At 69.9% G+C, this 42,414-nt stretch carries 44 protein-coding genes and 1 rRNA gene; 19 read left to right on the forward strand and 26 right to left on the reverse strand.

Annotated features, from left to right (window positions below; genetic code table 11):
• A 5S ribosomal RNA gene (gene rrf / locus AB0B89_RS10720) occupies window positions 1-84 on the forward strand; the annotation flags it as partial.
• A gap of 1,379 nt (window positions 85-1,463) precedes the next feature.
• Window positions 1,464-3,101 carry a substrate-binding and VWA domain-containing protein gene (locus AB0B89_RS10725; protein WP_358550884.1) on the forward strand — a complete coding sequence of 546 codons (1,638 nt, stop codon included), beginning with the start codon at window positions 1,464-1,466 and terminating at the stop codon, window positions 3,099-3,101.
• Here AB0B89_RS10725 and AB0B89_RS10730 read toward each other — a convergent pair.
• Window positions 3,098-3,589: an Lrp/AsnC family transcriptional regulator gene (locus tag AB0B89_RS10730; protein ID WP_358550886.1), complete on the reverse strand. Its 492-nt coding sequence runs from the start codon at window positions 3,587-3,589 to the stop codon at window positions 3,098-3,100. The two genes, AB0B89_RS10725 and AB0B89_RS10730, sit on opposite strands and share 4 nt — an antisense overlap.
• Before the next feature lie 257 nt (window positions 3,590-3,846).
• Here AB0B89_RS10730 and AB0B89_RS10735 point away from each other — a divergent pair, with 257 nt between their 5' ends.
• Window positions 3,847-4,752 carry a phenylalanine 4-monooxygenase gene (locus AB0B89_RS10735; protein WP_358550888.1) on the forward strand — a complete coding sequence of 302 codons (906 nt, stop codon included), beginning with the start codon at window positions 3,847-3,849 and terminating at the stop codon, window positions 4,750-4,752.
• Between the two features lie 105 nt (window positions 4,753-4,857).
• Here the strand turns inward: AB0B89_RS10735 and AB0B89_RS10740 are convergent, their stop codons facing one another.
• The 5 genes from AB0B89_RS10740 to pstS all read right to left on the reverse strand — a co-directional run bounded on the left by AB0B89_RS10740 (window position 4,858) and on the right by pstS (window position 9,417).
• On the reverse strand, window positions 4,858-5,574 hold the full coding sequence (locus AB0B89_RS10740; protein ID WP_358550890.1) for a response regulator transcription factor: 717 nt from the start codon (window positions 5,572-5,574) through the stop codon (window positions 4,858-4,860).
• Window positions 5,575-5,646: 72 nt separating this feature from the next.
• Entirely contained in the window at window positions 5,647-6,423 is a 777-nt protein-coding gene (gene pstB, locus AB0B89_RS10745; RefSeq protein ID WP_358550892.1) for a phosphate ABC transporter ATP-binding protein PstB, read from the reverse strand.
• 12 nt (window positions 6,424-6,435) lie between these two features.
• Complete coding sequence (pstA, locus tag AB0B89_RS10750; RefSeq protein WP_358550894.1) at window positions 6,436-7,323, reverse strand: phosphate ABC transporter permease PstA; 888 nt, start codon at window positions 7,321-7,323, stop codon at window positions 6,436-6,438.
• A complete protein-coding gene (gene pstC, locus AB0B89_RS10755; RefSeq protein ID WP_358550896.1) occupies window positions 7,320-8,300 on the reverse strand; it encodes a phosphate ABC transporter permease subunit PstC in 981 nt (326 codons plus the stop codon). The genes pstA and pstC overlap by 4 nt, the downstream gene beginning before the upstream one ends.
• Before the next feature lie 4 nt (window positions 8,301-8,304).
• Window positions 8,305-9,417, reverse strand: coding sequence for a phosphate ABC transporter substrate-binding protein PstS (gene pstS, locus AB0B89_RS10760; RefSeq protein ID WP_358550898.1), 1,113 nt, complete (start codon window positions 9,415-9,417; stop codon window positions 8,305-8,307).
• A gap of 149 nt (window positions 9,418-9,566) precedes the next feature.
• Here pstS and AB0B89_RS10765 point away from each other — a divergent pair, with 149 nt between their 5' ends.
• Entirely contained in the window at window positions 9,567-10,046 is a 480-nt protein-coding gene (locus AB0B89_RS10765; protein ID WP_358550900.1) for a low molecular weight protein-tyrosine-phosphatase, read from the forward strand.
• A gap of 261 nt (window positions 10,047-10,307) precedes the next feature.
• On the opposite strand, the gene hisN is transcribed toward AB0B89_RS10765, so the two are convergent.
• The 3 genes from hisN to aroA all read right to left on the reverse strand — a co-directional run bounded on the left by hisN (window position 10,308) and on the right by aroA (window position 13,503).
• Window positions 10,308-11,093 (reverse strand): histidinol-phosphatase, encoded by a 786-nt coding sequence (hisN, locus tag AB0B89_RS10770; RefSeq protein WP_358550902.1) that lies wholly within the window; start codon window positions 11,091-11,093, stop codon window positions 10,308-10,310.
• Between the two features lie 89 nt (window positions 11,094-11,182).
• Window positions 11,183-12,199, reverse strand: a complete 1,017-nt coding sequence (rsgA, locus tag AB0B89_RS10775; protein WP_358550904.1) for a ribosome small subunit-dependent GTPase A — start codon at window positions 12,197-12,199, stop codon at window positions 11,183-11,185.
• A 26-nt stretch (window positions 12,200-12,225) separates the two neighbouring features.
• Window positions 12,226-13,503 (reverse strand): 3-phosphoshikimate 1-carboxyvinyltransferase, encoded by a 1,278-nt coding sequence (aroA, locus tag AB0B89_RS10780; RefSeq protein WP_358550907.1) that lies wholly within the window; start codon window positions 13,501-13,503, stop codon window positions 12,226-12,228.
• A 169-nt stretch (window positions 13,504-13,672) separates the two neighbouring features.
• Between aroA and AB0B89_RS10785 the strand changes: the two genes are divergently transcribed.
• Both AB0B89_RS10785 and AB0B89_RS10790 read left to right on the forward strand, forming a co-directional pair.
• Entirely contained in the window at window positions 13,673-14,422 is a 750-nt protein-coding gene (locus AB0B89_RS10785) for an SOS response-associated peptidase (RefSeq protein WP_358550909.1), read from the forward strand.
• 187 nt (window positions 14,423-14,609) lie between these two features.
• On the forward strand, window positions 14,610-14,942 hold the full coding sequence (locus AB0B89_RS10790; RefSeq protein WP_358550911.1) for a TraR/DksA family transcriptional regulator: 333 nt from the start codon (window positions 14,610-14,612) through the stop codon (window positions 14,940-14,942).
• A 13-nt stretch (window positions 14,943-14,955) separates the two neighbouring features.
• Here the strand turns inward: AB0B89_RS10790 and AB0B89_RS10795 are convergent, their stop codons facing one another.
• Window positions 14,956-15,702 carry a methyltransferase domain-containing protein gene (locus tag AB0B89_RS10795; RefSeq protein WP_358550913.1) on the reverse strand — a complete coding sequence of 249 codons (747 nt, stop codon included), beginning with the start codon at window positions 15,700-15,702 and terminating at the stop codon, window positions 14,956-14,958.
• 236 nt (window positions 15,703-15,938) lie between these two features.
• Here AB0B89_RS10795 and AB0B89_RS10800 point away from each other — a divergent pair, with 236 nt between their 5' ends.
• The 7 genes from AB0B89_RS10800 (at window position 15,939) to AB0B89_RS10830 (ending at window position 21,177) form a co-directional block, all read left to right on the forward strand.
• The gene (locus AB0B89_RS10800; RefSeq protein WP_358550964.1) at window positions 15,939-16,544 is read left to right on the forward strand and encodes a sigma-70 family RNA polymerase sigma factor; all 606 of its coding nucleotides are present in this window, start codon (window positions 15,939-15,941) and stop codon (window positions 16,542-16,544) included.
• A gap of 76 nt (window positions 16,545-16,620) precedes the next feature.
• Window positions 16,621-16,890 carry a mycothiol system anti-sigma-R factor gene (gene rsrA, locus AB0B89_RS10805; RefSeq protein ID WP_358550915.1) on the forward strand — a complete coding sequence of 90 codons (270 nt, stop codon included), beginning with the start codon at window positions 16,621-16,623 and terminating at the stop codon, window positions 16,888-16,890.
• A gap of 28 nt (window positions 16,891-16,918) precedes the next feature.
• Window positions 16,919-17,851 carry an NAD-dependent epimerase/dehydratase family protein gene (locus AB0B89_RS10810; RefSeq protein ID WP_358550917.1) on the forward strand — a complete coding sequence of 311 codons (933 nt, stop codon included), beginning with the start codon at window positions 16,919-16,921 and terminating at the stop codon, window positions 17,849-17,851.
• Between the two features lie 117 nt (window positions 17,852-17,968).
• Window positions 17,969-18,091: a hypothetical protein gene (locus AB0B89_RS10815; protein ID WP_358550919.1), complete on the forward strand. Its 123-nt coding sequence runs from the start codon at window positions 17,969-17,971 to the stop codon at window positions 18,089-18,091.
• Between the two features lie 32 nt (window positions 18,092-18,123).
• Window positions 18,124-19,476 carry an HD-GYP domain-containing protein gene (locus tag AB0B89_RS10820; RefSeq protein WP_358550921.1) on the forward strand — a complete coding sequence of 451 codons (1,353 nt, stop codon included), beginning with the start codon at window positions 18,124-18,126 and terminating at the stop codon, window positions 19,474-19,476.
• A gap of 65 nt (window positions 19,477-19,541) precedes the next feature.
• The gene (locus AB0B89_RS10825) at window positions 19,542-20,753 is read left to right on the forward strand and encodes an HD domain-containing phosphohydrolase (RefSeq protein WP_358550966.1); all 1,212 of its coding nucleotides are present in this window, start codon (window positions 19,542-19,544) and stop codon (window positions 20,751-20,753) included.
• A 211-nt stretch (window positions 20,754-20,964) separates the two neighbouring features.
• Window positions 20,965-21,177 (forward strand): biotin/lipoyl-binding carrier protein, encoded by a 213-nt coding sequence (locus tag AB0B89_RS10830; protein ID WP_358550923.1) that lies wholly within the window; start codon window positions 20,965-20,967, stop codon window positions 21,175-21,177.
• 30 nt (window positions 21,178-21,207) lie between these two features.
• Here AB0B89_RS10830 and AB0B89_RS10835 read toward each other — a convergent pair whose 3' ends face one another.
• Entirely contained in the window at window positions 21,208-21,588 is a 381-nt protein-coding gene (locus AB0B89_RS10835; RefSeq protein WP_358550925.1) for a hotdog domain-containing protein, read from the reverse strand.
• A gap of 445 nt (window positions 21,589-22,033) precedes the next feature.
• On the opposite strand from AB0B89_RS10835, the gene AB0B89_RS10840 reads away from it, so the two are divergent.
• Window positions 22,034-23,773, forward strand: coding sequence for a protein kinase (locus AB0B89_RS10840; protein ID WP_358550927.1), 1,740 nt, complete (start codon window positions 22,034-22,036; stop codon window positions 23,771-23,773).
• Window positions 23,774-23,829: 56 nt separating this feature from the next.
• Here the strand turns inward: AB0B89_RS10840 and AB0B89_RS10845 are convergent, their stop codons facing one another.
• The 6 genes from AB0B89_RS10845 to AB0B89_RS10870 all read right to left on the reverse strand — a co-directional run bounded on the left by AB0B89_RS10845 (window position 23,830) and on the right by AB0B89_RS10870 (window position 29,400).
• Complete coding sequence (locus tag AB0B89_RS10845; RefSeq protein ID WP_358550929.1) at window positions 23,830-25,476, reverse strand: acetolactate synthase; 1,647 nt, start codon at window positions 25,474-25,476, stop codon at window positions 23,830-23,832.
• Window positions 25,477-25,551: 75 nt separating this feature from the next.
• Entirely contained in the window at window positions 25,552-26,550 is a 999-nt protein-coding gene (bioB, locus tag AB0B89_RS10850; protein ID WP_358550931.1) for a biotin synthase BioB, read from the reverse strand.
• A 28-nt stretch (window positions 26,551-26,578) separates the two neighbouring features.
• The gene (bioD, locus tag AB0B89_RS10855; RefSeq protein WP_358550933.1) at window positions 26,579-27,295 is read right to left on the reverse strand and encodes a dethiobiotin synthase; all 717 of its coding nucleotides are present in this window, start codon (window positions 27,293-27,295) and stop codon (window positions 26,579-26,581) included.
• Between the two features lie 43 nt (window positions 27,296-27,338).
• Window positions 27,339-28,094, reverse strand: coding sequence for a GntR family transcriptional regulator (locus AB0B89_RS10860; protein ID WP_358550935.1), 756 nt, complete (start codon window positions 28,092-28,094; stop codon window positions 27,339-27,341).
• Window positions 28,091-29,272, reverse strand: a complete 1,182-nt coding sequence (locus AB0B89_RS10865) for an 8-amino-7-oxononanoate synthase (RefSeq protein WP_358550937.1) — start codon at window positions 29,270-29,272, stop codon at window positions 28,091-28,093. The genes AB0B89_RS10860 and AB0B89_RS10865 overlap by 4 nt, the downstream gene beginning before the upstream one ends.
• Window positions 29,269-29,400, reverse strand: coding sequence for a hypothetical protein (locus AB0B89_RS10870; RefSeq protein WP_358550939.1), 132 nt, complete (start codon window positions 29,398-29,400; stop codon window positions 29,269-29,271). The genes AB0B89_RS10865 and AB0B89_RS10870 overlap by 4 nt, the downstream gene beginning before the upstream one ends.
• Before the next feature lie 69 nt (window positions 29,401-29,469).
• Between AB0B89_RS10870 and AB0B89_RS10875 the strand changes: the two genes are divergently transcribed.
• Window positions 29,470-30,933, forward strand: coding sequence for a histidine kinase N-terminal domain-containing protein (locus AB0B89_RS10875; protein WP_358550941.1), 1,464 nt, complete (start codon window positions 29,470-29,472; stop codon window positions 30,931-30,933).
• Between the two features lie 158 nt (window positions 30,934-31,091).
• On the opposite strand, the gene AB0B89_RS10880 is transcribed toward AB0B89_RS10875, so the two are convergent.
• Window positions 31,092-31,346, reverse strand: coding sequence for a WhiB family transcriptional regulator (locus AB0B89_RS10880; RefSeq protein WP_358550943.1), 255 nt, complete (start codon window positions 31,344-31,346; stop codon window positions 31,092-31,094).
• A 287-nt stretch (window positions 31,347-31,633) separates the two neighbouring features.
• Complete coding sequence (locus AB0B89_RS10885; protein WP_358550945.1) at window positions 31,634-32,629, reverse strand: diacylglycerol kinase family protein; 996 nt, start codon at window positions 32,627-32,629, stop codon at window positions 31,634-31,636.
• A gap of 60 nt (window positions 32,630-32,689) precedes the next feature.
• Between AB0B89_RS10885 and AB0B89_RS10890 the strand changes: the two genes are divergently transcribed.
• Complete coding sequence (locus tag AB0B89_RS10890) at window positions 32,690-33,067, forward strand: hypothetical protein (RefSeq protein WP_358550947.1); 378 nt, start codon at window positions 32,690-32,692, stop codon at window positions 33,065-33,067.
• 41 nt (window positions 33,068-33,108) lie between these two features.
• On the opposite strand, the gene AB0B89_RS10895 is transcribed toward AB0B89_RS10890, so the two are convergent.
• From AB0B89_RS10895 to sodN, 3 genes are all read right to left on the reverse strand, one after another.
• The gene (locus AB0B89_RS10895) at window positions 33,109-33,909 is read right to left on the reverse strand and encodes an RNA polymerase sigma factor SigF (protein ID WP_344952723.1); all 801 of its coding nucleotides are present in this window, start codon (window positions 33,907-33,909) and stop codon (window positions 33,109-33,111) included.
• A complete protein-coding gene (locus AB0B89_RS10900) occupies window positions 33,906-34,343 on the reverse strand; it encodes an anti-sigma factor (RefSeq protein WP_358550949.1) in 438 nt (145 codons plus the stop codon). Before AB0B89_RS10900 ends, AB0B89_RS10895 begins: the two co-directional genes overlap by 4 nt.
• A 229-nt stretch (window positions 34,344-34,572) precedes the next feature.
• Window positions 34,573-34,974, reverse strand: a complete 402-nt coding sequence (sodN, locus tag AB0B89_RS10905; protein WP_358550951.1) for a superoxide dismutase, Ni — start codon at window positions 34,972-34,974, stop codon at window positions 34,573-34,575.
• Window positions 34,975-35,056: 82 nt separating this feature from the next.
• Here sodN and AB0B89_RS10910 point away from each other — a divergent pair, with 82 nt between their 5' ends.
• Entirely contained in the window at window positions 35,057-35,368 is a 312-nt protein-coding gene (locus AB0B89_RS10910; protein ID WP_358550952.1) for a S24 family peptidase, read from the forward strand.
• On the opposite strand, the gene AB0B89_RS10915 is transcribed toward AB0B89_RS10910, so the two are convergent.
• The gene (locus AB0B89_RS10915) at window positions 35,349-35,891 is read right to left on the reverse strand and encodes a CGNR zinc finger domain-containing protein (RefSeq protein ID WP_358550954.1); all 543 of its coding nucleotides are present in this window, start codon (window positions 35,889-35,891) and stop codon (window positions 35,349-35,351) included. The two genes, AB0B89_RS10910 and AB0B89_RS10915, sit on opposite strands and share 20 nt — an antisense overlap.
• A gap of 596 nt (window positions 35,892-36,487) precedes the next feature.
• Between AB0B89_RS10915 and AB0B89_RS10920 the strand changes: the two genes are divergently transcribed.
• Window positions 36,488-37,618 carry an NADP-dependent malic enzyme gene (locus AB0B89_RS10920; protein WP_358550968.1) on the forward strand — a complete coding sequence of 377 codons (1,131 nt, stop codon included), beginning with the start codon at window positions 36,488-36,490 and terminating at the stop codon, window positions 37,616-37,618.
• Window positions 37,619-37,665: 47 nt separating this feature from the next.
• Here the strand turns inward: AB0B89_RS10920 and AB0B89_RS10925 are convergent, their stop codons facing one another.
• On the reverse strand, window positions 37,666-38,028 hold the full coding sequence (locus AB0B89_RS10925) for a hypothetical protein (RefSeq protein WP_358550956.1): 363 nt from the start codon (window positions 38,026-38,028) through the stop codon (window positions 37,666-37,668).
• Between the two features lie 183 nt (window positions 38,029-38,211).
• Here AB0B89_RS10925 and AB0B89_RS10930 point away from each other — a divergent pair, with 183 nt between their 5' ends.
• Window positions 38,212-39,573: a hypothetical protein gene (locus tag AB0B89_RS10930; RefSeq protein ID WP_358550958.1), complete on the forward strand. Its 1,362-nt coding sequence runs from the start codon at window positions 38,212-38,214 to the stop codon at window positions 39,571-39,573.
• An 86-nt stretch (window positions 39,574-39,659) separates the two neighbouring features.
• Here AB0B89_RS10930 and AB0B89_RS10935 read toward each other — a convergent pair whose 3' ends face one another.
• On the reverse strand, window positions 39,660-40,736 hold the full coding sequence (locus AB0B89_RS10935; RefSeq protein ID WP_358550960.1) for a hypothetical protein: 1,077 nt from the start codon (window positions 40,734-40,736) through the stop codon (window positions 39,660-39,662).
• Window positions 40,737-40,964: 228 nt separating this feature from the next.
• A complete protein-coding gene (locus AB0B89_RS10940) occupies window positions 40,965-42,041 on the reverse strand; it encodes a trypsin-like peptidase domain-containing protein (protein ID WP_358550962.1) in 1,077 nt (358 codons plus the stop codon).
• Window positions 42,042-42,414: the final 373 nt, after the last annotated feature.

Here is a 42,414-nt window from a genome sequence, read left to right on the forward strand (position 1 = left end):
TACATTCCGAACCCGGAAGTTAAGCTTTCCAGCGCCGATGGTACTGCACCGGGGACGGTGTGGGAGAGTAGGACACCGCCGGACAAATATTTGATAGGTAGGGAAGCCATCCACATTGTGGGTGGCTTCCCTGCGTTATAGGGGTTATTCTCCCTCGTCCCCTCTTTATTCAATACCTCGCTTCCTACCTCGGCGTCATCCCTCCCGGGGTCGTCGATGAGCTGGCCGCGGGCCGTCGGGCTTAGATCGAGGTCGATGTCCTCCATCGGGCATGCCTGTCCCATCCGTCGCACTCTCGACGGTCCCTCGCCGTAGGCCGGCGCCGGTATCGCCGCCCCGCGTCCGACCGCGTCGGCGCCTGAGTACAGATCAAGGTTCGGCGGGTGATCCAGGTCAGAGCAGCGGAGGACCAGCGGGGTCCAGATCAGCGCAGGCGGGGGGTGGCACCGGCCGCCACCGGCCGGAGCGCGGTGGAGCGCGGTGCCGTAATACGACTGTCATAACTGCTTGAGCTGCGGCGACATGTCTTTTGACAATTGCAGTCTGTCCGTTATTCAAGCGCTTGGTTGCAATGCATGTTCGTTGTCGGCGTGACGCGCTACGCTTCCCGATACTCAGGAGCAGATCTCCACCACGTGTGGCTGGTTGGCGCTAAGGGGTGTGATGTCGTGGCCGGTAGGCATCGTAATCTTGATCCCCTTGGATATGACGGGTGGAAGGACGACCCCTCCTCCCGGGGTGACCGGCCCAAAGGCCTTCGGAGATTCAGGGGCCGCGCGTCCCAGTCCAGGAGCGCGACGCGGTCCACCAGTGATCAGGGGTCCGGGAGCACTGAGGAAGCCCAGGATGGCCGTAGACCCTGGAGCGATGAAGCACCACTCGGTCAGCTGGGGTTCGCGGCCGATCGTCAGAGGTCGTCCGCTGACGACGCGTCCCTCGGTGCTTCTAATCCCGGCGACGAGCAGACCTTTCCGAATGGACAGACGGCCCCCAACGGATATCCCTCCTGGAACGGGCACTCCTCCCACAGCGACCGTACCCTCGGCGATGACCTCGGATTCGCAGGCGACAATCAGAGATCCATCGGTGGCGAAGCATTCGTTCCCGATGCGAGATTCATCGCCGACCGCAGAGCCTGGAATGACGAAGCACCCCTTGGCGAGCTGGGTTTCTGGGGTGACCATCAGTCGTCGTTCACCCGCGAGGAGCCCCCCGGCGGATTCAGATCCGCCGGTGACCAAAGGGTCTGGAGCGACCCCGCCTCGAACGAGGGATTCGCGACTGAGCACGGATCACCGAGTGAGGTGCCATCGGCCGCGCTGGAACGCGCCACCAGCACCGAACGCGCCACGAATACCGAACGGGGTGCCAGTACCGAACGGGGTGCCAGTACCGAACGGGGTGCCAGTACCGAGCAGAAGGCCAGAAGGCCGAGAGGCGGACGGCGCCGGGTCGTCACCGCCGTGGCCCTGGGGTCCGTTTTGCTGGTCGCGCTCGCCGGTGGGGCGTACGCGCTGATGAACAGGACGGCGTGCGGCGAGCATCCCCCATTACGTGTCATGGCCGCGCCGGAGATCGGCCCGGCACTCGTCCAGATAGCCCAGAAGTACACCAAGGACGGCGGCTGCGCCGCGATATCCGTACGCACGAAGGGATCCGCGGACACGGCCGACCAACTGGCCCTTCGTAAGGACGTCGCGGACGTGTGGGTGCCCGACGCCTCGGTGTGGACGGACCTCGCGCGGGCGCAGGGCGCGGACCGGACGCTGTTCGCGCAGGGCACCTCGATCGCCCACTCGCCCGTCATCATGGCCGTCACCCAGGAGACGGCCACCAAGCTCGCGCTCCACCCCGGAGAGCCGTCCTGGACACTCCTGATCCCCACGTCGACGACCAAGAGGCGACTGCCCAGGGCGTTCACGACGTTGCCGACCCCCAGCAGGTACGCGTCGGGCCTGGCCGCGCTCAACGTGCTGAACGCCGTCGTGGCCGACCGCCCTGACATGCTGCGGATCGTCCAAGGCGTCACCGCGAACCTGAAGCGGGCCATCGTCCCTTCTGAGCAGGCGCTCTTCGATCTCGTGGACCGGCCGAACGGTGGCGCGGATCCCGTGATCGTGGCCAGCGAGCAGGCCGTCTGGCGGCACAACGACGCGCGGCCGGACCACCGGGCGATCGGCCTGTACCCCAAGGAGGGAGCCATCGCCCTCGACTACCCCTACGTGCCGATGACCAGGGACCCCGCCACGCGCCAGGCGGCCGAGGAGTTCCGCCGCGCGGTGACCTCGCCGGCGGGCCGTACGCTCCTGCAGGCCGCCGGATTCCGTGACCCGGCCGGGAAGGCCGGGCCCGCTATGGACGAGCCCCACGGGGTGCGTACGGAGCCGCCACGGGACATTCCAGCGCCCGACACCCGCACCTCGCTGCGCGCGCTGCTCTCGATGAGGCTGCTGCTCGCCGACACCCGCGCCCTCCTCCTGCTGGACATCAGCGGCTCCATGGCCGAGCAGGTTCCCGGGATGGCGGAGACGCGCATGCAGGCGACGGCGAGGTTCGCCGAGGCGGGGATCCGTAACCTGCCCAAGGGAAGCGACGTCGGCCTGTGGGTCTTCTCCACCAACCTCGACGGCGACAAGGACTACAAGGAGGTCGTGCCGGTCGGCCCGCTGGAGGAGCGCGCCCCGCAGGTCGTCCAGGAGCTACGCAAGCTGCCCGGGAGCACCCAGGGTGACACCGGCCTGTACGACTCGGTGCTGGCGGCCTTCCGGTCGGCGTCGAAGCGCCAGGTGAAGGACATGCTCAGCTCGGTCATCGTGTTCACCGACGGCAGGAACGACGACCCCCACGGCATCACCCGCAAGCAACTCGTCACCGCCCTGCGGCGGGAGTTCAAGCCCACCCAGCCCGTCACCATCACGCTGATCGGGTACGGCGACGGCATCGACGCCAGGGAACTGCGGCAGATCGCCCAGGTCACCAACGGGGTCGCCATGGTGGCCAGGACCTTCGACCAGGCGCAGCAGATCTTCCTTCAGGTCATCGCCAACCGGGTCTGCGTGGACCGGGGGAGATGCGCCTCCCAGGAGCCACAGGAACGCTAAGGCTGTTCAGGGCGCGACGCCTCGTTCAGCAACGGCTCGATGCGGTAGGGCACCTGCGTGGACAGCGCGATCGTCGTGTCGGTCCGCTGGACGGCCGGTGACGCCAGAACCCTGGCGATGATCTCCTGAAGGTGCGTGGTGCTCCGGGCGACCACCCGGCAGAGCAGGTCGGCCTGGCCGCTGGTGCCGTACACCTCGATGATCTCGGGGACGGACCTGAGTGCCTGGACGGCCTCGGCGAGCCGGCCCTGGGAGATCTGCAGGGAGACGAACGCGAGGATGGGATAGCCCATCTCGGCCGGTATGATCGTCGGCCCGAAGTCGCCGATGACGCCGCGCGCGACGAGCTTCTCGACACGGGCCTGCACGGTGCCCCGGGCGACGCCGAGCAGCCGTGCCAGCTCGGTCAGTCCGATGCGCGGGTGCGCCCGCATGGTGACCAGGAGCCGGCTGTCCAAGGGGTCGACGGAGCCGTGAGCCGTAGGCATGGGCAGAGACTACGGGTGGACCGGCCCCTGGCGTACGGGACATGTGGGTGTACGGGGGCGCCCGGTAGGGGTGGGGTGGGGTGCCGCGCGCCCGCCGAGACCCGCAGAGACGGCGCACGAAGCCCCCGAGGGCGGCCGACCCTGGGGCTGTGCGGAATGACCAGCGAACGGCCGTATTAGGGGTCGACCCCTAGATAATGTGACCACGAAAGCTGGTCGCTCTTGCCATTAAAAGTGGGAATTGCTGTAGTTCTGTCATGTTCGAGGAAGCCCAGTACTTCGCCCCAGTGGCGACCAGGGACGACGGGTCCGTCGTCGTCGAGCTGGCCGCGAACCACCCTGGAGTCGCGGACCCCGTATATCGCGAGCGCCGGAACGCCATCGCCGCCCTCGCGCTCAACCACACCCCCGGCGAGCCCATTCCCAGGGCCGACTACACCGAGCGCGAACACGAGGTGTGGGAGCTGGTCACCCGGGAGCTCGCGGTGAAGCACCGGGAGTACGCGGCCGGCGAGTACCTGAGGGGCTGCGAGCGCCTCGGCCTCCCCGCCGACCGCATCCCGCAGCTCCAGGAGGTCGGTGACCTCCTCGAACCGCTGACCGGGTTCCGCTACCTTCCGGCGGCCGGGCTCGTGCCGCTCCGTGACTTCTACGGCGTGCTGCAGGACGGCCTGTTCTACTCGACCCAGTACATCCGCCATCACTCGGTGCCGTTCTACACCCCGGAGCCCGACGTGATCCACGAGGTGATCGGGCACGCCAACGCGCTGGCCTCCGACCGGTTCGCCCGGTTGTACCGGCTCGCCGGCGCCGCCGCCCGCCGGGTGGAGACGGCCGAGGCGCTGGAGTTCGTCTCCAAGGTCTTCTGGTTCACGATGGAGTTCGGCGTGCTCGCGGAGAACGGGGCGGACCGCGCGTACGGCGCGGGCATCCTGTCGTCCTACGGCGAGATCGAGGAGTTCCGGGGGATGGACATCCTCCCGCTCGACCTGGCCGTGATGGGCACGACCACCTACGACATCACGCAGTACCAGGACGTGCTGTTCCGGGCGGAGTCGTTCGACCACCTGGAAGACGTGGTCGGCGACTTCTGGGCCACCTGCGACGACGATGTCGTCGCCCGCATCGTCACCGACGGCGCGGCGGTGAAGAGCGCGGTCTGACGGCCTGCGGCGGAAGCGAGACCGATCGCCCGCGGTCTGACGGCCTGCGGCGAAAAAGCGGGACTGATCGCCCGCGGTCCGGCGGACCAGGGCGATCAGAACCGCTCAGGCAGGAGTGACCAGGCGGTAGCCGACCCCGCGCACGGTCTGGATCAGCTGGTCGTCGTCGTCCCCGAGTCGGGCGCGCAGGCGCTTGACGTGTACCGCGATGGTGTTCGTCGACATGCTCTCCGCCGCGTGCCAGACGTGGCGCATGATCTGGTCCCGCGTCACCGTACGGTCGGCGTGGCGCATCAGGTAGTGCAGCAGCTCGAACTCGCGGAGCGGCAGGTGCACCGGCATCCCGGCGACGCGCACCTGGTAGGCGCCGGCATCGAGCTCGACGTCTCCCACGGTGAGCACGCCGCGCCCCATCGAGTCTCCCGGGAACGCCGCCTGTACGAGCGGCAGGAGCTCTGGCACGCGGTACGGCCTGGCCACGCACGCCGTGGCCCCGGCGGCCAGCGCCTGGATGGCCTGCTCGGCGTGCCCCTCGCCGACGCCGAGCAGCACCGGTACGGCCCGCGCCAGCCGTAGCGCCCGGACGAACTCCACCGGCCCTATGACGGGCAGCGAGGCGCTGACGAGCACCACGTCGGGCCGTAATGCCCCGGCCTGGATGAGGGCCTGCGCCCCGTCGGCGACTCCGGCCACGAGGACGCCCTCGCGTTCGAGCGCCGAGGCCAGTTCCCTGACCATGCCGGCATCGGGATCGGCAACCAGCAGCATGGGCGCCGGCCGAGTGTCCCCGTCCACTTCGGGTGCCGTCTGCGGCTGGGTCACACCATCTCCTTAGAACCGGGCGAACCGGAGAACCGGGCGAACCGGCCATCCGAGGCGCTGATCAGAATCCGGTCATCCGAAGCGTCCGGTGATGTAGTCCTCGGTGGCCTTCTGCGTCGGGTTGGTGAAGATCTTCGATGTCTCGTCCATCTCCACGAGCTTGCCCGGCTGGCCCTGGCCGGCCAGGTTGAAGAAGGCCGTCCTGTCGCTGACCCGCGCGGCCTGCTGCATGTTGTGCGTCACGATCACGATCGTGTAGTCGTTCTTCAGCTTGGCGATGAGGTCCTCGATGGCGAGCGTCGAGATCGGGTCCAGTGCCGAGCAGGGCTCGTCCATGAGCAGGACGGCCGGGCTGACGGCGATGGCCCGCGCGATGCACAGGCGCTGCTGCTGTCCGCCGGAGAGGCCGGCGCCCGGCTTGTTCAGGCGGTCCTTGACCTCGTTCCAGAGGTTGGCGTCCTTGAGGGAGTTCTCGACGATGCTCTCGGTCTCGGACTTGGAGACCCGGGCGTTGAGGCGCAGTCCGGCGGCGACGTTGTCGAAGATCGACATCGTCGGGAACGGGTTGGGCCGCTGGAAGACCATGCCGACCGTGCGCCGTACCGAGACCGGGTCGACGTCCGAGCCGTACAGGTCCTGGTCCTCCAGCATGATCTTGCCCTCGACGCGGGCGCCGGGAATGACCTCGTGCATGCGGTTCAGCGTCCGCAGGAACGTCGACTTGCCGCATCCGGACGGCCCGATGAAGGCGGTGACCGAGCGAGGCTCGATCGTCATCGTGATGCCTTCGATCGCCTTGTGCGACCCGTAGTACGCGTCGAGGTCGGAGACCTCGATCTGCTTGGCCATGTCGATAACCCCTTATCGGCCCTTGGCGGGCGAACGCCACCACGTGATGAGGCGTGCCACCAGGTTGAGCAGCATGACGATGACGATCAGGGTGAGCGCTCCGGCCCACGCCCGGTCGACCGCGGTGACGTTCGGCCGCTGTGCCTGGTCGAAGACGTACAGCGGGAGGCCCATCTGCGGTCCCTTGAACGGGTCCGGGTTGATGGAGTCGGTGATGAACACCGTGAGCAACAGCGGGGCCGTCTCGCCCGCGACACGGGCGATGGCCAGCATGACGCCGGTGACGATGCCGGTGAGGGCGGTCGGCAGGACGACCCGCACGATCGTCTTCCACTTGGGGACGCCGAGGGCGTACGACGCCTCGCGCAGCTCGTTCGGGACGAGGCGCAGCATCTCCTCGGCGGAGCGCACCACGGTGGGCATCATCAGGATCGACAGGGCCAGCGCGCCGGCGAAGCCGGAGTAGTTGAAGTCGAGCACGAGCACCCAGAACGCCAAGATGAAAAGACCGGCCACCACAGAGGGGATGCCGGTCATCACGTCCACGAAGAAGCTGATCGAGCGGGACAGTCGCCGGCCCTGGCCGTACTCCACCAGGTAGATCGCGGTGAGCAGGCCGATCGGCACCGAGATCAGCGTGGCCACGCCGACCTGCTCCAGCGTGCCGAGGATGGCGTGGTAGGCGCCGCCTCCGGCGTCGCGCGCGCCGATGTTGCGCATGGAGTGCGTCAGGAACTCGATGTCGAAGCGGGCGGCGCCGTTCTTGACCACCAGCCAGAGCACCGACACCAGCGGGACCACCGCGACGGCGAAGGCCAGCCAGACCAGACCCTGGACGATGCGGTTCTTCAGCCGCCGGTTGAAGGAGACCGGGGTGATGACACTGGGCGACATGGTCATGCGGCGGCCCTCGAGTACTCCTTGCGGCGGGCGATGATCAGCCGGGCGGCGGTGTTCACAAGCAGGGTGATCACGAACAGCACGAGGCCGGAGGCGATCAGGGCGCCCTGCCCGATGGGCGTCGCCTCGCCGAACCCGTTGGCGATGTTCGCCGCGATGCTGTTGCCGTTGGCCGACAGGACCTGGAAGCTGATCGTGAAGGTCGCGGGGAAGATGAGCGCGACCGCGATCGTCTCGCCCATCGCGCGCCCGAGTCCGAGCATGGCGGCGCTGATGACGCCGGGACGGCCGAACGGGAGCACCGACATCCTGATCATCTCCCAGCGCGTGGCGCCGAGGGCCAGCGACGCCTCTTCGAGCATCGTGGGCGCCTGGAGGAACACCTCGCGCGAGATCGCCGCGATGATCGGCAGAATCATGATCGCGAGCACGATGGAGGCGGTCAGGACCGACTTGCCGTAGACCGCGTCTCCCGCGAACAACGGGATCCACCCGAAGTAGGTGTTCAGGAAGGTGGACGGGCCCTTCATGAACGGGATGAGGAAGATCACGCCCCACAGGCCGTAGACGACGCTGGGCACGGCCGCCAGCAGGTCGATGACGTAGCCGAGGATGCCGGCGAGGCGGCGCGGGGCGTAGTGCGAGATGAACAGCGCCACCCCGATCGCCACCGGCAGCGCCATGATCAGGGCCAGGAACGAGCTGATCACGGTGCCGAACGCCAGCGCCGCGATGCCGAAGACCGGCGGCGTGTTGTTCGGGGTCCAGATCTTCTCGGTGAGGAAGTGAGAGGTGTTGGCCTGGAGGGCGGGGACGGCCTTCACGATGAGGAAGACCGCGATCGCCGCCATGATCGCTAGCAGCAGGATTCCGGCGCCGGTCGTCGCGAACCGGAAAGGCCCCTCACCGCGGCTGCGCCGGAAGGCGGACCGGCCAATGGCCGACCCGCCCTCGCGTGTACGAAGTGGCGTGGCCATCGAGTTAGGCGATCGCCTCGACGGCCGTACGCACCTTGGCGACCAGGGTGGCCGGCAGCGGCGCGTAGCCGAGACCGGTCAGCGCGGCCTGGCCCTCGTCGCTCGCCGTGTAGGTGAGGAAGGACTTGACCAGCTTGGAGTCCTCGGCCGAGAGACCCTTCTCACAGGTGATCTCGTAGGTCACCAGGACGATCGGGTACGCGCCCGCGGTCTTGGTGGCGTAGTCGATCGACAGCTTCAGGTCGTTGCCGGTGCCCTTCACCTCGGCGGCCTCAACGGTCTTGGCGGCGCTCTCCGGGGTCAGCTCGACGAACTCGCCCGAGCCGTTGGCGACCTTGGCCTTGGTGAGGCCGGAGTTCTCCGCGAAGGAGAGCTCGACGTAGCTGATCGCCCCTTCGGCGCCCTTGACGGCCTGCGCGATGCCGTCGGAACCCTTGGCACCCTGACCCTTGGCCTCGGCGGGGAACGCCTTGGCGGGCTCGTACGGCCAGCCGGCCGTGGCCTTGAGGAACTTGGTGAAGTTGTCGCTGGTACCCGACTCGTCCGAGCGGTGGAACGCCTGGATGGGGGTCGAGGGCAGCTTGGCGTCGGGGTTGTCCTTCTTGATCGCGGCGTCGTCCCACTTGGTGATCTTGCTGTTGAAGATGTCACCGATGGTCTGCGGCGAGAGCTGCAAACTGTCCACACCCGGGACGTTGTAGACGACCGCGACGGGACCGATCACCATGGGAAGGTTGATCGCCTTGCCGGTCTTGCAGCGTGCGTCGGCCTGGGCGGGCTCGCCCTTGTCGTCCTTGAGCGCCGAGTCGGAACCGGCGAAGGCGACGGTGCCCTGGATGAACGACTGGACACCCGCACCGGAGCCGCTGGGCTGGTAGTTGATGCTGACACCGGGGTTGGCGCCCTGGAACGACTTCTTCCACTCGGCGATCGCGTTGGCCTGGGCAGAGGAGCCGGCCGCGTTGATCGTGCCGCTGAGGCCACTGCTGCCAGCGCTGCCGGCGGGTGCGGGGGCTGACGCGCTGTCGGTGCCGCCACTGTTGTCATCGGTGCCGCACGCGGCGAGCGAAAGCACGCCGGCGATAGCGGCCGCGGCGAGCCGGCCTGCATACTTCACGGTTGTTGTCCTCCCACGTTGTTCTCTCAACGGTTAGGACGCTAGGGAGTCAAGGTGACTTAATCCCCGGTTAAAGGTGAACGAGAAATGAACGGGCCGGGTCGCTCTCGTCGTGAACGTCCCAAGCCGCTTTGCGGAATCATGGAGGCATGACGCGCGTCTGCCTGGTGTGCATGGGCAACATCTGCAGGTCCCCGATGGCCGAAGTGGTCCTGCGACGAGTCCTGGAGGACCACGGGCTGGCCGACCGGGTGGTCGTCGACAGCGCGGGCACCGGCGGGTGGCACGCTGGCCTGCCCATGGACGAGCGCGCCCTCGCGACCTTGTCCCGCCACGGGTACGACGGGTCGCTCCATCGGGCCAGGCAGTTCCAGAGGGCCTGGTTCGGCGACCGCGACCTCGTGCTCGCCATGGACCGCGACAACCTCAGGGAGCTGCGGCGGCTGACTCCCCGGGGGGCCGAGGTGAGGCTCTTCCGCTCCTTCGACCCCGACGCGCCCGAGGGGGCCGAGGTCCCCGACCCCTACTACGGCGGCATCGACGGCTTCCTCGACGTCCTGCGCATGGTGGAGGCCGCCTCCGAGGGGCTGGCGAAGCACCTCGCCGAACAGAGCGGCCATCCTCGGTGAACGCGACTGTTCCCTTACGGACAGTCACGCGAGCGTGGATCTGCCGTAGCGTCGATGGCACTACGGGCGAGGAGGATCGGCGTGCTTCCAGGATGCGGTAACTGCAGTTGCTACCTCGACGACAGGGTGATCTCCCGGCCACCTGACGAGCGCTGACGGCCGGACGGCGCCGGGCCCACGGCGCCGGCGCGCTGAACGGGCACGGAACGGCCCGGTCCCCGGAAGGGGGCCGGGCCTCAACCGTTCACAAAGGCGGCGCGCTCAGTCGCCGAGACGCTTGAGCACCTCGCCGTGCAGGAGGGGATTGGCGCAGACGATGCTGCCGCCGTCGACGTCGGCCGACCCCGAAAGGTCGGTCCAGACGCCGCCCGCCTCCTCCACGATCACGGTGAGGGCGGCCATGTCCCAGGCGGACAGCTCGGGCTCCGCCGAGATGTCGACCGCGCCCTCGGCGACCATCACGTGCGACCAGAAGTCGCCGTACGCACGGGTGCGCCACACGGTCCTGGTGAGGTCGACGAACGCGTCGAGGCGCCCCCGCTCCTCCCAGCCGCCGAGGCTGGAGTAGGAGAACGACGCGTCCTGCAGACGGCTCACCGACGAGACGTTGCAGCGGGAGGCCTTGGTCAGGCTCCGCCCGGTCCACGCGCCGCCGTCGCGGGCGGCCCACCAGCGGCGGGACAGCGCGGGTGCCGACACCACGCCGACCACGACGCGCCCGTGCTCCATGAGCGCGATCAGCGTGGCCCAGACCGGGACGCCCCGCACGTAGTTCTTGGTGCCGTCGATCGGGTCGACGACCCAGCAGCGCGAGCCGTACCCGCTGGTCTTGCCCGTCTCCTCGCCCACGACCGCGTCGCGGGGGCGGGCACGCCGCAGGGTGCCGCGGATGGCGTCCTCGACCGCGCGGTCGGCGTCGCTCACGGGCGTCAGATCAGGTTTGGTGTCGACCCGCAGGTCAACGGCCTTGAACCGGCGCATGGTCAGATCGTCGGCGCTGTCGGCCATCATGTGCGCCAGGCGCAGGTCGTCGCTATAGCCCGTCACAGGGACAAACGCTATCGTGCCGGGGCCGGTTTCAGCAGACCTGGATCGTTCCCAGCGCGGCCCTGCGGCCCTGCCGGAACACCGCCGCCTCAGTCGTCGTCCGGCTCGCCGTCGCGGCTGGCCAGCAGGCGGCGCAGGGACGCGAGGCTCATCGGATCGGCGTGCCCCTGCGCCACCCAGGCGTCGAGCGAGCACTCCTCACCCCGGTGGCTGCACCCCTTCGGGCAGTGGACGGCGCCCTCGGCGAGCGAGGGGAAGGCGGCCAGCACGTTGTCGATGGAGACGTGCCCGAGGCCGAAGCTGCGCACTCCCGGAGTGTCGATGATCCAGCCGCCGCCGGGCAGTTCGAGCGCGACGGCCGAGCTCGACGTGTGACGGCCGCGACCCGTCACGGCGTTCACGTGGGACACCGCCCGCCCGGCATCCGGCACCAGGGCGTTGACCAGCGTGGACTTGCCGACCCCCGAGTGGCCGACGAGCACGCTCAGCCGGTCGCTGAGCTTGGAGCGCACCTCGGCGAGCTCCCCCCCCTTCCGCACCACGATGTACGGCACGCCGAGGGGGTCGTAGCGGGCGACGAGGTCGTCCGGGGTGGCGAGGTCGGCTTTGGTGAGACAGAGCAGCGGCTCGATGTCGGCGTCGAAGGCGGCGACCAGCATGCGGTCGATCATCCTCGGACGCGGCGGCGGGTCGGCCAGCGCGGTGACGATCACGAGCTGGTCGGCGTTGGCCACGATGGGGCGCTCGACCTCGTCGGTGTCGTCGGCGCTGCGCCGCAGCATCGAGGTGCGCGGTTCGAGCCGGACGATGCGCGCCAGCGTGTCGGGCTTCCCGGAGGTGTCGCCGACCAGGCTCACGCGGTCGCCGACCACGATGCCCTTGCGGCCGAGCTCGCGGGCCCTCATCGCCGTCACCGGGCGCGGCTCGTCGCCGCGCTTCCTGCCCTTGCGGCCGTCGGCGCCGCCGGGCGCCTCGGCCACGTCGCCGCCGACGAGACAGGTGTAACGGCCGCGGTCGACCGCCACGACGAACGCCGCGACGGCGTCCTCGTGCGCGGGACGGCGCCTGGTCCTCGGCCGGGACCCCTTGCCCGGCCTGACGCGCACGTCCTCCTCGTCGTACTCCCGCTTTCTCAGCTGCCTTCCTCCAGCATCAGCGCCCACATGCGGGCGAACTCGGGGAGGGTCTTGGCGGTGGTCGCGATGTCCTCCACCTGGATGCCGGGGACCACCAGGCCGATCACCGCTCCGGCCGTCGCCATGCGGTGGTCGGCGTAGCTGTGGAAGACCCCGGCGTGAAGCGGCCGTGGGTTGATCACCAGGCCGTCGGCGGTCTCGGTGACGTCGCCGCCGAGGCGGTTGATCTCGGCGGCCAGCGCGGCGAGCCGGTCGGTCTCGTGCCCCCGCAGGTGCGCGACGCCGCGCAGCGTGCTCGGCGAGACCGCCAGCGCGGCCAGGGCGGCGATCGTCGGCGTCAGCTCGCCGACGTCGTGCAGGTCGGCGTCGACGCCCTGGATCGGCCCGCCGCCGGTGACCTTCAGGCCCTCCGGAGCGCGGCTGACCGTCGCCCCCATCAGGGGCAGGAGGGCGCGCAGCTCGTCGCCGCCCTGCGTGGTCTCCTCCGGCCAGCCGGGGATCGTGACGGTGCCCCCGGTCACGAGGGCCGCGGCCAGGAAAGGGGCGGCGTTGGACAGGTCGGGCTCGACCGTGAGATCGCGGGCGGCGATCGGGCCCGGCTCGACCCGCCAGACGTCGGGCTCGCCGTCGTCCACGCGCACGCCCGCGGCGCGGAGCATCTGCACGGTCATCTCGATGTGGGGCATGGACGGCACGGGCGGCCCGCTGTGGCGCACGGTGACGCCCTTGCCGAAGCGCGCGGCGGTCAGGAGCAGCCCCGACACGAGCTGGGAGGACGCCGAGGCGTCCAGCGTGACCTCGCCCCCCGACAGCGGCCCCCGGATCGTGAACGGCAGCGCGTCGCCCGCGACCTCGGCGCCGAGCCCGCGCAGCGCGGCGAGGATCGGGCCCATCGGCCGCGTACGGGCGTGCGGGTCGCCGTCGAACGCCACCTCGCCGTCGGCCAGCGCCGCCATCGGCGGCACGAACCGCATGACCGTGCCGGCGAGGCCCACGTCGATCGACGCGCCCCCGCGCACCGGGCCGGGCACGACGTGCCAGTCGACGCCGGAGACGCTCTCGTCCGAGGCGGTCAGCTCCGCCCCGAGTGAGCGCAGGGCCGCCACCATCAGGTCGGCGTCGCGGCTGCGCAGCGCCCGCCGCACCGTGCCGGGACCGTCGGCGAGCGCGGCGAGCAAGAGGGCACGGTTGGTCACCGACTTGGACCCGGGCAGCCGGATGGTCGCCTCGACGGGCGCGGTCGCCTCCGGCGCGGGCCACAAGGGAGCTGACATAGCTCCGAGCCTACCGGGAGCCTCTCGTGGAAAGGGGTCACGCTACCCTCCGCGCGGCCGCCGCTCGCGCCCGTCCGGGCATGATCGAGGGGAGGTCCTCCGCCGTGACCGGAGGAACCTCGCGGTCAGGAGGCCGCGCGGTCGGCGATGGTGCGGCAGTCTATGGGGCATGTGCGGGAGATACGCCTCAACCAAGAAGCGCCAGGAGTTGCTGGAGGAGTTCGAGATCGCGGCGGACGGGACGTCCGACGAGCTCCCCGCCGACTACAACGTGGCCCCGACCAAGATGGTCTACGCCGTGCTCACGCGCCCCCAGGCGAAGGACGGGGAGGACGGCGCCGAGCCCGAGCCCACCAGGCAGCTCCGCGTGCTCAAGTGGGGGCTCGTGCCCAGCTGGGCCAAGGACCCCTCCGTCGGCTCCCGGATGATCAACGCCAGGGTCGAGACGCTCGCCGAGAAGCCCTCGTTCCGCAAGGCCTTCGCGCGGCGCCGGTGCCTGCTGCCCGCCGACGGCTACTACGAGTGGTACAGGGCCGACAAGAAGACCAAGCAGCCGTACTTCATCCACCCGTCCGACGGCGAGGTGATGGCCATGGCCGGGCTGTACGAGTTCTGGAAGGACCCCACCCGCGCGGACGACGACCCGCTGAAGTGGCTGACCACCTGCACGGTGATCACCACGACCGCCGAGGACGGTCTGGGGCACATCCACGACCGCATGCCCGTGATCATCGGGCGCGACCGGTGGGCCGACTGGCTCGACCCGGAGCGGACCGACCCCGCCAAGGTGCTCGACCTGCTCGACACGGGCCGGCCGAGCGGGCTCACCGCCTACCCGGTGTCGTCCGAGGTCAACAGCGTCAGGAACAACGGCCCGCACCTCCTGGAACGCGAGGAGCCCGAGACCGCCCTGTTCTGAGGCCCGTTGTAAAAGGCTGAGTCACATCGGTGTAAGAGCCCGGCCGAATGGGCATCCGGTGATAAAAGCGCGATGCCTCATCAGCTGAGAGTCACCGCCCAGAGCCCAGGGCCAGGCGGGAGTTCCGGGGGATCCCGTTCGAGGCCGTACCTATTTCGTACCCATTTCTTCCCGGAGGTGCGGATTCGTGGACGACGCGACCGCTCGGGCCCAACTGGAGAGCATGCTGGCCGAACTCGACCGGTCCATCATGGTGTTGCGGGGAGATCCCGTCGCCGTGGGCGACAGGTCGGCGGCCGACGCCGGATCGGATCTCACCGACGCCGACCGCGCGCGTGCGATGATCGACGTGGCGACGCGGCAGCGCACGGCGGTGCTGGACGCTCTCAAGCGCATCGACGCCGGCGTCTACGGCAGCTGTGTGGACTGCGGGAAGCCCGTTCCCGAGGGCCGTCTCGCGGCTCGCCCGGAGGCCTCCCGCTGCGTCCAGTGCCAATCGGAACGGGAACGCCGCCGCTGACCGCCGCGGGGGCCTACTGGGGCCGGCGTGCGCTGGCCACGAGGTGGATGCCCACCGTGTCGTCGTCGTCGGGATGGGCGTCCAGCTCGGTACGGACGAGCCAGTTGAGCGACCGGGTGTCGGCGGCCAGGACGTGGTCCACGGTCGAGGGCGACAGCACCGTGCGCGGCCGTACCCACTCGACCTCCAGCCCGGCGTCGGCCAGCAGTTCGCGGAGTTGGGCGCTGGTGAAGCAGCGGGTGATGCTGCCGTCGGGCCACGGCACGAGCATCACCTCACCGGTGCCGGTCTGACACAGGTGAGCCCAGTAGTTCTGCTCCGCCATGATCGCCATGCCCAGCACCAGCGAGTCGACGCAGGCGAGCACGCGCCCGCCCGGCTTCAGCACGCGGACGACGTCCTCCATCGTGGACTCGGCCATGAGCTCCAGCGACAGCACGCGCTCCTCGGCGATGACCGCGTCGATCGAGGCGTCGGGCAGGAAGCCGAGATCGTCGGCACGCACCCTGCGGATCCTGTTGGAGGCGTCGCGCAGCCAGGGGTCGGGGGCGCGCCGGAAGTCGACCACCTCGATGACGCGGTGCCCCGCGCTCGCCGCCTGGGCCGGCCAGCGCCCGCGCCCGCCGGACAGGTCGAGCAGCAGGCAGGGCCGCTCGGGGAGCCAACGGCGGAGCTGCTCGGCCACGACGGCGTGGTAAAAGGTCCAGTACGGCCCGAGTGCGCCTGAGCCGTTCAGTTCGTTGGCTGGGATGGGCAGCACGAGTGGCTCCTGGACGGTCGGGGCTCCGGGGAATCGCTACCAGCCGGTACGTATCTTTTTCCCCGTACCGGGTCGTTCGTCACCTTCTACTTACCGGGAACAGATGCTATGCCTCGCGTGTTGCAGACGCGTGTAAACACGCGAGGAGGTTCCGTCCCATGCTGATGGCCGAGGTCGGTGATCGGGCGGCCGTACGCAAGCCGGTATTCTCGGCTGTGTACGGCGCGTATAAGGGGGTGGGTCCGGTCTCCAAGACAGCCGAGGAGACTCTGGAGCAGCGCAGCGAGCGGTTCGAGCGCGACGCGATGCCGTATCTCGAACAGCTCTACTCCGCCGCGCTCCGGATGACCAGGAATCCCGCGGACGCGGAGGACCTGCTCCAGGACACCTTCGCCAAGGCCTTCGGGTCCTTCCACCAGTTCCAGGAAGGCACCAACCTCAAGGCCTGGCTCTACCGCATCCTCACCAACACCTTCATCAACAGCTACCGCAAGAAGCAGCGGGAGCCCAAGCAGTCCGGCACCGAGGAGATCGAAGACTGGCAGCTCGCGCGTGCGGAGTCGCACACGTCGGCCGGCCTGAAGTCCGCCGAGGTGGAGGCGCTTGAGCACCTGCCCGACAGCGACATCAAGGACGCGCTGGCCGCGCTGCCGGAAGACTTCCGCATGGCGGTCTATCTGGCCGATGTCGAAGGGTTCCCTTACAAGGAGATCGCCGACATCATGGGCACCCCCATAGGGACCGTGATGTCACGTCTGCACCGGGGGCGGCGTCAGCTGCGGACGCAACTCGAGGACTACGCACGCGGACGCGGGCTTGTGCGATCGGAGGAGCCGTCGTGACGGAGCGCGGCGAGATTGATCAATCATCACTGGTGACAGGCGGTCGGGCCTGCGGCGCCCTGGCGAGGTGTTGGGCATGAGCTGTGGCGAGCCGCACGACACCGACTGCAAGGAAGTGCTGGACAAGGTCTACACCTTCCTCGACGGCGAGCTCGATGAGCTCCGGCGGTCCGACATACGCCAGCATCTCGACGAGTGCGGGCCCTGCCTGGAGGAATACGGCCTGGAGCAGGTCGTCAAACAGCTCGTCGCCAAGCACTGCGGGTGCGACACCGTGCCGGAGGATCTCCGGTCGAAGGTCCTCAGGCGCATAGAGTCCGTACGGGCTCAGCTCGCCTCGGAGTGACCATCGGTTGATCCCCTAGTATGCCGGGATGCGGATACTCGTAACCGGAGGGGCCGGGTTCATCGGATCGACCCTCGTCGATCGGCTGCTGGCCGACGGGCATGAGGTCGCCGTGGTGGACGACCTGTCGTCGGGCGAGCGCGGCAACCTCGCCTCCGCGGAGGGGAATCCCAGGTTCCAGCTGCATGAGCTGGACATCAGGGAGCCCGCGCTGAACGGTCTGATGACCGAGTGGAGGCCCGAGGTCGTCTGCCACCTCGCCGCGCAGATCAGCGTGCGCGCCAGCGTGGCCGACCCGGTGTTCGACGCCCGGCTCAACGTCGGCGGCACGGTCAACGTGCTGGAGGCCGCCCGCACGGCCGGTGCCAGGAAGGTCGTCTACGCCTCCTCCGTCGCGGTGTACGGCCGTCCCGCCGTGATCCCCGTGCCGGGCGACGCCGCGACGGACGCGCGCTCCCCGTACGCGGCGTCCAAGCTCAGCGGCGAGATCTACCTGTCGATGTACAGGGCGCTGCACGGTCTGGAGTACACGACGCTGGTGCTGTCGAACGTCTACGGCCCGCGCCAGTCGCCCGTGGGCGAGGCGGGCGTCGTCTCGATCTTCACCGACGCGCTGCTGCGCGGCGCGCCGACCGTCGTCTACGGCGACGGCTCCCAGACCCGCGACTACATCTTCGTCGACGACGTGGTCGACGGGTTCGTGCGCGCCTGCGGGGGGAGGGGCGGCGGGGGCAGGTTCAACCTCGGTACGGGCGTGCGGACCACCGACCGCGAGCTGCACACCCTGGTCGCCACCGCCGCGGGGGCGGCCGACGAGCCGCGCTCGGAGCCCACCCGGCTGGGCGACCTTCCGGCCATGGCGGTCGACCCCGCCCCGGCGCTCGAAGGCCTCGGCTGGCGCCCCCGCACCGATCTCCTGACCGGCCTCAAGGCCACCGTCGAATGGGCGAGATCGCGTTAGCTCCGGGTAGTGGTTTGATTACGCTTTGGATGCGATTCTTCGACTTCCCGTACGGGTCAGCTCGCTTTCTGTAGCCTGAAGCCGGACTCGATGGGGAGGCGGCACATGGTGAAGGCAATGGCCACACGCATGGTGGCGGCCATGGCGGTCAGCGGCCTTGGGTGGGCGCTCGGTCTGCTCGCGTCGGTGGTTCTCCTGGGGGGCACGGTCGAAGTGCCCTCGGGCATCTCCTGGACCTGAGCCCGTGCCCGTGACGGCCCGAGGCGGCGGCATTGCGTGATCTACCTTGGCCGGCGAAGGTCTACCTCATCCTGCTCGTCGGGGTGGCCGCGGCACTGATCGGGCGGGGCCTCGTCGTCCCCGGCCGCTTCGGCGAGCGCGAGTGGCCGACCTTGCTCGTCCTCGCCCTGCTGTTCCTGGTCTGCGAGTCGGTCCCGACCCTGCTGAACATCGAGCAGGCGGCGATGTCGGTCAGCTTCTCGGCGGCACTGGCCGCCGTGGTGCTGGTGGGCGACGTGGGCGCGGCCATGGTCGGGGCGACCGCCGTCCTGAGCGTGCGGCCCGGCCTCCCGCTCCACAAGAGGCTTTTCAACGGCGCGCAGTTCGCCATCTGCGGCTACACCGCCGGGTGGGTCTTCGACCGGCTCGGCGGGCACCATGACGTGCCCGGCGCCGACCGGTTCACCGACATGCTCGGTCCCTTCATGGGCGCGGCGGCGGTGTTCGTGCCGCTCAACTTCGTGCTGTTCGCGGTCATGCTGTCGCTGGCCGGGCAGCTGCGCACCGGTGAGGTCCCGCTGCGCGGGCTCGCCCAGTTCTTCGTCTCCTACCTCGGGTACGCCACGTTCGGCCTGCTGATCGCCGGGCTGTGGGCCACCGTCCAGTCGATCTCGGCGGTGCTCGTGCTGCTGCCGCTGTTCATCGCCCGGTGGGCCTTCGGCCAGTACCTCGCCCAGCAGCGGTCGTACGACGCGACCATCGCCGCCCTGTGCCAGGCGGTGGAGACCAAGGACTACTACACCCGTGGGCACTGCACCCGTGTCTCCAGCGCCTCGACCATGATCGCTGAGGAGATCGGCATGGGTCCCGAGCGGATGCGGGCCATCGGCTACGCCGGCATGCTGCACGACGTCGGCAAGCTCGGCGTCCCCACCAAGGTCCTGCAGAAGGAAGGCCGCCTGACCGAGGAGGAGTACGCCGCGATCCAGCTCCACCCGATGCGCGGCCTTGAGATCGTGCGCGGCATCGACTTCCTCGACGAGGCCTTCGCCGGGATCATGCACCACCACGAGCGCCAGGACGGCGGGGGGTATCCCATGGGCCTGGCGGGGGCCGAGATCCCCGAGTTCGCCCGCATCATCGCGGTGGCCGACGCCTTCGACTCCATGACCTCCGACCGCGCCTACCGCAAGGCGAAGTCGCTCGACGAGGCCATGGCCGAGCTGCGCAAGGGGGCGGGCACGCAGTTCGACCCGGTCATGGTCGGCGCCTTCATCAGGGCGCTCGACCGGCGTGGCTGGGATCCCCCCGGCAAGATGCCCGTGCCCGACGACGAGGCCGTCGAGACCGTCGCCAAGGACCACGACGATCCCACCATGCCGATCGAAGTGGCGTCCGAGCGGTGACCGTCGCGACCCGGCCCCTGCAGGGGCTCGACTCCGGTCAACTGCTGCTCATCTGCGCCGCCGGCATGGTCACCGTCGCCGGCGTCGCCCACACGGCGGCGGTGGGCCTCCTCGACGCCGAGATCGCGGTGGCCTTCGGCATGCTGGTCGCCGCCGGCGAGCTCGCCAGGCTCACGATGCCGGGCAACAGGGAGGTCGCGCCCATCGGGGCCGCCGCCGCCCTCGGGTACACCCTCCTGCTCGACGTGGGAGGTGTGCCGACGCGGCATTCGGCGCTCCAGGTGGTGGCCGTCATGTCGGCCGGCATGGCACTCGGCGCCCTGCCCCATCTCGCGGTGGGCAGGCCCCCGCAGCTCGACGCGATCGCGCGACGACTGCTCTCGGGGGCGCTGCTCGCCTTCGCCTACCGGCCACTCGCCTCGACGCTCTACGCCACCACCGACCACGGCACCGGCACCTGGTGGGTGGTCCTCGGCGTGATGGCCGCGCTCATCACGGCGATGCTGACGGCCGACGTGCTCATCGCCGCCGTGCTCAGGGCCGAGCAGGTCCGCACGGCCTTCCGTGTGGCCATCCGCGACGAGCTGCGCATGGCCGCGCCGCTCGGCGCCGCCGTCGCCGCCTCGGGCACCCTGCTGGCCCTCGCCTCGCACAGCATGAACCTCGCCGCCCTCGTCGTGTTCGCGGCCCCGCTGCTCGTCACCCAGGTTGCCTTCCGCAAGTACGCCGGCATCCGTGCCACCTACCTCCAGACCGTACGGGCGCTCGCCCGGGTCACCGAGGTCGGCGGGTACGTCGAGCCGGGGCACTCGCGCCGGGTCAGCCGCCTGTCGCTCGCGATCGGCCGCGAGCTCGGCATGGCCGAGCCCGAGCTGCTGGAGCTGGAGTACGCCGCGCTGATGCACGACATCGGCCAGCTCTCCCTGCGCGACCCCATCCCCGGGGGCGCCACCGTGCTCACCGATCCCGCGCAGGCCCGCAGCATCGCGGAGCTCGGGGCCGAGGTCATCAAGAAGACCGGCGTTCTCGACCGGGTGGCCGAGATCGTGCGCCGCCAGGGCGACTCCTTCACCGGTCCCGACCTCCCGCCGCTCGCCAGCCGCGTCATCAAGGCGGCCAACGCCTATGACGACCTGGTCGGGGGGTCCACCGACCGCGACCGCGCGGCGGCGGCGCTGGAGCGGCTGCGCGTCGACGGCGGCGACGAGTACGACCCCGCTGTGGTGGAGTCGATGGCCAGGGTCGTCGACAGGCACGCCCCCGTCCACCGCCTCTGAGCTGCCCGGTTGCCCTTCCAGGTGCGCGCGCGGTTGTGGGCCTTTTACAGCCGGGACACGGGGGCTCGGTGGGTTCGCGCGAAGGGTTCCAAGGAGACCCGGGCCATAAAGTGGTGAACCGTCGAAGGAAGTGCGACCGGTGTCCGAGACCGTTCTGGTGGCGGCGACAGCCCTCTGGCACAGTTGGATCATTTGAACGAGGGGAGTTCCGGTGGCGGAAGTACGTGCCGAGATGGTGGCGAACGTCTGGAAGGTCGTCGCGGCTGAGGGCGACAGCGTCAGCGAGGGCGACACGCTGGTCATCCTGGAGTCGATGAAGATGGAGATCCCGGTGCTCGCCGAGGACTCGGGCGTCCTGAGCCGGCTCAAGGTGGCCGAAGGCGACGTCATCCAGGAGGGTGACCTGATCGCGGTCATCGAGTGACGCGGGCCACGGGCGGGGCGGGGCTCCGGCTCAGCCGGTGAGCCCCGCCAGGAAGCGCTCACGGTCGACGACGACGCGCTCGATCGTGGCGGTGGCCACCGTGCGCTTGGCGTCCCTGGCGGTGACCTCGAAGACCAGGCGCCTGCCGTCCACCTCGACCAGTTCGGCGCTCACCTCCACGTGGGTGCCGACGGGGCTCGCCGCGCGGTGCTCAAGCGTCACCTTCGTACCGACCGACGTCTGCCCGGGGCCGAGGTGGTCGTGGACGGCCCGCACGGTGGCCGCCTCGGCGATCGCCAGCAGGCGCGGCGTGCCGAGCACGGGGACGTCGCCGCTGCCCATCTTGATCGCGGTGTCCGACCGCTCGACCATGATGAGGATCTCGGCGCGCAGCCCCGGGTCGATCGTCATGCGGGCAAGCCTAGTGCGGCGGGTACGTCTCCCCGTGCGACCGGGTGGCGCCTGTCATCCTGTTCGCACGGTCTCGTACCACCTTCACCGGTTGGCGGCCTGGACGGGTTACCGATGGAATACGCTTTTCGCGTGAGCCCCTACTGCGACCATTGCGGACGTCTCGACGGAGACGAGGACCATTCCGCATGCCGCTCCGCGCGGGACATGGAGCCACCACGCTACTGCCCGGCGTGCCGTCGCCGGCTGGTGGTGCAGGTGACGCCACGGGGCTGGTCCGCCCGCTGCGTCGAACACGGTGTGACGGCGCGCTGACACCCCGGCGTGAACTGTGTGACCACAGGGTTTTGTGACACCAGCGTGACCTGGCTGCGACACAAATCCGCTTTGTTGGAAACTCCGGGGTGACGTCGGTGTTGGACGGATTGGGGTAAGCGGGGGAGAGATGGTGGCCCAAGGGACCACGCTGGCGGGACGTTACCGGTTGGACGTCCGCCTCGGAGCCGGCGGCATGGGTGAGGTGTGGCGCGGTGAGGACACGGTCCTCGCGCGCACCGTCGCCGTGAAAGTGCTCTTACCAGGCCGGATGGACGACCCGGGCTTCGCCGCCCGCTTCCAGGGGGAAGCGCGCGCGATGGCGACGATCAACCATCCGGGTGTGGTCGACGTCTATGACTACGGCGTGAGCGACGTGCCGGGGGACGGCCCCACCGCCTATCTCGTGATGCGGTTCGTCGACGGCGAACCGCTCGATCGTCTGCTCACCCGGCTCACCCGCATCGCGCCCGAGCCCGCCATGGAGCTCATCGCGCAGGCCGCCTCGGCCCTTCAGGCCGTGCACGACCGGGGCATCGTGCACCGCGACGTCAAGCCCGGCAACCTGCTGGTCCGTCCCGACGGCACGCTCGTCCTCACCGACTTCGGCATCGCCCGAGCGGACATGGGCCACCGGCTGACCGACGCCGGCATGGTGCTCGGCACGGCCGCCTACTGTGCGCCCGAGCAGGCCGAGGGCCAGCCCGTCACCCCCGCCGTCGACCTTTATGCCCTTGGCGTGGTCGCCTACGAGTGCCTGGCCGGGTACCGGCCGTTCGACGGCGACACCCCTGTCACCATCGCCCTCAAGCACATCCGCGAGGACCCGCCCCCGCTGCCTCCCGACGTGCCTCCGGCCGTACGGCATCTCGTCGAGCGTGCCCTCGTCAAGGATCCGGCCCGCCGCTGGCGCAGCGCGGCCGAGATGAGCGTGGCCGCGCGCCAGGCCATGCGCGACGACACCGGGGCCTCGGTGGCGGTGTCCGGCATGGCCGGCCTCACCGGCATGGTCTCTTCGGAACGCACCACTTCCGGGCCCGGCCACCCGCACCAGCTCGCTGCGCCCGAGACCGGCGCCCATGCCGGACCCGCCTGGCGCGAGGGCGACGGCGTCCAGCCCACCACGGCCACGCCCCCGCCGTACATCCTGGCGACCTCCGCCTCTCCTGCGGCGGCTCATCTGCCGCCCTCAGTGCCCTCTCAGGGGCCCACTGGCACGTCTTCGGGCCAGCGGGGCACCCGAGGCAGGCGCGCGGCCGCTCCCAAGCGGGGCAAGGCGGGTCTGATCGTCGGCGTCATCGCCGCCGGAGTCCTGCTCGGCGGGGGCGGCGCGGTGGTGTTCAGGCAGTTCGCCGAGACCGGGGCGGTGGCCGGCGTCGTCGGGACCCAGTCGCCCACGCCCAGCGAGCCGGAGCCGACGCTGACGCGGACACGGCCACCTCGCCCGCCGAGGCCGAGTCCGTCGCCGCCGCGTTCCTCGCAGGGCACCGCCCAGGTGACCGAGGAGCCGTCGAGCACGCCGACCCCCACGGACACGGCGAAGCCCTCCCCCACCTCGACGAAGACCCGCACGCCCTCTCCGACCCCCTCGAAGGTGCCGGCGGCGAAGAAGACCGTGCCCGGGGTCATCAACCTGACCCAGCAGCTGGCGACGACGAAGCTCCGGGCCGCCGGCTTCAAGACCAAGGTCGACGTCAGCGGGACCCCCAGCGACGAGGGCTGCACCCGCGTGCTCGACCAGGACCCGGCCGGGGGCACCTCCTGGCCCGTCGACCGCTACGTGACGATCGTCGTGGAACAGGGCATCCCCTGCGGCGACGAGCCCAGCGCCACTCCGACCCCGACGCCGACCCCGACGGCCACCTCCTGACCCCCGGCTCCGGCGGCCGTCCCGTGGACGCCGCCGGGGTGCCGGTGGCCGTGCGGTCAGATGCCCGTGGTGGTGCGCGGGTAGGCGATCTGCGGGTCGGTGGCGATGTTGACCATGTAGGGCACGCCCGAGTCGAACGCGCGGCGCAGCGCGGGCCCGATCTCCTTCGGGGAGGTGACCAGCTCGCCCGCGCCGCCGAGGGCGGTGACGACCTGGTCGTACCGGCACTGCGGCTGCAGCTCGGCCGCCACGTCGTACCCGTACAGCATCTGCATGGGGTGCTTCTCCAGGCCCCAGATGCCGTTGTTGCCGCAGATCATCACGACCGGCAGCTTGTGGCGCACAAGCGTGTCGACGTCCATCAGCGAGAACCCGGCGGCGCCGTCGCCGAGCAGGAGCACGACCTGCGAGGACGGGCGGGCGATGCGGGCGGCGATGGAGTAGCCGAGCCCGGTGCCGAGGCAGCCGTACGGCCCGGGGTCGAGCCAGCAACCAGGCCTGCGGGGCTCGATGTACTTGCCGGCGTACGACACGAAGTCGCCGCCGTCGCCGATGACCACGGCGTCGTCGTCCAGAACGCGGTTGAGCTCGCCGTAGATGCGCATCGGGTGGATCGGGTCGGCGTCGGACTCCATCAGCTCGGCGTCGCCCGCGACGGCCGCCGCGGAGGCCTCGGCCAGCTTGGTGACCCAGGCCGCGTGGGACATGGGCGACACCCCCGCGTCGGAGCAGGCCGCCCGCAGGCCCCAGAAGAGCAGGGACAGGTCTCCGGCGGTCGAGGCCGCGGTGCCCACGTGGGTGGCGAGCTGGGACGGCGCGTCGGCCAGGTGCACGACCTTCGCCAGCGGGACGCCGTCCCTGCCGCCGAAGAAGCCGTAGCCGAGGCGGAAGTCGAGCGGGGTGCCCGCGACGATGACCAGGTCGGCCTGGGAGAACGCCATGCCGCGCGCCCGGGTCACGAGCAGCTCGTGCCCGGCGGGCAGGATGCCGCGCCCCTGGCCGTTGGGGATCACCGGCAGCCGGAAGGCCTCGGCGAAGTCGCGGGCCACCTCCTCCGCGCGGTCCATCCAGACGTCCGACCCCAGCACGAGCACCGGACGCTCGGCCTGGGAGATCAGCCGCGCGATCTCGGCGAGCGTCTCGGCGTCGGGCTCAAGGGGGGACGGCGTCAGTGTCTCGGCCTCATGCGCGGGGGAGGGCGAGAACAGGTGGTCCATGTAGAAGTCGAGGAACACCGGGCCGCGGTGCGGGGCGATCGCCGTGCGGAACGCCATCTCGACGTCCTGGCCGATCGAGTCGGCCCCGCCCGCCGTGAAGGCCAGCTTGGTGATCGTCTCGAACAGCGGGGGGTGGTCCATCTCCTGGAGCGCGCCCGACCCCCATCGGGAGGCCGGCGCGCGGCCGCCCATCACCACGACGGGCGAGCCGTTGAAGTGCGCGGTCGCGACGCCGCTGACACCGTTGGTGATGCCGGGGCCCGCGGTCAGCACCGCGAGACCCGGTTGTCGCGTCAGCCGAGCCGTGGCCTCGGCGGCGAAGACCGCGCTCTGCTCGTGCCGCACGTCGACGATGCGCATGCCTTCGTGAACGGCTCCGTCGTAGAGAGGGAAGACGTGGCCGCCCGACAGGGTGAACATGACTTCGGCACCATAGGCTCGTGAGACGGCGACCGCGATGTCACCGGCATGCTTTGCAGACTCCATGTCGTGAACTTACCTTTTCTGTCCCCGGTCAATCCTTGAGGGCTCATCTGAGCTGCTCAAGGGGCGACTCTAGGGTCAGAGCGTCGGCGAGAGAGCCTTGATGGGCATCTTCAGGTCCGCCAGGAGCTCCAGGTCTTGCTCGGGGGAACGGCCCAGCGTCGTGAGGTAGTTGCCGACGATGATGGCGTTCACCCCGCCGAGCATGCCGTCGCGCGTGCCGAGGTCGCCCAGGGTGAGCTCGCGCCCCCCGGCGTACCGCAGGATCGTGCGGGGCAGCGCCAGGCGGAACGTCGCGATCGTCTTCAGGGCCTCGGGGCCCTCCACCAGCGGCAACGACCCGAACGGCGTGCCGGGGCGCGGGTTGAGGAAGTTCAGCGGCACCTCGTCGGGACGCAGCTCGCCGAGCTGCCCGGCGAACTCGGCCCGCTGCTCCCTGGTCTCGCCCATGCCGATGATGCCGCCGCAGCACAGCTCCATGCCGGCCTCGCGGACCATCTCGCAGGTCTGCCAGCGCTCCTCCCATGTGTGGGTGGTCACCACCTGGCCGAAGTGGGAGCGCGCGGTCTCCAGGTTGTGGTTGTAGCGGTGGACGCCCATCTCGGCCAGCTCGTCGACCTGGTCCTGGGTGAGCATGCCGAGCGAGCAGGCGACGTTGATCTCGACGGCCTCGCGGATGGCCTTGACGCCCTCGCGGACCTGGTCCATGAGCCGCTGGTCGGGCCCGCGCACGGCGGCGACGATGCAGAACTCGGTCGCGCCCGTCTGCGCCGTCTCGACGGCCGCCTGGACGAGCGAGGGGATGTCGAGCCAGACGGACCGTACCGGGGAGGTGAACTGCCCGGACTGGGAGCAGAAATGGCAGTCCTCCGGGCAGCCGCCGGTCTTGAGGGAAACGATGCCCTCCACCTCGACCTCCGGGCCGCACCACGCCATGCGCACCTCGTGGGCGAGCGCGAGCAGCTCGGGAATGCGGTCGTCCGGCAGTTCCAGACATCGCAGGGCCTGAGCGGCGGAGAGCCCACGGCCTTCCTCGAGCACCTGAACCCGGGCGATCTCCAAGATGTCCATACTCATCGGTCCTGCGGCTCCCTTGTCGGTTGCGTCACAGACTAAGGGTTGCCCGGAACCGAGAAGTGTCGAACCCGCCGCCTAGCAGGGGCCCCAGTCCGTCATGGGCCACGCGGGCGAAGGCCGTACGGCCGAGCGCGCCGGCGCCCTCGGGGAGCACTCCCGCCAGGGGCCGGGCCGCGAGGGTCTCCAGGTCGGCCACGTTGCTCCGGTCGGCGACGCCGGGCTCGCGCGGCCAGGACCCGATCACCAGCCCCGCCAGGTCGAGCCCTCGGCCGGCGAGCGCCTCCAGCGTCAGCGCCGTGTGGTTCAGCGTGCCGAGCCCGGCCCTCGCCACCACAAGGACGGGGGCGCGCAGCGCGCGGGCCAGGTCGGCGATGGTGGCGCCCTCCTCGTCGAAGCGCACCAGCAGCCCTCCGGCGCCCTCGACGACCACCAGGCGGTGCGTCTCGGCCAGCTCGGCGGTGCGCTCGGCCACGTCGGCCAGGGACACGGGAGGAAGGCCGGACGCGCGGGCCGCCGCGGCCGGGGACAGCGGGTCGGGGAACCGCCCGAACTCGAACGTCGTGGTCACCCCGGACAGCCGGATGACCTCGTCGAGGTCTCCCGGCTCGCCGGCCGCGACGCCCGTCTGCGCGGGCTTCACCACCGCGACCGGCACCTCCCGCCGCAGGGCCAGCGCGGTGACGGCGGCGGTGACCACGGTCTTGCCCACACCGGTGTCGGTGCCGGTGACCACCAGAATGCTCACCGGCACCACCCTAGAGGCCCCGGGACGGGCCGGCGGGCAGGCCCTACGGCTGTCCCGGCGCGTTCGGCCCGCCGGACTCCGGCGGCCTGCGGAGGCGGGTGACGAACTTGTACCGGTCGCCTCGGTAGAGCGACTGGGCCCACTCCACCGGGTTGCCCTCCGCGTCGAAGGCGTGCCGGGTCAGCAGCAGCATCGGCAGGCCGACGTCCACGCCGAGAACCTGGGCGTCGTACGGGGTCGCCAGCACGGTCTCTATTATTTCCTCGGCGTCCGTCAGCTGGACGTTGTAGGCGTTGTGCAGGGTCTCGTACAGGGAGGCGTGCACCTCCAGCTCCCGCCGCAGCCGCGAGAAGCGCCGGGCGGACAGGTGGGTGGTGTCGATCGACATCGGCTCGCCGTTGGCCAGGCGCAGCCGGTGGATGCGCAGGACGCGGCCGCCCGGGTTGATGCACAGGCGGCGGGCCAGGGTCTCGTCGGCCGTGATGTAGTTGATGTCGAGGATCTTGGTGTCGGGCTCCAGGCCGACCGTGCGCAGATCCCCGGTGTACGACGTGAGCTGCAGCACCTGGGCCACCTTGGGCTGGGCGACGAAGGTGCCCTTGCCCTGGATGCGCAGGAGCCGCCCCTCGATGACCAGCTCGGTGAGCGCCTGCCTGACGGTCGTACGCGAGGTCTCGAAGCGCACGGCGAGGGCACGCTCGGGCGGCAGCGCCGCGCCGGCGGGCAGAGACTTGGTGAGTTCCAGCAAGTTCCGTTTGACGTCGTAGTACTTGGGAATCCGGGGAGAGTCTTCCGTCACACGTTCACCTTCATCTCGGCCACGGCGGTGAGCGCGCGTCCGATCACCGCGAGATCATCCGAACTCAGATTGGCCCGTGCGGTCAATCTCAGACAAGACCGGCCCGATGGCACCGATGGCGGGCGGAAGCACCCGGCGCGCACTCCGTGCTCCGCGAACACCGCGGCGGCGGAGAGCGCGACATGCGGAGGGCCGAGCACGACCGGCACGACGGCCGCCGCCGGGTCCGTGGTGAGAAGGCCACGGTCCCCGGCCGCGCGGGCCAGCGCCGACGCACGGTGCCGAGCCTGTCTTGGCAGGTCAGGATGGTCGCTCACGATATCAAGGGCCGCGAGTGCGGCGGCGGCGGCAGGGGGTGTGAGGCCGGTGTCGAAGATGAACGACCTACCCGTGTCGATCAGGGCGTCCACCACCTCGGACGCGCCTAGCACGGCTCCGCCCTGCGATCCGAGCGACTTGGACAATGTGACGGTTCTCACAACGGCCGGGGCGTCGGCGAGCCCGGCGTCGGCCACGGCGCCTCGCCCGCCCGAGCCGACCACGCCCAGTGAGTGCGCCTCGTCCACGACGAGCAGGGCCCCGTGCCGTACGGCCGCGGCGTAGAGGCCGGCGATGGGCGCGAGGTCGCCGTCGACGGAGAAGACCGCGTCGGTGACGACCAGGGCGTGCTCCTCCGTGCGGTTCGCCAGCGCCTTCTCGACCGCCTCGACGTCCTTGTGGGGCGTGACGACCACCCTGGCGCGTGAGAGGCGGCAGGCGTCGATGATCGAGGCGTGGTTGCCCTCGTCGCTCACCACCAGCCCGCCCGCTCCCAGCGTCGCGACCGCCGCGAGGTTCGCCAGGTATCCGGAGGAGAAGACCAGAGCACGCCTGGCGTGGGCGAAGGAGGCCAGCCGTTCCTCCAGCTCCGCGTGGAGGGTGGTCGTGCCCGTGACGAGCCGTGAGCCGGTCGAGCCGGTGCCCCACCGTCCGGTGGCCTCCACCGCCGCCGCGATCAGCCGCTCGTCGCGGGAGAGCCCGAGGTAGTCGTTGGAGGCCAGGTCGATGAGGCCGTCGTGGTCGGGGGTGCGGGGGCGCAGGGCGCGCTTGAGCCCGGCCGCCTCACGGGTGGCGGCGGCGGTGCGCAGCCGCGCCAGGGGATCTGCGTTCATGGTCTCGCTAAGGTCGGCGTCGTTCACGTGGCCTCTCCCGTGCCGGCCGTGCTCGCGACCCGGCGCGTGCCGGGGCCGTCCACGGTCTCGGTCGTGCCGGCGGCCACGCTCGCCGGACGTTCGACGGGGTAAGCGGGCACTTCTATGTGCTCCATCAGGAGAATCTTCCCAGGGCCGACGCTGTCGATTCGCTTTGGGCCGGGGTTAGCACGCATGATGCTCAGGTGCCGACTCTCAGCGACCTGGTGGCGCGCCACACCACTCTCGACCCGGCCGACCTTGAGTGGATGCATTCGCTGGTCACCGACTGGCAGCTCCTCGCCGACCTGTCCTTCGCCGACCTGATCCTGTGGATCCCCCTGCGGGACGAGTCCGGGTGGGTGGCCGTGGCGCAGATGCGCCCGACGACGGGTCCCACGGTCTACCACGACGACGTCGTCGGCTCGATCGTGGCGGCGGGGGAGCGTCCGCTGATCGACACGGCGTGGAACGAGCACCGCATCTGCCGCGAGGGCGACCCCGACTGGTCCAGTGGCGTGCCCGTGCGGGAGGAGACCATCCCGGTGCGGCGCGACGACCACTTCGTGGCGGTCATCCAGCGTTCGACCAACCTGTCCTCGGCGCGCACGCCGTCCCGGCTGGAGCTCACCTACCTGCAGAGCGCGTCCGACCTGGCGCAGATGGTCGCGGAGGGCCGTTTCCCCTTCCCGGAGGCGGCGCCGATCCTGGTCCGCTCCCCGAGGGTCGGCGACGGGCTGCTGAGGCTCGACCGCGCCGGGCGGGTGACCTACGCCTCGCCCAACGCCCTGTCGGCCTACCGGAGGCTCGGGCTCAACGCCGACCTCGTGGGCTCGGAGCTGGGCAAGACGACCGCCACCCTGTGCTACTCCGACGAGCCCATCAACGAGGACCTCATGCTCGTGGCGAGCGGCCGTTCTCCCCGGGAGACCGAGGTCGAGGCGGGCGCCAACGTGGTGCAGCTCCGCGCGATCCCGCTCATCGTGGGCGGCGGCCGCATCGGCGCGCTGGTGCTCATCAGGGACGTGACCGAGCTGCGCCGCCGCGAGCGCGAGCTGCTGACCAAGGACGCGACCATACGCGAGATCCACCACAGGGTGAAGAACAACCTCCAGACGGTGGCCGCGCTGCTGCGGCTCCAGGCGCGGCGGCTGCGCGTGCCCGAGGGGCGCGAGGCCCTGGAGGAGGCGGTGCGCCGGGTGGGCTCGATCGCGATCGTGCACGAGACGCTGTCCCACACACCCGAGGAGATCGTCGACTTCGACGACATCGCCGACCGCGTGATCTCGATGACCGGTGAGGTGTCGGCGGCCAACGTGATGCCGCGCCGGGTGGGGAGCTTCGGCATGCTCCCCGCGATGATCGCCACTCCGGTGGCCATGGTGCTGACCGAGTTGCTCCAGAACGCCGTCCAGCACGGGTTCGCGTACGGCAGCGGCACGATCAAGGTGATCGTCTCGCGCACCGAGGAGAGGCTCGACCTCATCGTGGCCGACGACGGCGAGGGCCTTCCCGAGGGCTTCGACCTGGAGGCGTCGACCAGCCTGGGCCTGCAGATCGTCCGCACGCTCGTCGTCGGGGAGCTGTCCGGCCGCCTCGCCGTCAAGCCGCGTCAGGGCGGGGGGACCGAGGTCTCCATGACCATCCCGGTGCAGCCGGTCGAGCGGTGACGGTGCGCTGCCGGTGCGCCTGGACACTGCGACGCCCGGCCATCGCGTGAGGCGATGCCGGGCGTGTCGGTTCCGTACGCCGCGACGCTGGGGCGGTGCGGAAGTCATGTGCGGTCCGGAGACGCTCCGGACTCAGGGGTTCGGTGCGACGTGCGGGCTCAGACGCCCGCGCGGGCTCGGGCGCGGGCGGTGCGGCGCTTGAGTGCGCGACGCTCGTCCTCGCTCAGACCGCCCCACACGCCGGCGTCCTGGCCGGACTCGATGGCCCACTTCAGGCATGGCTCACTGACCGGGCAGGCGCGGCAGACCTGCTTGGCCTCTTCGATCTGCATGAGAGCCGGTCCGGTGTTGCCGATCGGGAAGAACAGCTCGGGGTCCACGTCACGGCAGGCAGCGCGGTGGCGCCAGTCCATGCGTTCCACTCCTTCGTAGGTGGAGCCTGCGGCTCCGTCCGGTGACGGATGTTTGTGAACACTTTCACTAACCATGGCGAGATTTTGCCTGGGCCATATGTTGGGGGTCCAGGAAAACTCGCGTGAGCGCCGCAGACCTTCGAGGAACAGGGTGGGATCCTCAAACGTCCTACGTTCCGACGTCGTGTTGAGCTTTTCAGGCATGCCCAGGTCACGCAAGAGGTTTGGGAGAACGTTTTGCCGGATATGGATGTCGGATGCATCACACTATGACGGCATGTGATGCCTTAGACCAGAATTTGTAACGCGCCTGGAACGGACCGGAAAGTCACGCGCTCGCGCTCGCCGAGATAATCGCCGTCAAGTTGGAAGGCCATGGGCCGCCGGGCCGACAGGGTGAACTCCTCCTCGTCGTGCACATGGACTAGATGCCCACCCCTCGGCAGGCCAACCCGGTCGCCGATGATCTGGCGGATCAGGCGCGCCATGGCGGCCATGCCCATGCGCCGCAGGCCGAGCATGTCGAGCCCGGTGTCGAAACCCGCCCACGGCGTGGGGTTGACCGGCTGGTCGCCGATGTAGGTCCACGGCGCGGTGTTGCAGATGATCGTCATGAAGATGCCGTCGACAGGCCCGCGGTGAGGCCGTTCAAGCCGGATGGCCGGGTGGTGCCGGTCTGTCATGAAATAGTGCCGCAACGCGGTGTTGACGTACCGGCTCGGCGAGGCCTTGTACCCGGCGCTTCGCAGGCCTTCCATGGCGCGTATCACCTCGGCGTCGTACCCCAGCCCCGCACAGAAGGTGAAATATCGGCTGTTGGAGGGTTCTGGGGTGTCGTGAGCCGGCTTGGTGGCCTCGCCCGGCGAGGCGGCTCCGAGCGCGCCGTCCTCCCAGATCGCCTGGCCGAGGTTGACGGTGCGGCGCCGTCCTTCCCGGATCGCCTCCAGCACCGCGCCCATCGCCTCCACGGGACTGTTCGGCAGCCCGAGCGACCGGGCGAAGACGTTGGCGCTCCCGCCCGGGATCACGATCAGCGCGGGCCGCGCCCGATCGCCGTCGAGCATGCCGTTGACGGCCTCGTTTATGGTGCCGTCGCCGCCGAGGACGGCGATCACGTCGAACCCCTTCTCGCGTGCGGTGCCCGCGAGCACCGTCGCGTGACCTCGGTACCCGGTCTCCTCCACCGACAACTCGACGGCCGCGCCCAGAGCGCGTATGAGGACATCCCTCGTACGACGGTTCGTCGACGTCGCCATGGGGTTGATCAGGAGGAGTGCACGCATGTCGCCCAGCGTATCCACCGGTCGAGCACCTGCCACCGGGGTCAAGTAGGGTGACGCGATATGTTGAACCGTCCGGTGACCCTTGTCGTGGCCGCCGTCGTCCTCGCCCTGGAGGGCCTCACCGCCGTCGTGCTCGGCGGCTATGCCGCGGTGGAGACCGTCATCGGCAAGCCGGCCGACGTGAGCAGTTCCATCGTCGTCTCGGCGTTCGGCATCGGCATCGGCGCCGCCCTGATCTGGGTGGCATGGGGCGTGCTCGGGGCGGCCCGGTGGAGCCGGGCACCTGGAGTGGTCACGCAGATCTTCGCGCTGCCGGTCGCCGTCTCGCTGGTGCAGTCGGCGCAGACCGTGCCGGGCGTGCTTCTGATCGTGGTGGCGCTGGCCGGTCTGGTCGCGCTGCTGGCGCCCGCGACGACGCGGGCCATGATCGGAGACTAGCCCGACCGGTGGCCGGCCGGGGCAGGGTCGGGCTTCGGCGGTCAGTCTTCGGCGGTGAGGCCCTCGCGGAGCTGGGCCAGGGTGCGGGCGAGCAGGCGCGAGACGTGCATCTGGGAGATGCCCAGCTCGGTGGCGATCTGCGACTGCGTCATGTTGCCGAAGAAGCGCAGCAGCAGGATGCGCTTCTCGCGAGGCGGAAGCCGTTCGAGCAGCGGCTTCAGCGACTCGCGGTACTCCACGCCTTCCAGGGACTCGTCGACGATGCCGAGCGAGTCGGACACGGCCGGCGCGTCGTCGTCACCGGAGTCGGGCGCGTCGAGGGACACCGTGGAGTAGGCGTTGGCCGACTCAAGGCCCTCCAGCACCTCTTCCTCGGTCATCTGCAGGTGGGCGGCCAGCTCGGCGACGGTGGGCGCCCGGCCCTGACGCTGCGACAGCTCGCTGATGGCCTTCGTCAGCGAGAGCTTCAGCTCCTGCAGGCGGCGCGGCACCCGGACCGCCCAGCCCTTGTCGCGGAAGTGGCGCTTGATCTCGCCCACGATGGTCGGGGTGGCGTAGGTGGAGAACTCCACGCCCCGGGCCAGGTCGAAACGGTCGATCGACTTGATCAGGCCGATCGTGGCGACCTGGGTGAGGTCGTCGAGCCACTCGCCCCGGTTGCGGAAACGCCGGGCCAGGTATTCGACCAGGGGCAGGTGCAGCTCGACCAGCTCGTCGCGGATGCGCTGGCGACGCGGGTCGTCGGCGGGCAACTCCGCCAGCTCGCCGAACAGCCCACGGGCCCGAACCCTGTCGGGGACGGTGCTGTCACTGCCGGCCACGGCCCGGGTCCTCTCCGTCACGACAGCCTCGCAGCGCCTCGGCGCTTGTGCAGCACGATTGCCATGCGGTCGGGTGTGTCGGTCTCGGCGTCCACGTCGTCGGCCAGCGCTGTGAGCACCATCCAGGCGAAGTCGTCGCGTTTGGGCTCGGCCTGGCCGACCGTGCCGACCTCGACCCGGACGATCATCTCCTGGCCCGTCAGCTCGAACTCGGCGATCAGATCGGTGCCGGGCACGGCGTGGCCCAGCAGCATGGCGCACGCCTCGTCGACCGCGATACGAAGATCCTCGATCTCGTCCAGGGTGAAGTCGAGGCGCGCGGCCAGCCCCGCCGTGGCCGTGCGCAGCACGGACAGGTAGGCACTCGCAGCGGGCAGTCGCACGCTCACCGCGTCACGGATCCCCGCGAGCCCACCGGGGATGCCGCCGGCCCGCGTCGCTGTCTCGTCGGTCACGTTCCTCCTCGCACAGAGCTGCTGATTAGCAACTTACCGCCCCTCGCCCCGTGTTGCAGGGCTGGGACGCGCCGATAGTCGTGATCTTGTAGAAATGCGGCCGGTTTCCCTGACGTCCCGCTGTCCTTTCGTTGACATCCGGGGGCGTTTGCCAGGCTCCTGGCCTCGTGAGACGCCTCTGGCCTCGCGCGAAAGCAGACCGCACGAGGCCAGAACGGGGCGAAGAGTCTCAGGCGGCCTTGGTCTCCCAGAAGATCTTCGAGATATCGTCGATCTTCCCGAGAAGGTCGTCGGCCTTGCTCACGTCCACGGTGCCCTTGGCGCCCGCGGCTCCGGCCAGCTTCGTCGCGTCCCAGAACAGCTGGTGGAGCTGGGGGTACTGCTCCAGGTGCGGGGGCTTGAAGTAGTCGGTCCACAGCACCCACAGGTGGTGCTTGACCAGGTCGGCGCGCTCCTCCTTGATCGACAGCGCGCGCGCACGGAACACCGGGTCGTCGTTGTCGGCGTACTTCTGCATGATCGCCTTCACGGACTCGGCCTCGATGCGAGCCTGGGCGGGGTCGTACACCCCACAGGGGAGATCGCAGTGCGCGGAGGCGACATGGCCAGGCCGCAACAGTCGTGCGAGCATCGGTTTCCTTCCTTGATGCTGATAACAGACAGCACTATCCAGTGCCCAACTTACTCGCCTTGATTCACAGAGATGGCAGGGGATGTCGTTCATCAGGGTGCGCGTCGAAGGCGATTCGATGCTGCCCGTCCTCCGGCCGGGGGACTGGCTCGTCGTCCGCCGCGGCGCCGCGGTGCGGCCCCGCGATCTCGTCCTCGCCCGGCTGCCCGGCGACCCCGCCAAGATGATCGTCAAGCGGGCGGCGTGGCGCGACCGGGACGGGTGGTGGCTGGAGAGCGAGAACCAGCGGGCGCCCGGGCGCAAGGACAGCTGGGACTTCGGCGCGGTGCCTCCGTCGATGGTGCTCGGCCGCGTGATGTTCCGCTACTGGCCGTTCAGGCGCGGTGGCCGCTGAGGTCGCGCCGGCGGGCGCGGTAGGCCGCCACGTTGGCCCGGCTGGCGCAGCGCTCCGAGCAGTAGCGGCGGGACCGGTTGGAGGAGGTGTCGAGGTAGGCGCGGTGGCACGGGGACGCCTGGCAGTACCCGAGCCGGTCGACGCCGAGCTCGGTGACCAGCGCGGTGAGCCCCATGATCGCGCCCGCGGCGTACTCGTCGGAGAGGCGGCCGCCCTCGGTGAGGTGCAGGTGCCAGCGCTGCCCGTCGTGGCGGGAGATCTGCGGATGGACCGGATGCCGCGTCAGCAGGGCGTTGAGCCGGTCGACGGCGTTCTGCTCGTCGTGACGCGCGGCCGCGGCGAAGACGGCGGCCAGCTCGCGGCGCAGCTCGCGCAGCGCTTCGAGGTCGGCGCGGCCGAGGCGGCCGGCCTGTCTCGCGCGGCCGGCCTCGACGAGGAAGCGCCGTGCGCCCTCCAGTGAGCTCAGCGCGTCCTCGCTGTTGACCAGCAGCACCGCCAGCTCGGCGTATGAGGTCAGGTCCACTGTGGAATTCCACCGCTGTAAGAGACGAGTCGGGACATCGAGTATTACACGGAACGACCGGCGGAGCGGGTGGGCGGCGGCGGCGTGCGCGTGCGGTCCAGGGTACGGAGCGGGAGGGAGGGCGGCGGCGGCGTGCGGGTGCGGTCCAGGGGTACGGGGCGGGCGCGGCGTCCGAGCGGTGCCGATGTCGCCGGCCGGGGTGGCCGGGGGCGGCGGTACGGGTCGGACGCCGGAACGCCTCGGGTGGAGATGGGGGTATCGAGACCAAGCGCGACGGGTAAGAGCTGGTCAGGGGGGAAAAGTAGCGATATGTCCGGTTGGATGCGCCTGGCGCTCGGCAATGGCCGCCAGTTCTGTGGCAGAGCCGACATCGGCAGGCGTCTCGACATGTGGCACAATCAAGCAACGGGTGACCCCCGTACCCCCTCAAGAGACGACCGTCAACGACGACGGCCGCCGGGCGGCTACAGAAGCCTGGGCCTGCGTTCGCCTGCGGCGTCTACCGAAGGAATCCGTCCTTAGACACAGGGGTCGCTGTGGCAGTCACGCCGTTCTCCGCTTCTCTCGAATCCCTCGATCTTGATCCCGTGTTCGCGATGCACCGCGGCGGCAAGCTCGAGGTCCGGTCCACCGTCCCGGTCCGCAACGCCGAAGACCTGTCCCTGGCCTACACGCCGGGCGTCGCCAGGGTCTGCACCGCGATCGCCGACCAGCCCGATCTCGTCAACGACTACACCTGGGTCTCCAATGTCGTCGCCGTGGTCTCCGACGGCACGGCCGTGCTCGGCCTCGGTGACATCGGCCCCGCCGCCGCCATGCCCGTGATGGAGGGCAAGGCGCTGCTGTTCAAGCAGTTCGGCGACGTCGACGCCGTGCCCGTCTGCCTCGACTGCACCGACGTGGACGCCCTGGTCGAGACCGTCGTACGGCTCGCGCCCTCGTTCGGGGGCATCAACCTGGAGGACATCAGCGCCCCCCGCTGCTTCGAGGTCGAGGACCGCCTGCGCGAGCTCCTCAGCATCCCGGTCTTCCACGACGACCAGCACGGCACCGCCATCGTGGTGCTCGCCGCCCTGCAGAACGCCGCCCGCCTGACCGGGCGGTCCCTGGGCGACCTGCGGGCCGTGGTCGCCGGCGCCGGGGCCTCCGGCGTGGCGGTCACCAGGATCCTGCTGAACGCGGGCATCGGCGACATCGCCGTCTCCGACTCCAAGGGCATGATCTACCAGGGCCGCGACGGGCTGAACCCCTTCAAGGAGGCGCTCGCCAGGGACACCAACCGCGGCGGGTTCACCGGCTCCACCGAGGAGGCGCTGGCCGGGGCCGACGTCTTCATCGGCCTGTCCGGCTCGACCCTGTCGGAGGGCGCCGTGGCCTCCATGGCGGCCGACTCGATCGTGTTCGCCCTGTCGAACCCGACGCCCGAGATCCACCCCGACCTCGCGCGCAGGCACGCCCGTGTGGTGGCCACCGGCCGATCCGACTTCCCCAACCAGATCAACAACGTGCTGGCGTTCCCGGGGGTGTTCCGCGGAGCCCTGGACGTGCGGGCCTCGACGATCACCGAGAACATGAAGGTCGCCGCCGCCCACGCCCTCGCCGCCGTCGTGGGGCCGGACGTGTCGGAGAACTACGTGATCCCGAGCCCGTTCGACGAGCGGGTCGCCCCCGCGGTCGTCGAGGCCGTCGCAAGCCAGGCCCGCCTCGACGGGGTGGCCCGCAGGTAGCGGCCGAGCACACACCGGGGCCCGCCTCCAGCGGGCCCCTTGCCGTCTCACGCCTTCCCCGAGCCGCCGTAGTCGTCGGGGAAGGGCGGCGCGATCGGCCGCCTGCGCGGGATCGGGCGGCGCAGGGCCTGTACGCGCCGGCGGGGCAGCGACCAGACCACGCCCCCGTCCCACAGCCGTACCGCCACGTGCCGCCCGCCCTCCAGCCGCTCGCGCGGCGCCAGATGGGCGGGGTCCAGCCGTACGCGGGTGATCTCCGCCCACGCGCACGTGCCGTACGGCATGGCCGCGAAGGTCGTCCCCACCCTCTCCACGGCCAGTTTCTCGGTGGCCGTGACCCCGCAGGCCGTCCAGCCGGCGGGTTCGTGTCCTGTGTAGACATCCCAGTCGAAAAGGCTTGCCTTCGTCATGAGGTATCGCTCCTTGGGTCAAGTCTTGGGAATTCCCACACCATGTCACGCATCGTGCTATAACAAAAACCCTCCGTTACCTGCCGGGGCAAGAGTGTGCACGAAGGGCGTATGTGTGCGCAGGGGGCTTGCGGCTACCGGAGTGCCCATGACCAGCATGCAAGCCTCCTGGGGGAACGAGCGATGCGACGTGAGCCCAACCTCCTTCTTCGTCACCTCATCGCCGAGGCGGCCTACTCCCACAAGGGCCTGGCCCGCAGGCTCAACGACCTCGGGGCCGCGCGGGGCCTCACGGGGCTGAGGTACGACCACAGCTCGGTGTTGCGCTGGATCGGCGGCCAGCAGCCGCGCGATCCGGTGCCGACGCTCCTCGCGGAGATCTTCGCACTGAAACTCGGCCGGCCGGTCACTTCGGAGGACCTCGGTATGGCGGGGGGAGCCACGCCCCTCGACCTCGGACAGGAATTCACTCACTCGTGGCAGGAGGGTGTCGAGACCGTGACAGCACTATGGAGGGCGGACATGGAGAGGCGCAGGTTCCTGCTCGACTCCGCCTTCGCCGTCGGAGCGGGTTCGGCGGGAGCCCTGCGCTGGCTGACCCTTCCCATGGAAGGCAAGCCCGAGGCCGGCGGTGTACGCAAGGTCGGCGCGCCCGACATCGCCGCGATCCGCGAGGTCACCCGCTCGTTCGGCGAACTGGACAATCGCTTCGGTGGAGGCCGGGTGCGCTCCGCGGTCGTGAAATATCTCGACTCGGCGGTCGCCCCACTGCTCAAGGACGGCGTCTACGGCGAGGCCACGGGCAGGGCGCTGGCCTCGGCCGCGGCCGAGGTGACCCGCCTGGCCGGCTGGATGGCCTATGACCTGGAGCAGCACGGCCTGGCGCAGCGCCATCTCATCCAGGCGCTGAGCCTGGCTCGCGGCGCGGGCGACCACGGCTTCGGCGGCGAGATCCTCGCCGGCATGGCGCACCAAGCCATATATATAGGACAACCAAGGCATGCCCTCGATCTGGCCAGGGCGGCGCAACTGTCCGCCCGCCGCGCGGACGTCCCCTCGCTGCTCGCGGAGGCGTACGTGCTGGAGGCCCACGCCCACGCGGCGCTCTCGGACGGCCCGGCCTGCGCCCTCGCGCTCCACGAGGCCGACCTGGCGTTCGACCGCCGTCGCCCGGACGAGGAGCCCGAGTGGATCCGCTACTTCGACGAGGCGTATCTGGCGGCCAAGTACGCCCACTGCTTCAGGGACCTCGGAGACGGCGCTCAGGCCGTACGGTACGCGCGCCGGTCGCTCGACATGGACGGGCGGTTCGTCCGCGGGAGGATGTTCAACCTGTCCCTGCTCGCCTCGGCCCACGCCCTGCTCGGGGACGCCGAGGAGGCCTGCCAGGTCGGCACGTCCGCGCTCGACCTGGCGGCCGGCCTGCAGTCCGTACGGACGCGGTCCTACGTCGCCGACCTGCGCAAGAGGCTGGAGCCGCTCAGCGGTGAGCCGATCGTGGCGGCACTGGTCCAGCGCACCAGGGAGCTCGCCCCGGCGGCGTAGGCGGGCTCGTGCGTACCGGCCCCTGAGGGTCGTGGAACGCGGCGCGGGGCCCGGCCGAAGCCGGGCCCCGCTGTCCCTTCACCGCATCAGCGGATCGAGCCTGACCAGAGGTTGGCGGCCTTGCTGTAGACCGCGTAGGTCTCGCTGTCGAAGTACGGCGAGGTGCTGAAGTCGTAGCGGCCGTTGCCGTCGGAGTCGCCAATTAGGCTGGTGACACCGTTGATGTAGCCGAGCCGCTTCGTGCTGCTGTACTTGGTGATCCACGGCGCGCCGGCGGAGCCGCCGGTCATGGAGCACTTGACGGCGATCTGCGCCTCGGCCTTGTAGGCGGCGCTGACCGGGGCGGGCTTGGTCTTGCCGTAACACCACTTCGGCGTGACACCGGTGTACGGCCTGTCCCTGTCGGGGTGCGGGCCGGAGGGGTAGCCGAAGACGTAGACCGGCTCGCCGATCTTCTGGTTCCACGCGAAGCCCTGGCCGCCGACGTTGTCACCGAGGCGACCGACGTCCTTCCAGGTGCCCACGTTGATGCCGTTGTAGACCGTGACGAACGCGTAGTCGCTGTCGTAGTCCTCGTAGACCGAGAAGTCGTAGTGCGTGTAGGCCGACTTGCCGACGTAGATGCCCCACGGGGCCTTGCCCTGGTAGTAGCCGGGGATGAAGACCCAGTGGTCGAGGGTGTCGCGGTTGGCGTCGGTGTCGTAGACGCAGTGACCGGCGGTCGCCACGAGGTTGTGGTACTTCGACTGGACCGACGACGCGGAACACCAGTACGGCTTGCCGTGGACGCGGAAGAACACCTTGCCGATGGTCTTGGGCAGGTTGACGTTCTTCACCTTGGTGGGGGTGATCTTCTCCTGTCCGATCGGCGGGACGGAGCCGGTCTTTCCGTCGGGAGCGGCGTCGCTCCCGCCGAACTTGACCTTGCCCTTGACCGAGTCGTCGTTGGAGTAGCGAGTCGCGGCCTTGAGCTGCTTTCCGCCGCTCGCGGTCCAGAACTTCGCGGTGTCGTTCGCCTTCGACTTGCTGGAGGCGAGGGAGACGTTCGTCGGCGAAGGCTTGGCCGTGGCCTCCGCGGACGAGGTGAGGGCCGCGCCGATCATTCCGGTGGCGGTGACGGCGGCCCCGAGGGGGAGGATGAGGCGCTTTGCTCGGTTATTCATGGAACTCCTCTTGTTCTGACATGAAACATCACTTATGTCCCATGCGTCCCAAAGGGGATGTCTTCGAGCCTATGCGATTTCTTTACTCCCTCCATATATCCGCGCCCCATAAACGGACATATGGGCATTCAATGGGATTTAACGATAGGGGAACCTCACCACAAGGTGAGATTGAAAGTGCGGAGGGCCCGGCCGAAGCCGGGCCCTCGTCACGCCGAGCTCAGGGTGTCACTTACCGATCTTGCCGGACGCGAGGTTGGAGGCCGCGGAGTAGATCGCGTAGGTCTCGCTGTCGAAGTACGGCGAGGTGGCGAAGTCGAAGCGGCCGTTGCCGTCGCTGTCGCCGACCAGGCTCGTCACACCGTTGATGTAGCCGAGCCGCTTGGTGCTGCTGTACTGCGCGATCCAGGGGCCGCCCGAGGCGCCGGCGGTCATGGAGCACTTGAGGGCGATCTGGGCCTCGGCCTTGAACCCGGAGACGGGGCCGGCCGCGGAGGTCTTGCCGTAGCAGTACTTCGGCGTCTGGCCGGTGTACGGTCCGTCGCCGTCGGGGTGCAGGCCCGCGGGGTAGCCGAAGGCGTAGACCGACTGGCCGATCTTCTGGTTCCAGCTGAAGCCCTGGCCGCCGACGTTGTCGCCGAGGCGGCCGACGTCCTTCCAGGTCCTGGCCTCGACACCGTTGTAGACGGTGACGAAGGCGTAGTCGCTGTCGAAGTCCTCGTAGTTGGCGAAGTCGAAGTGCGTGTACGCCGACTTGCCGACGTAGATGCCCCACGGGGCCTTGCCCTGGTAGTAACCGGGAATGAAGACCCAGCGGTCCAGGGTGTCGCGGTTGGCGTCGGTGTCGTAGACGCAGTGACCGGCGGTCGCGACCAGGTTGCGATACTTGCCCTGGATCGAGGAGCCGGAGCACCAGTACGTCTTGCCGTCGAGGCGGAAGAACACCTTGCCGATGGTCTTCGGCAGGTTGACGTTCTTCACCTTGGTGGGGGTGATCTTCTCCTGGCCGATCGGCGGGACGACGCCGGTCTTGCCGTCGGGGGCGGCGTCGCCGCCACCCAGCTTGATCTTGCCCTGGACGGCGGCGTCAGAGGTGAACTTGGTGGCGGCCTTGAGCGACTTGCCGTTGCTCGCCGTCCAGAACTTGACGGTGTCCACGGCGTCGGCCTTGGTGGTGGACAGGCCGTCCGAGGCCGGCGCGGCCGCGGAGGCGGTCACAGCGGTGGTGAGGGATGCCGCGATCATGCCGGAGGCGATGGCGACGCCCCCGAGAGGGAGCATGAGGCGCTTGACTCGGGTGTTCAATGAGACTCCTTGTTCAGCCGCAGGAGGTGACTCCTGCCCCACTCGCCCCAAAAGGGGCAGCACGAACCTATCGGTCTGATCATGAGGAATGGGTCGCAGGGCTCAATGGCGCGTCGGCCGTACGGCCCGTCTGGGGAACTGCGCGACGAGAGCCACCGTCCGGCCCGGCACAGGTGGAAACGGTCCAATGGGCCTCGCGCACGCGCGGAGTGGAAATATGCCGTCCACTGCGGTGTGACGTATATCACTCAATGTGTGGCAATCCGTGTCCAAAAGGCACAGGGCCCGGCATGGGATGCCGGGCCCTGCTAGGACTGCTGTCGCTCTAGCTGGCTAGAACGTCAGGCCTTGGTGGTGGTGCCGCCGTCCTTGG

This window comes from Sphaerisporangium sp. NPDC049002, assembly GCF_040649355.1.
In the GTDB taxonomy this organism is placed as follows: Bacteria; Actinomycetota; Actinomycetes; order Streptosporangiales; family Streptosporangiaceae; genus Sphaerisporangium.

What these genes read in the sequence shown, in the direction of transcription:
- AB0B89_RS10730 (WP_358550886.1), bottom strand. Translation starts at nt 3,589, where the DNA reads ATGCCTACGGCTCACGGCTCCGTCGACCCCTTGGACAGCCGGCTCCTG.
- AB0B89_RS10735 (WP_358550888.1), top strand. Translation starts at nt 3,847, where the DNA reads ATGTTCGAGGAAGCCCAGTACTTCGCCCCAGTGGCGACCAGGGACGAC.
- pstB (WP_358550892.1), bottom strand. Translation starts at nt 6,423, where the DNA reads ATGGCCAAGCAGATCGAGGTCTCCGACCTCGACGCGTACTACGGGTCG.
- pstA (WP_358550894.1), bottom strand. Translation starts at nt 7,323, where the DNA reads ATGACCATGTCGCCCAGTGTCATCACCCCGGTCTCCTTCAACCGGCGG.
- pstC (WP_358550896.1), bottom strand. Translation starts at nt 8,300, where the DNA reads ATGGCCACGCCACTTCGTACACGCGAGGGCGGGTCGGCCATTGGCCGG.
- AB0B89_RS10765 (WP_358550900.1), top strand. Translation starts at nt 9,567, where the DNA reads ATGACGCGCGTCTGCCTGGTGTGCATGGGCAACATCTGCAGGTCCCCG.
- aroA (WP_358550907.1), bottom strand. Translation starts at nt 13,503, where the DNA reads ATGTCAGCTCCCTTGTGGCCCGCGCCGGAGGCGACCGCGCCCGTCGAG.
- AB0B89_RS10785 (WP_358550909.1), top strand. Translation starts at nt 13,673, where the DNA reads ATGTGCGGGAGATACGCCTCAACCAAGAAGCGCCAGGAGTTGCTGGAG.
- rsrA (WP_358550915.1), top strand. Translation starts at nt 16,621, where the DNA reads ATGAGCTGTGGCGAGCCGCACGACACCGACTGCAAGGAAGTGCTGGAC.
- AB0B89_RS10810 (WP_358550917.1), top strand. Translation starts at nt 16,919, where the DNA reads ATGCGGATACTCGTAACCGGAGGGGCCGGGTTCATCGGATCGACCCTC.
- AB0B89_RS10815 (WP_358550919.1), top strand. Translation starts at nt 17,969, where the DNA reads ATGGCCACACGCATGGTGGCGGCCATGGCGGTCAGCGGCCTTGGGTGG.
- AB0B89_RS10825 (WP_358550966.1), top strand. Translation starts at nt 19,542, where the DNA reads ATGGTCACCGTCGCCGGCGTCGCCCACACGGCGGCGGTGGGCCTCCTC.
- AB0B89_RS10835 (WP_358550925.1), bottom strand. Translation starts at nt 21,588, where the DNA reads ATGACGATCGACCCGGGGCTGCGCGCCGAGATCCTCATCATGGTCGAG.
- AB0B89_RS10840 (WP_358550927.1), top strand. Translation starts at nt 22,034, where the DNA reads ATGGTGGCCCAAGGGACCACGCTGGCGGGACGTTACCGGTTGGACGTC.
- AB0B89_RS10845 (WP_358550929.1), bottom strand. Translation starts at nt 25,476, where the DNA reads ATGGAGTCTGCAAAGCATGCCGGTGACATCGCGGTCGCCGTCTCACGA.
- bioB (WP_358550931.1), bottom strand. Translation starts at nt 26,550, where the DNA reads ATGAGTATGGACATCTTGGAGATCGCCCGGGTTCAGGTGCTCGAGGAA.
- AB0B89_RS10870 (WP_358550939.1), bottom strand. Translation starts at nt 29,400, where the DNA reads ATGGAGCACATAGAAGTGCCCGCTTACCCCGTCGAACGTCCGGCGAGC.
- AB0B89_RS10880 (WP_358550943.1), bottom strand. Translation starts at nt 31,346, where the DNA reads ATGGACTGGCGCCACCGCGCTGCCTGCCGTGACGTGGACCCCGAGCTG.
- AB0B89_RS10885 (WP_358550945.1), bottom strand. Translation starts at nt 32,629, where the DNA reads ATGCGTGCACTCCTCCTGATCAACCCCATGGCGACGTCGACGAACCGT.
- AB0B89_RS10890 (WP_358550947.1), top strand. Translation starts at nt 32,690, where the DNA reads ATGTTGAACCGTCCGGTGACCCTTGTCGTGGCCGCCGTCGTCCTCGCC.
- sodN (WP_358550951.1), bottom strand. Translation starts at nt 34,974, where the DNA reads ATGCTCGCACGACTGTTGCGGCCTGGCCATGTCGCCTCCGCGCACTGC.
- AB0B89_RS10910 (WP_358550952.1), top strand. Translation starts at nt 35,057, where the DNA reads ATGTCGTTCATCAGGGTGCGCGTCGAAGGCGATTCGATGCTGCCCGTC.
- AB0B89_RS10920 (WP_358550968.1), top strand. Translation starts at nt 36,488, where the DNA reads ATGCACCGCGGCGGCAAGCTCGAGGTCCGGTCCACCGTCCCGGTCCGC.
- AB0B89_RS10925 (WP_358550956.1), bottom strand. Translation starts at nt 38,028, where the DNA reads ATGACGAAGGCAAGCCTTTTCGACTGGGATGTCTACACAGGACACGAA.
- AB0B89_RS10930 (WP_358550958.1), top strand. Translation starts at nt 38,212, where the DNA reads ATGCGACGTGAGCCCAACCTCCTTCTTCGTCACCTCATCGCCGAGGCG.
- AB0B89_RS10935 (WP_358550960.1), bottom strand. Translation starts at nt 40,736, where the DNA reads ATGAATAACCGAGCAAAGCGCCTCATCCTCCCCCTCGGGGCCGCCGTC.